Origin of the sequence: Aureimonas sp. AU22, assembly GCF_001463745.1 — a bacterium.
In the GTDB taxonomy this organism is placed as follows: Bacteria; Pseudomonadota; Alphaproteobacteria; order Rhizobiales; family Rhizobiaceae; genus Aureimonas.
The window spans coordinates 1-57,671 of the sequence record NZ_BBWJ01000018.1; the positions used below are offsets into that span (position 1 = coordinate 1).

At 66.2% G+C, this 57,671-nt stretch carries 46 protein-coding genes, 2 tRNA genes and 1 pseudogene (1 of these 49 running past the window's edge); 31 read left to right on the forward strand and 18 right to left on the reverse strand.

Annotated elements, in window-relative coordinates; all coding sequences use genetic code 11:
• Nucleotides 1-1,187: M23 family metallopeptidase (locus AUL34_RS07050; RefSeq protein WP_061932639.1), on the forward strand; the 1,187-nt coding region annotated here is incomplete at its 5' end.
• A 67-nt stretch (nt 1,188-1,254) separates the two neighbouring features.
• Here AUL34_RS07050 and AUL34_RS07055 read toward each other — a convergent pair.
• The gene (locus AUL34_RS07055; protein ID WP_061932641.1) at nt 1,255-2,127 is read right to left on the reverse strand and encodes an ATP-binding protein; all 873 of its coding nucleotides are present in this window, start codon (nt 2,125-2,127) and stop codon (nt 1,255-1,257) included.
• Between the two features lie 144 nt (nt 2,128-2,271).
• Between AUL34_RS07055 and yajC the strand changes: the two genes are divergently transcribed.
• From yajC to AUL34_RS07080, 5 genes are all read left to right on the forward strand, one after another.
• Nucleotides 2,272-2,613 (forward strand): preprotein translocase subunit YajC, encoded by a 342-nt coding sequence (gene yajC / locus AUL34_RS07060; protein WP_061932643.1) that lies wholly within the window; start codon nt 2,272-2,274, stop codon nt 2,611-2,613.
• A gap of 122 nt (nt 2,614-2,735) precedes the next feature.
• On the forward strand, nt 2,736-5,324 hold the full coding sequence (secD, locus tag AUL34_RS07065; protein ID WP_061932645.1) for a protein translocase subunit SecD: 2,589 nt from the start codon (nt 2,736-2,738) through the stop codon (nt 5,322-5,324).
• 1 nt (nt 5,325) lies between these two features.
• Nucleotides 5,326-5,709 (forward strand): Mth938-like domain-containing protein, encoded by a 384-nt coding sequence (locus AUL34_RS07070; protein ID WP_061932647.1) that lies wholly within the window; start codon nt 5,326-5,328, stop codon nt 5,707-5,709.
• Entirely contained in the window at nt 5,706-6,536 is an 831-nt protein-coding gene (locus tag AUL34_RS07075; protein ID WP_061932649.1) for a phytoene/squalene synthase family protein, read from the forward strand. Before AUL34_RS07070 ends, AUL34_RS07075 begins: the two co-directional genes overlap by 4 nt.
• 24 nt (nt 6,537-6,560) lie before the next feature.
• Nucleotides 6,561-8,297: a DUF4153 domain-containing protein gene (locus AUL34_RS07080; RefSeq protein ID WP_061932651.1), complete on the forward strand. Its 1,737-nt coding sequence runs from the start codon at nt 6,561-6,563 to the stop codon at nt 8,295-8,297.
• Between the two features lie 12 nt (nt 8,298-8,309).
• Here the strand turns inward: AUL34_RS07080 and trmFO are convergent, their stop codons facing one another.
• Both trmFO and AUL34_RS21830 read right to left on the reverse strand, forming a co-directional pair.
• Nucleotides 8,310-9,725: a methylenetetrahydrofolate--tRNA-(uracil(54)-C(5))-methyltransferase (FADH(2)-oxidizing) TrmFO gene (gene trmFO / locus AUL34_RS07085; protein WP_061932653.1), complete on the reverse strand. Its 1,416-nt coding sequence runs from the start codon at nt 9,723-9,725 to the stop codon at nt 8,310-8,312.
• Between the two features lie 175 nt (nt 9,726-9,900).
• Entirely contained in the window at nt 9,901-10,044 is a 144-nt protein-coding gene (locus AUL34_RS21830; protein WP_082653214.1) for a DUF1127 domain-containing protein, read from the reverse strand.
• Nucleotides 10,045-10,368: 324 nt separating this feature from the next.
• Here AUL34_RS21830 and AUL34_RS07090 point away from each other — a divergent pair.
• From AUL34_RS07090 to clpX, 6 genes are all read left to right on the forward strand, one after another.
• Nucleotides 10,369-10,452, forward strand: a tRNA-Leu gene (locus tag AUL34_RS07090).
• 212 nt (nt 10,453-10,664) lie between these two features.
• Nucleotides 10,665-11,885: a glycosyltransferase 61 family protein gene (locus AUL34_RS21835; protein WP_082653215.1), complete on the forward strand. Its 1,221-nt coding sequence runs from the start codon at nt 10,665-10,667 to the stop codon at nt 11,883-11,885.
• Nucleotides 11,886-12,092: 207 nt separating this feature from the next.
• Nucleotides 12,093-13,451, forward strand: coding sequence for a trigger factor (tig, locus tag AUL34_RS07100; protein ID WP_061932765.1), 1,359 nt, complete (start codon nt 12,093-12,095; stop codon nt 13,449-13,451).
• Between the two features lie 184 nt (nt 13,452-13,635).
• Nucleotides 13,636-15,996, forward strand: a complete 2,361-nt coding sequence (locus tag AUL34_RS07105; protein WP_192845709.1) for a mechanosensitive ion channel domain-containing protein — start codon at nt 13,636-13,638, stop codon at nt 15,994-15,996.
• 143 nt (nt 15,997-16,139) lie between these two features.
• Nucleotides 16,140-16,772, forward strand: a complete 633-nt coding sequence (locus AUL34_RS07110; protein ID WP_061932659.1) for an ATP-dependent Clp protease proteolytic subunit — start codon at nt 16,140-16,142, stop codon at nt 16,770-16,772.
• A gap of 244 nt (nt 16,773-17,016) precedes the next feature.
• Nucleotides 17,017-18,285, forward strand: coding sequence for an ATP-dependent Clp protease ATP-binding subunit ClpX (clpX, locus tag AUL34_RS07115; protein WP_061932661.1), 1,269 nt, complete (start codon nt 17,017-17,019; stop codon nt 18,283-18,285).
• A gap of 291 nt (nt 18,286-18,576) precedes the next feature.
• On the opposite strand, the gene AUL34_RS23080 is transcribed toward clpX, so the two are convergent.
• Entirely contained in the window at nt 18,577-18,681 is a 105-nt protein-coding gene (locus AUL34_RS23080; RefSeq protein ID WP_370539031.1) for a hypothetical protein, read from the reverse strand.
• Here AUL34_RS23080 and lon point away from each other — a divergent pair.
• The 3 genes and pseudogenes from lon to AUL34_RS07130 form a co-directional block, all read left to right on the forward strand.
• Nucleotides 18,632-20,956, forward strand: a pseudogene (gene lon / locus AUL34_RS07120) (endopeptidase La); the annotation flags it as partial. The gene AUL34_RS23080 and the pseudogene lon sit on opposite strands and share 50 nt — an antisense overlap.
• Before the next feature lie 172 nt (nt 20,957-21,128).
• A complete protein-coding gene (locus AUL34_RS07125) occupies nt 21,129-21,431 on the forward strand; it encodes an HU family DNA-binding protein (protein ID WP_061932665.1) in 303 nt (100 codons plus the stop codon).
• Nucleotides 21,432-21,554: 123 nt separating this feature from the next.
• Nucleotides 21,555-22,700, forward strand: coding sequence for an amidohydrolase (locus AUL34_RS07130; RefSeq protein WP_061932667.1), 1,146 nt, complete (start codon nt 21,555-21,557; stop codon nt 22,698-22,700).
• A 19-nt stretch (nt 22,701-22,719) separates the two neighbouring features.
• Here AUL34_RS07130 and AUL34_RS07135 read toward each other — a convergent pair whose 3' ends face one another.
• From AUL34_RS07135 to AUL34_RS07155, 5 genes are all read right to left on the reverse strand, one after another.
• Nucleotides 22,720-23,760 carry an HWE histidine kinase domain-containing protein gene (locus AUL34_RS07135; RefSeq protein ID WP_061932669.1) on the reverse strand — a complete coding sequence of 347 codons (1,041 nt, stop codon included), beginning with the start codon at nt 23,758-23,760 and terminating at the stop codon, nt 22,720-22,722.
• Between the two features lie 238 nt (nt 23,761-23,998).
• Nucleotides 23,999-24,745, reverse strand: a complete 747-nt coding sequence (locus AUL34_RS07140; RefSeq protein WP_082653216.1) for a superoxide dismutase — start codon at nt 24,743-24,745, stop codon at nt 23,999-24,001.
• A 93-nt stretch (nt 24,746-24,838) separates the two neighbouring features.
• Nucleotides 24,839-25,348 (reverse strand): copper chaperone PCu(A)C, encoded by a 510-nt coding sequence (locus AUL34_RS07145; RefSeq protein ID WP_061932671.1) that lies wholly within the window; start codon nt 25,346-25,348, stop codon nt 24,839-24,841.
• A gap of 95 nt (nt 25,349-25,443) precedes the next feature.
• Nucleotides 25,444-26,808, reverse strand: coding sequence for a PepSY domain-containing protein (locus tag AUL34_RS07150; RefSeq protein ID WP_061932673.1), 1,365 nt, complete (start codon nt 26,806-26,808; stop codon nt 25,444-25,446).
• A 144-nt stretch (nt 26,809-26,952) separates the two neighbouring features.
• Complete coding sequence (locus AUL34_RS07155) at nt 26,953-27,345, reverse strand: DUF2946 family protein (protein ID WP_061932675.1); 393 nt, start codon at nt 27,343-27,345, stop codon at nt 26,953-26,955.
• Nucleotides 27,346-27,562: 217 nt separating this feature from the next.
• Between AUL34_RS07155 and zwf the strand changes: the two genes are divergently transcribed.
• Nucleotides 27,563-29,080, forward strand: coding sequence for a glucose-6-phosphate dehydrogenase (gene zwf / locus AUL34_RS07160; protein ID WP_061932677.1), 1,518 nt, complete (start codon nt 27,563-27,565; stop codon nt 29,078-29,080).
• 174 nt (nt 29,081-29,254) lie between these two features.
• Complete coding sequence (locus AUL34_RS07165) at nt 29,255-31,036, forward strand: monovalent cation:proton antiporter-2 (CPA2) family protein (RefSeq protein WP_061932679.1); 1,782 nt, start codon at nt 29,255-29,257, stop codon at nt 31,034-31,036.
• Between the two features lie 78 nt (nt 31,037-31,114).
• On the opposite strand, the gene AUL34_RS07170 is transcribed toward AUL34_RS07165, so the two are convergent.
• Nucleotides 31,115-32,266 carry a Xaa-Pro peptidase family protein gene (locus AUL34_RS07170; RefSeq protein ID WP_061932680.1) on the reverse strand — a complete coding sequence of 384 codons (1,152 nt, stop codon included), beginning with the start codon at nt 32,264-32,266 and terminating at the stop codon, nt 31,115-31,117.
• A gap of 172 nt (nt 32,267-32,438) precedes the next feature.
• On the opposite strand from AUL34_RS07170, the gene AUL34_RS07175 reads away from it, so the two are divergent.
• From AUL34_RS07175 to AUL34_RS07215, 9 genes are all read left to right on the forward strand, one after another.
• Nucleotides 32,439-33,341: a DMT family transporter gene (locus AUL34_RS07175; RefSeq protein ID WP_061932769.1), complete on the forward strand. Its 903-nt coding sequence runs from the start codon at nt 32,439-32,441 to the stop codon at nt 33,339-33,341.
• Nucleotides 33,342-33,546: 205 nt separating this feature from the next.
• Complete coding sequence (locus AUL34_RS07180; protein ID WP_061932681.1) at nt 33,547-35,061, forward strand: aspartate aminotransferase family protein; 1,515 nt, start codon at nt 33,547-33,549, stop codon at nt 35,059-35,061.
• Nucleotides 35,048-36,622 carry a glycosyltransferase family 39 protein gene (locus tag AUL34_RS07185; protein WP_061932682.1) on the forward strand — a complete coding sequence of 525 codons (1,575 nt, stop codon included), beginning with the start codon at nt 35,048-35,050 and terminating at the stop codon, nt 36,620-36,622. The genes AUL34_RS07180 and AUL34_RS07185 overlap by 14 nt, the downstream gene beginning before the upstream one ends.
• Before the next feature lie 23 nt (nt 36,623-36,645).
• Entirely contained in the window at nt 36,646-37,674 is a 1,029-nt protein-coding gene (locus AUL34_RS07190; RefSeq protein WP_244492477.1) for a UbiA family prenyltransferase, read from the forward strand.
• A complete protein-coding gene (locus tag AUL34_RS07195) occupies nt 37,671-38,435 on the forward strand; it encodes an HAD family hydrolase (protein ID WP_061932684.1) in 765 nt (254 codons plus the stop codon). Before AUL34_RS07190 ends, AUL34_RS07195 begins: the two co-directional genes overlap by 4 nt.
• Nucleotides 38,419-38,787: a hypothetical protein gene (locus AUL34_RS07200; RefSeq protein WP_061932685.1), complete on the forward strand. Its 369-nt coding sequence runs from the start codon at nt 38,419-38,421 to the stop codon at nt 38,785-38,787. Before AUL34_RS07195 ends, AUL34_RS07200 begins: the two co-directional genes overlap by 17 nt.
• Complete coding sequence (locus tag AUL34_RS07205) at nt 38,768-40,228, forward strand: GMC family oxidoreductase (RefSeq protein ID WP_061932687.1); 1,461 nt, start codon at nt 38,768-38,770, stop codon at nt 40,226-40,228. The genes AUL34_RS07200 and AUL34_RS07205 overlap by 20 nt, the downstream gene beginning before the upstream one ends.
• A 17-nt stretch (nt 40,229-40,245) precedes the next feature.
• Complete coding sequence (locus AUL34_RS07210) at nt 40,246-41,361, forward strand: lysylphosphatidylglycerol synthase transmembrane domain-containing protein (RefSeq protein ID WP_082653218.1); 1,116 nt, start codon at nt 40,246-40,248, stop codon at nt 41,359-41,361.
• Nucleotides 41,362-41,518: 157 nt separating this feature from the next.
• Entirely contained in the window at nt 41,519-43,045 is a 1,527-nt protein-coding gene (locus AUL34_RS07215; protein WP_061932691.1) for a YcaO-like family protein, read from the forward strand.
• Here AUL34_RS07215 and AUL34_RS07220 read toward each other — a convergent pair.
• The 6 genes from AUL34_RS07220 to AUL34_RS07245 all read right to left on the reverse strand — a co-directional run bounded on the left by AUL34_RS07220 (nt 43,042) and on the right by AUL34_RS07245 (nt 49,844).
• Nucleotides 43,042-43,938: a carbohydrate ABC transporter permease gene (locus AUL34_RS07220; RefSeq protein WP_061932694.1), complete on the reverse strand. Its 897-nt coding sequence runs from the start codon at nt 43,936-43,938 to the stop codon at nt 43,042-43,044. The genes AUL34_RS07215 and AUL34_RS07220 overlap by 4 nt on opposite strands.
• Nucleotides 43,938-44,810, reverse strand: a complete 873-nt coding sequence (locus AUL34_RS07225) for a carbohydrate ABC transporter permease (protein ID WP_061932696.1) — start codon at nt 44,808-44,810, stop codon at nt 43,938-43,940. The genes AUL34_RS07220 and AUL34_RS07225 overlap by 1 nt, the downstream gene beginning before the upstream one ends.
• Nucleotides 44,811-44,853: 43 nt before the next feature.
• Nucleotides 44,854-46,119 (reverse strand): extracellular solute-binding protein, encoded by a 1,266-nt coding sequence (locus AUL34_RS07230; RefSeq protein WP_192845711.1) that lies wholly within the window; start codon nt 46,117-46,119, stop codon nt 44,854-44,856.
• 558 nt (nt 46,120-46,677) lie between these two features.
• Nucleotides 46,678-46,878 carry a helix-hairpin-helix domain-containing protein gene (locus AUL34_RS07235; protein WP_061932699.1) on the reverse strand — a complete coding sequence of 67 codons (201 nt, stop codon included), beginning with the start codon at nt 46,876-46,878 and terminating at the stop codon, nt 46,678-46,680.
• A gap of 178 nt (nt 46,879-47,056) precedes the next feature.
• Nucleotides 47,057-49,432 carry an EAL domain-containing protein gene (locus AUL34_RS07240; RefSeq protein ID WP_061932700.1) on the reverse strand — a complete coding sequence of 792 codons (2,376 nt, stop codon included), beginning with the start codon at nt 49,430-49,432 and terminating at the stop codon, nt 47,057-47,059.
• 322 nt (nt 49,433-49,754) lie between these two features.
• Nucleotides 49,755-49,844, reverse strand: a tRNA-Ser gene (locus AUL34_RS07245).
• A gap of 559 nt (nt 49,845-50,403) precedes the next feature.
• Between AUL34_RS07245 and AUL34_RS07250 the strand changes: the two genes are divergently transcribed.
• The 5 genes from AUL34_RS07250 (at nt 50,404) to AUL34_RS07270 (ending at nt 55,663) form a co-directional block, all read left to right on the forward strand.
• Nucleotides 50,404-51,495: a LysM peptidoglycan-binding domain-containing protein gene (locus AUL34_RS07250; RefSeq protein WP_244492478.1), complete on the forward strand. Its 1,092-nt coding sequence runs from the start codon at nt 50,404-50,406 to the stop codon at nt 51,493-51,495.
• Between the two features lie 179 nt (nt 51,496-51,674).
• The gene (locus tag AUL34_RS07255; RefSeq protein ID WP_061932708.1) at nt 51,675-53,525 is read left to right on the forward strand and encodes an ABC transporter ATP-binding protein/permease; all 1,851 of its coding nucleotides are present in this window, start codon (nt 51,675-51,677) and stop codon (nt 53,523-53,525) included.
• Between the two features lie 89 nt (nt 53,526-53,614).
• Nucleotides 53,615-54,313: a phosphatidylserine decarboxylase gene (locus AUL34_RS07260; protein WP_061932710.1), complete on the forward strand. Its 699-nt coding sequence runs from the start codon at nt 53,615-53,617 to the stop codon at nt 54,311-54,313.
• Nucleotides 54,314-54,317: 4 nt separating this feature from the next.
• Nucleotides 54,318-55,097, forward strand: coding sequence for a CDP-diacylglycerol--serine O-phosphatidyltransferase (pssA, locus tag AUL34_RS07265; protein WP_061932712.1), 780 nt, complete (start codon nt 54,318-54,320; stop codon nt 55,095-55,097).
• Between the two features lie 11 nt (nt 55,098-55,108).
• Entirely contained in the window at nt 55,109-55,663 is a 555-nt protein-coding gene (locus AUL34_RS07270) for a pyridoxamine 5'-phosphate oxidase family protein (protein WP_061932714.1), read from the forward strand.
• Nucleotides 55,664-55,668: 5 nt separating this feature from the next.
• Here the strand turns inward: AUL34_RS07270 and AUL34_RS07275 are convergent, their stop codons facing one another.
• Complete coding sequence (locus AUL34_RS07275; RefSeq protein WP_061932716.1) at nt 55,669-56,409, reverse strand: SDR family NAD(P)-dependent oxidoreductase; 741 nt, start codon at nt 56,407-56,409, stop codon at nt 55,669-55,671.
• A gap of 43 nt (nt 56,410-56,452) precedes the next feature.
• Nucleotides 56,453-57,671, reverse strand: the 3' portion of a protein-coding gene (gene purF / locus AUL34_RS07280; RefSeq protein ID WP_061932771.1) for an amidophosphoribosyltransferase. 257 nt of this gene lie beyond the right edge of the window; the window shows 1,219 of its 1,476 coding nt (coding positions 258-1,476); its start codon lies off the right edge, out of view; it ends in the stop codon at nt 56,453-56,455.

Sequence of the window (57,671 nt, forward strand, 5' to 3'; positions counted from 1 at the left end):
CGGCAGGCTGCAGCGCGGATGCGACCCGCCTGCAGGACGGCTTCTATACGGGAGCGATCCCGAAGGCTCCGATCCAGAATTCCCAGGTCGCCGCTGCCCCGGCCGCGCCGACATACCAGGCGCAGCCGACGCAGACTTACGCAGCGGTGGAAACCCCGGCGGTGAGCCGTTCCTCGCTGCCGCCCCCGCCGGCGTCGTCCTACGGCACCGCACCGATGGCGGCCTCGTCCTATCCCGCGCCGGCGCCCGTCCAGGCCGCCGCCCCGGTCGGTCAGGCGCAGGTCGCTCAGACCTCCATGTCTCGCGCGATGCCTGCGGCCTCGTCGTCCGGTGCTCGCAGCGCCAGCGTGAAGGTCGAGCCGGGCGATTCGCTTCTCGGCATCGCCCGCCGCACCGGCGCCAGTGTCGCGGACCTTCGTGCTGCGAACGGCCTCGACGGCGACAACATCCGGATCGGACAGACGCTTGTGGTTCCCGGCGGAGCCGCTCCCGCAGCTTCCGGCACCCGCGTTGCCTCGCTCGGCGCTCCGCCGACGACGCTCCAGGCACAGGCCGCCGCGATCCCCGCTCCGCGCGCCGCGCCCGCCAACCGGCCTGTCGCCGCTTCCGCCGCCCCGGCGGCTCCGCATGCCACCGCCACTGCGCCGGCTCCCAAGGCTTCGCAGCCGGCAGCCGTCGCCGCCGCGCCGGCAGCCCCGGCCGCGCCGAAGGCCAGCGACACCGCGGTTGCGGCCGCTGCGCCCGTTCAGCCCACGACGGTCGCCAAGGAAGAGGCGAAGGAGGAGGCCTCTCTCGCTCCCGCTTCCACCGGGATCGATCAGTTCCGCTGGCCGGTGCAGGGCCGCGTCGTGAAGAACTTCGGCGACAAGGTCGGCTCGCGCCGCAACGATGGCCTCAACATCTCCGTGCCCCGCGGCACCCCGATCAAGGCCGCCGAGAACGGCGTCGTGATCTACGCGGGCGAGGGGCTGAAGGAGTTCGGCAAGACCGTGCTCGTGAAGCACGACAATGGCCTCGTCACCGTCTACGGCCATGCCGACGACATTCTGGTGCAGCGCGGCTCCACCGTGAAGCGCGGCCAGGAGATCGCGAAGGCGGGCATGACCGGCGACGCCGATGCGCCGATGGTGCACTTCGAGGTGCGCAAGGACTCCTCGCCGGTCAATCCGATGACCTACCTGCGCTGATCGGCAGGAACGCGACCCCCATCCAAGGCTCCGGCGCCCAGCGCCGGGGCCTTCTTCGTTCGATGCCTCAGATGTCCAGCCGCCGGCCGAGGCGTCCGGCGAGATCCTGGACGAACTGATAGGCGACGCGGCCCGAGCGGTTGCCCCGTGTCGTTGACCATTCCAGGGCCTCGGCCCGCAGCGTCTCCGCTTCCACCTCGATGCCGCCTTCGCGGACGTAGCCGGCGACCATCGCGAGGTAGTCGTCCTGCGAACACTTGTGGAAGCCGAGCCACAGCCCGAACCGGTCGGACAGCGACACCTTCTCCTCCACCGCTTCGCCGGGATTGATCGCGGTCGACTGCTCGTTCTCCATCATCGTGCGCGGAAGGAGGTGGCGGCGGTTGGAGGTCGCATAGAAGAGAACGTTCGCGGGCCGCCCCTCGACGCCACCATCGAGCGCCGCCTTGAGCGACTTGTAGGCCGTGTCGTCGTGATCGAAGGACAGGTCGTCGCAGAACAGAAGGATCTGGAAAGGCTGGACCCGAAGCACCTGCATCAATGCGGGAAGATGGTCGATGTCCTCGCGATGGATCTCGATCAGCTTCAGCGGCTTGTCGTCAGCGCCGGCCTCGCGGTTTGACCATTCATGCGCCGCCTTCACGAGCGAGGACTTGCCCATTCCCCGCGCTCCCCAGAGGAGGGCGTTGTTCGCCGAGAGGCCCGCGGCGAAGCGGCGCGTGTTCTCCAAAAGGATTTCGCGCGAGCGGTCGATACCGCGAAGCAACTCGACGGGTACGCGGTTGACCTTCGGCACCGGCTGCAGGGTCGCCGGCGGCTGGAACACGAAGCAGTCCGCGCCGGTGAGGTCGGCGGCGGGCAGGGGAGCAGGCGCCAGGCGATCCAGCGCGTCGGCAATGCGGCGCAGGAGAGCGAGCTGGTTGTCTTCGATCGAGGTCACAGTCTCGCTATGTCCTTCTGATGACGGCGAAACACTCTCGCGTGCCCCGTCGGCTCATGTTGCAATCGTGCCGACCGTTCGTATATTGCGGCCGACTTGTGAAGGGCGCGATCGCCCGTTTCCGTCCTGCCCGAGGAGTAGTTGATGTTCGTCACGCCGGCTTTCGCCCAGACCGCCGCCGCAGCCGGGGGGCCGGAGAGCATTCTCATCAGCATCCTGCCCTTCATCGCGGTCTTCGCGATCATGTATTTCCTGATCATTCGCCCGCAGCGTACGACTGCGAAGAAGCGCGATGAGATGCTGCGCAACATCCGCCGCGGCGACACGGTGGTGACGGGCGGCGGCATTATCGCGAAGGTGACCAAGGTGATGGACAACGGCGAGCTCGAGGTCCAGATCTCGGAGCAGACCAAGATCCGGGTGCTGCAGTCGATGATTGCCGACGTGCGCACCAAGGGCGAGCCGGTCGCCGCCAACACGAAATAACCTCTTTCGAGGTTGCATTCCGAAGGCCGGGTTTCCCTGGCCTTCCCATCGTCGATCCGCCCGAGGGCGGCAACGGGCGGGGGCGGAAGCCACTCGCCCCCTCGCCATGATTCGAGGACGTCATGCTTCACTTCTCCCGCTGGAAAACCGTCCTCATCTGGCTCGCGGTCGTCGCCGGCGTGCTGTTCGCCATGCCGAACCTGCTGACGCAGGGCCAGCGGGACGCGCTGCCGGGCTTCATGCCGGATCGGCCGATGACGCTCGGCCTCGACCTGCAGGGTGGATCGTACGTTCTCCTCGAAGTGGACCGCGCGTCCCTCGTCAACGATCGGCTCCAGAGCCTTCGCGACGACGTGCAGCTGTCCCTGCGCAACGGCAACGTCGGTTTCGCCAACCTCGCCGAGCGCAACAACGGCATCGAGTTCACCCTGCGTGATCCCGCGGGCGGTGCCGCCGCGCGGACCGCGCTGCAGAACCTGACGTCGCCGATCTCCACCAGCCTCCTGGCGGGCGGTTCCGTCACCGAGACCGAGCTGGCCGAGACGGAGCCCGGCTCGTTCCGCCTGACGCTGACGGACGCCGGCATCAATTACCGCCTCTCGACCGCCGTGGCGCAGTCGATCGAGGTCGTCCGCCGTCGCGTCGACGAGTTGGGCACCACGGAACCGGTGATCCAGCGCCAGGGCATCGACCGCATCATGGTCCAGGTGCCGGGCCTGCAGGATCCCGCTCGCCTCAAGGCGCTCCTCAACCAGACCGCGCGGCTCACCTTCCGCCTCGTCGACGTGAACAATTCGCCCGAAGCCGTGAAGGCGGGGCAGCAGCCGGTTCCGGCGGGTTCCGAGCTTCTCGAGACCAACGACACGCCGCCGCTGCCCGTCCTCGTGCAGCGCCAGGTGATGATCTCGGGCGAGAACCTGACCGACGCGCAGCCCGGCTTCGACCAGCAGAACAACCAGCCGGTCGTGAACATCCGGTTCGATTCGCGCGGCGCGCAGCGCTTCGGCGAAGTGACGCAGCAGAACGTCGGTCGGCCCTTCGCGATCGTTCTGGACGACAAGGTACTCTCGGCACCCAATATCCGCGAGCCGATCCTCGGCGGCCAGGCGCAGATCTCGGGCAATTTCACCGTTCAGTCGGCCAACGACCTTTCGGTGCTGCTGCGGGCGGGCGCGCTTCCGGCGACGCTCGACATCATCGAGGAGCGCACGGTCGGACCGGGCCTTGGTGCGGATTCGATCGCGGCCGGACAGAACGCCGGCATCATCGGCGGCGTCTTCGTCATCGCCTTCATGTTCATCGCCTACGGCTTCCTCGGCATCATCGCGAACATCGCGCTGCTCGTGAACGTCGTCCTTCTCGTGGCGCTTCTGTCGGTCCTCGGCTCGACGCTGACGCTGCCCGGCATCGCTGGCATCGTGCTCACCATGGGCATGGCCGTCGATTCGAACGTTCTGATCTACGAGCGCATCCTCGAAGAGCGACGGAACGGGCGCTCGGTGGTCCAGTCGATCGACGCCGGTTTCCACAAGGCGCTCGGCACGATCATGGATGCCAACGTCACAACGCTGATCGCGGCGGTAATCCTGTTCTTCCTCGGCTCGGGGCCGGTGCGCGGTTTCGCCGTGACGCTGGCGCTCGGCATCTTCACGACCATCTTCACCGCGCTTACCCTGACGCGCTGGATGGTGGCCTTCTGGGTGAAGAAGCGTCGTCCGAAGGAAGTGCCGAAGGGCTGGTTCAACTTCGTGCCGCACGGCACGTCGTTCCGCTTCATGGCGATCCGCAAATGGGCCTTCGCGATCACCATCGGCCTGTCGGTCGCCTCGATCGGCAGCCTCTTCGTCGGCGGCTTGAACTTCGGCATCGACTTCACCGGCGGCACGGTGCTGGAGGTGAAGTCCAAGGCGCCGGAAGCCGACGTCGGAAAGATTCGCGAGGACCTCTCGCCTATCATCGAGGGCGATATCCAGGTCCAGGAGTTCGGCTCGTCGCAGGACGTGCTGATCCGCTATGCGGTTCAGGAGCAGGACCTTCAGACGCCGCAGGCGAGCGTCAATGCGGTGCGCGCGGCCTTGCAGAACGACTACGATTTCGAGCGCGTGGAGGTCGTCGGCCCGACGGTTTCCGGCGAGCTCGCATGGGCGGCGGTGATCGGCGTCGCCGCATCGCTGCTCGCCATCGCGGCATACGTCTGGATACGGTTCGAGTGGCAGTTCGCCATCGGCGCCTTGCTTGCCACGGCGCACGACGTGGCGATGACGATCGGCTTCCTCGTCGTCTCGCAACTCGAGTTCAACCTGACCTCGATCGCGGCGCTGCTCACGATCGTCGGCTACTCGCTGAACGACACCGTCGTCGTGTTCGACCGGATCCGCGAGAACCTTCGTAAATACAAGAAGATGCCGATTTCGGAGATCATCGACCGCTCGCTCAATGAGACGCTGTCGCGCACGATGCTGACGGCGGTGACGCTGGTACTGGCGCTGGTGGCGCTCTATGGGTTCGGCGGCGACGTGATCCGCGTCTTCGTGGCGCCGATGCTGGCCGGCGTTCTGGTCGGCGTCTACTCGTCGATCTTCATCGCGGCGCCCGTCCTGATCTACTTCAAGCTTCGGCCGGAGACGATCCGCGGCGGCGACCCGAAGGATATCGCCGAAGCCGACAAGAAGGCCCGCGTCGGCACGACGCCGCGCGCCGGGCAGGCCTGAGGTGGAAGGCGAAGTCCGCGACGCGCATTACCCGCGCCGCGCGCCCATCGATGCCTACGGAAACGGTGGATTCCGGTTCGCCGAAATGTCCCACCGCGGGTCGATCCTTTGCCTGCCGTCCGGCATCTACGGCTGGTCGGCGACGGCCGAGCAGCCCTTCAGCGGCGATCGGCTGATGAAGGTTCTGGAGGAAGCGGACGACATCCGTTTCCTCCTCTTCGGCACCGGTAAGGATATTCGCCGGCCCCCGGCCGCACTGCTGGCGCGCCTGCGGGAGCGTCAGATCTCGTGTGATCCGATGTCGACCGGCGCCGCCGTGCGCACCTACAACATCATGCTGCAGGAGGGCCGCCCGGTCGCGGCCGCGCTCGTGGCGGTGGAATGACGGACAGCCCGGCATATGCCGACGCCTATGCCGAGTGCGCCCGCATCGTGCAGGCGGGCGATCCCGATCGCGCCGTTTCGGTCGGCTTCGCACCGGAGGACCGGCGCAACGGCCTCTGGGCGCTCTATGCGTTCGCGTCCGAGACTGCGGCGATTCGCGATCACGTGACCCAACCGTTGCCGGGGGAGATCCGGCTGCAATGGTGGCGCGACCGCCTCGAAGCCGCGGATACGGACGTCGAAGCAGCGGGGCAGGGGGCGCCCGTTGCGACGGCCCTGATCGATACCGTGCGCTGCTACGCGCTGCCGGTCGATGCCTTCGACCGCTACCTCGCCGCACGGATCTTCGACCTCTACTCCGACCCGATGGGCGACCGTCCGGAATTCGAAGCCTATGCCGGCGAGACCCAGTCGACCGTCGTCATGTTGGCGGCGATGATCCTGGACCGAAACGAGGCGCCGAAGGCCGCCGACGCCGCGGGACACGCGGGCGTCGCCGCCTGTGCGGCGTCCGTGGTCCGGGATGCGGCGCGGCACCGCGCGCGTCATCAGGTGTTCGTTCCAGCGGATCTCCTGACCGCCACTGGTATCGACGCATCCGGATGGCTGGTCGGGGGTGCCCCCACCGAACCCGTGCGACAGGGCCTGATCGCCTACGCGCGCGAGCATCTCCAGAAGGCCGAAGCCGCGGTCGGAAAGCTACCGGCCGCCATCCGTCCGGCCTTGCTCCCCGCGCTGTTTGCCGCCCGTTCGATCGATCGCGAAAACGCATCCGCGTCGGAACCGATCCGTCGTCTCTGGTTCTATTGGCGAACGATGCGCCGATAGGCGCGACGCCACGGAGTGCCCGACTTGAAGCTCGACCTATCCCGCGTTGTCCGCCTCCTGCGTTCGCTCGCGGTGCGGGCAGGGCAGGCTACCTTCCGCTTTCCTGCGGCGGCGGTAGCGATCTGCGCGATCGCTGCGATCGCGAACTGGGCCGTCGCGGAGGACCTCGATACGGGCGATCCTCTGGCGCGTGCGCTTCTGGCGCTGACGGCCGGTGCGGCGGCCTCGGTCGCCGCGACGCTTTTCGCGGAAAGCCGAGGGGCCGGGCTGGGTCGCGCGCGACTGGCCGGATTTGCAGGGCTGGCGGTGGTGGGCGCCGCCGTCGGCTTCGCGCATCCGTTCCTACTCCATGGCCCCGCGCTGACGATCGCCATCGTGACGGCGCTCCCCCTGTCGCCGTTTCTCGGGCGCGGTTCCTCTCGCACCTTCTGGTACTTCACGCTCTGGACCGCCCTCGGCGTCACGCTCGGCTGGTTCTCCGTGCTGATCTTCCTGCTCGGGTTCACCGCCATCTTCGAAATGGTGCGGACGCTCTTCGGGATCGGCCTCGGCAGTTCGGCCTACACCCATCTCTTCACGACGGGCCTGACCCTTGTCGGCCCGCTCTTCGCGCTGGGCCGCATTCCCCATCCCGGCGAAGCCGAGGCGCATGACGGCGCCAGCGAGAGGCTGGCGCGCGCGGTTCGCCCCCTCTTCGAATGGGTCACGGCGCCGTTGGTGCTGATTGCAGGCGTCATCATCCACGTCTACGGCGCGAAGATCGTGGCTACCGGGGAGGTGCCGACGAACGAGATCGGCTGGATCGTCCTCCTCTATTCCGCCTTCGTACTGTCGCTTCGCGTCGGGCTCGAACCCTATCTCGCCGACCTGCCGCAGCCCGCCCGCTTCTTCTCGCGCTTCTGGGCCGCGATGCTGGTCGTCCCGCTCGCTCTTTTCGCCTATGCGCTCACGCTCCGCATCGCCGGGGAAGGGTGGACGATCGAGCGCTACTTCACGGTCGCATACGGTGTGGCCGCCGGCCTTGCCGTACTGCTTCAGGCGATTCCGCGGACGCGTTCGGACATCCGGCTCGTCGTCGCCGTGCCACCGGTTCTGCTGGTGCTCTCGACGGTTAGCCCTTGGGGCGTCGCCGACACTGTAGGGCGAAGCCAGGCGGCCCTGATCGACGAACGGTATGGCGAGGTTCTACGGCGTGGTCCGGACGCGACGCGCAGTCTCGACGGGACGGCGCGATACAGTCTCGTCTCGCGTCTCGATGTCCTCGATCAGGTGGACGAGGTCGATCGCCTCGCGCCGGTGCTCCATGCGATCGGAACAGGCGCGCCGGAGAGCCGGGTGGCCGCGCTGCGCACCGTTCTCGGTGAGGGCGCGACGCTGGAAGCGCAGGCGCTTCAGGATCGGGACGCAAGCTTTGCCGTGGATCAGCCTTGGGAAATCGGAGGCTTCGATCGCATCCTTCCGGCCACCGACGCGTCCGCCTGGGCGGATGCCGCGACCGCGCCCGTTCGGCTGGAGGACGGCCGGATGGTGGTCAGCTACCGCGGTCGAACGGATCGGTTCGAGCTCGCACCCTCGCTCTCTCCCCCGAATGCGGATGGGTCCGCCGGCATTCTGCCGATGCTTTCGCTCGATCTGCGGTCGCCGGAAGGCCGGAACGTTCGGCTGCGTCTGTCGCATGTGCGCTGGAATGCGCAGGGCGCACCGGTCTTTCTGCAGGGGTGGCTGGCCTTGCGTCACGGCGAATGGGCAAGCCAGCCCTGATCGGTTCGCGAGCTACTCCGCCGCTATGGGTAGAGGAGCTCGTTCGCCGGCGAGCCAGGCCGAGAAGTCCGCCAGGGCGCGCCGCGACATCGCCCGTTTCTTGGCCATGGTCTTCTCCTTGCCCCGCAGCCGCTTCCCCTCTTCGCGCGGCACCTCGACCGGCGGAAACAGGCCGAAGTTGACGTTCATCGGCTGGAACGAGCGCTTGCCGCCTTCCTCCTCCGTCGCAAGGTGTCCGCCAGTGATGTGCGCGAGAAGCGCGCCCATCGCGGTCGTTGCGGGCGGCGGGATAGCGGCGTTGCCTAGCGCCTCGGCCGCCGCGAAGCGTCCCGCCATCAGGCCGACGGATGCCGACTCGACATAGCCTTCGCAGCCCGTGATCTGGCCGGCAAAGCGCAGCGACGGACGGCTCTTCAGGCGCAGCGTGCCGTCGAGAAGCGTCGGCGAGTTGAGGTAGGTGTTGCGGTGCAGGCCGCCGAGGCGGGCGAATTCCGCGTTCTCCAGACCCGGAATGGTGCGGAAGACGCGGACCTGCTCGGCGTATTTCAGCTTCGTCTGGAAACCCACCATGTTGTAGAGCGTGCCGAGCGCGTTGTCCTGGCGCAGCTGGACGACGGCATAGGCCTTCACGGTCGGGTTGTGGGCATTGGTGAGGCCCATCGGCTTCATCGGCCCATGGCGGAGCGTCTCGGGTCCGCGCTCGGCCATGACCTCGATCGGCAGGCAGCCGTCGAAATAGGGCGTGCCCTCCCACTCGCGGAACTCGGTCTTGTCGCCCGCGACCAGTGCGGCGACAAAGGCCTCGTACTGCTCGCGATCCATCGGGCAGTTGACGTAGTCCTTGCCCGTTCCGCCGGGACCGACCTTGTCGTAGCGGGACTGGAACCACGCCTTGCCCATGTCGATCGTGTCGAAGTGGACGATCGGGGCGATGGCGTCGAAGAAGGCGAGCGCCTCCGCGCCGGTCTCGGCCCGGATAGCCTCGGCGAGGGTCTCGGCCGTCAGCGGGCCGGTCGCGACGATCGTCTGGCCCCATTCGGCTGGCGGCAGCGTCGCGACTTCCTCGCGCGCGATGCTCACCAGAGGATGCGCCTCGAGCGCTGCCGTCACCGCTTCGGCGAACCCGTCCCGGTCCACAGCCAGGGCGCCGCCGGCGGGAACCTGATGGGCGTCGGCGCATCGCATGATGAGCGAGCCGGCGAGGCGCATCTCGGCGTGCAGCACGCCGACGGCGTTCGTTTCCGCGTCGTCGGACCGGAAGGAATTGGAGCAGACGAGTTCGGCGAGCGCGTCGGTCTTGTGCGCGTCGGTGCCGCGCGTGCCGCGCATCTCGTGCAGGACGACGGGAACGCCGCTCGTCGCCAGTTGCCACGCGGCTTCGGAGCCGGCGAGACCGCCGCCGACGATGTGGATGGGATCTTGTGCCATCGCTTTTCATAGCACCGCGGGGGCTCGCACGGAACACCCGGAAACGACAACACCCGCCAGGGGAGGACCGGCGGGTGTCGTTTGGAAGCCTGCGGATGGGAGGAGGAGACCGCAGGCTCGGATCCGCTCGGGCCCTTTGGGAGGAGGATGGGCCCTCGCGAAAGCTATACGAAGTTTAGCGGCTCGCCTGACGGGCGAGGTCGCGGATGTCGGAGCGCGCGATGCCGAGATCCGAGAGCTCGCGGCTCGAAAGCCGATTCAGCTCGGCGCAGGTCTCGCGGAAACGGCGCCAGTTGTTGTAGGAGCGGACGATGTTCATGGGTTTGCCGATGGCTCAAACGTTGTGACCGAGAAGCGAAAGCCGATCGCCTTCGCTTCGATGAGCTGAATATAATCGGTTCAGTCGGCAGCAGTTATGCCGACGATTGCATGGCAGCCTTGCAGTTTGTGCATCGCACAATGGCGCGAGATCGTAGCTGCGAGCGGGTTCGATTAACGGTTTGTTAAGTGTCGGTGGGAGGGCGGGGCTCGCCTGCTGTTCCGCTTCGATGCTGAGGACGGAACTGCCCTTTTTCGCATGGTCGTTTGCACCGGCCGGTGCTATAGCGACGGCGCGCGATGCCGATCCGGACCCGCGCGGGCTGCGGATGTGGCGAAATTGGTAGACGCACCAGATTTAGGTTCTGGCGCCAAAAGCGTGGGGGTTCGAGTCCCTCCATCCGCACCAGCTTGGTGGTAACACTCTCGAACGTGTCACGCGTGAATTCGGTGGCTAGGGTTCGAGATCGCTTTTCGCGGGCAATCGTCAGTCGTAGGGCTGTGCAACCGTTCCCAGGCCATCGACGCATTGAAGCCGGACGCAACCTCCAAGGGGAGGGGTTGAGAAATCCGACGCCATCATGCTTTTTGCGATCTGGTGAAACTTGGGGCGCCAGGGGCATGAGTAAGGACGTTGCGTATACATGCCTTTTAGATGCAAAGGTACAGGCTTACCTCTACCCAATTGTTGATGCACCGGTCGGCTTCCGCGGGGGGCCGGTTCTCACCGATGTCTCGCAGCAGCATTTCCGCCACCTGCGTCATGACTCGCCCTACGATCATTTTCAGGCGGACGCTGAATATCCTGCTCGGCTGCCGGGAGACTACTACTACGCCGGTCCGATCTACGATCACTTCGGGCATTTTTTGTCCGAGATGGTACACCGGATAGTGCCAGCGCACGCGCATGGAGGGAAACACAAGTTCTTGTTCGTGTCGTCGGACAAGACGGCGACCCCGCCAGATCTGCAAAGTGCTGCCCCCTACATCCGAGACATCCTTGAGTTCCTGGGAATCGACGCTGACAATTCAGTCGTAATCCGAGTGAACTCGATCGTAGAGCGCCTTCATGTGTTCGAACAGGGCGCGAGTTGGGGCGGCGCGCCTAAGGATGCGTACCTCGATGAACTGAGCCGTTTTTCAAGCGCCCGCCTCGATGAGCTGTGTGGGCAGATCAAGCGACCAAAGAAAATCTACGTTTCTCGCTCAGCACTTCCTAAGGTCGGAGCCATCTTGGGAGAGGCCTACCTCGAGACGGTACTCGCCGATGAAGGATTCGAGGTGTTTCGGCCTGAGCAGCATTCCTTCGCTGTCCAGATGGACCACTATCGGAAGGCCGAAACCATTGTCTTCGCGGAGGGATCCGCTGCGCATGGTGCTGAACTTCTCGGATCGAGAATGATGGGCTCGGTCGTTCTGGTTCCCCGGTCGCAGCAGGCCTACGTTTTCGAGCGGGTCCTCCGTCCTCGGTCACGCCAATTCCTGCGCGCCAACGTGACGCGATACCTCGGCACCGTGAAAGAGAATTCTTCCGATGGATCTCCCTTGTTCCACCGAGGCGTCACGCTGCTACGGCCGAAGATCGCCGTCGAAACCTTCCGAACGAATTCCGTTTCACCGATGCGTGCGTTTTCTAAGGTGGGCTATCTGAAGTCAGCCGTTACGGACCTTAGAACCTACTTCAAGGATGCCGCGTGTCTGCCAGAACCGTTTAATTGCCGTTATGCCGTTGCACTTGCAACGCGGTTGGCATTCGGGTGGATTGGCCGTGAACGGGTAAGATCCAAGACACAAAAAGTGCGCGGGAAGACGAAAAGCGGCTGGCCTTCGCGGCCGCGGTGATGCAAGCCTTGCCGTCATTATCGCCACTTGATCCCCCAGTGGCCCTCCACTACAAGCGCCCGATGGCCGGGTGATGGGTGTTGCGTTCCGACAGCCCGTGGCGTGCTGGTCCGGTTCTCGGCCCGCGCCGGCTTGGCGGCAAACGAGATTCACTTCAGGATCGGCGGCGGGACTTGGGCTGCCGGTCGAGACCATAAAGGGTTGACGATGCAGGTTAGGGAAACCAAGGCCGAAGGCCTGAAGCGCGAGATCGAGATCGTCGTGCCGGCGTCCGATCTGGAAGCGCGGCTGCAGACTCGCCTCTACGAGATCAAGGATCAGGTCAAGCTCAAGGGCTTCCGCCCCGGCAAGGTGCCGATGAGCCATATGCGCAAGTCGTATGGCCGCTCGGTGATGGCCGAGATCGTCAACCAGATCATCAACGACACGCCGCGCTCTGTGATCGCGGAGCGCAACGAGCGCTCGGCGATGCAGCCCGAGATCCAGATGACCGAGGACGAGGGCGAGGCCGAGAAGGTCCTGCGCGGCGAGAGCGATTTCCGCTTCACCGTCGCCTACGAGACCCTGCCGTCCTTCGACCTGAAGGAGACCGACGGCATCAAGATCGAGCGGCCCGTGGTCGAGGTCGCCGACGAGGAAGTCGAGGAGCAGGTCAACCGCATCGCCGAAAGCGCGCGCACCTTCCAGCCGAAGGACGGTGCAGCCGAGACCGGCGATCGCGTGACGATGGATTTCGTCGGCAAGGTCGACGGCGAGGCGTTCCAGGGCGGATCGGCCGAGGACTCCAACCTCGTGCTCGGCTCGGGTCAGTTCATCCCGGGCTTCGAGGACCAGCTCCTCGGCGCCAAGGCCGGTGAAGAGAAGACGGTCAACGTCACCTTCCCCGAGGACTACGGCGCGGCGCATCTCGCCGGCAAGAGCGCGGTGTTCGACGTGACCGTGAAGGCCGTCGCCGCTCCGGAAGCGATGGAGCTCGACGACGAGCTGGCCAAGAAGCTCGGCCTCGAGTCGATCGCCCGCCTGCGCGAGATCGTGCGCGGCCAGATCGAGAGCCAGTTCGGCCAGGCGACGCGCCAGAAGGTGAAGCGCCAGCTGCTCGACCAGCTCGACGCCGAATACTCATTCGAGCTGCCGCAGAAGCTCGTCGAGGCCGAGTTCACGAACATCTGGAACCAGGTGTCGCGCGAGCTCGAGCAGAGCGGCAAGACCTTCGAGGACGAGGACACGACCGAGGAGAAGGCACGGGCCGAGTACCGCAAGCTCGCCGAGCGCCGTGTGCGCCTGGGTCTCGTCCTGTCGGAGATCGGCGAAAAGGCTGGCGTCACGGTTTCCGACGAGGAACTGCAGCGCGCCGTGATCGAGCAGGTCCGTCAGTATCCGGGCCAGGAGCAGCAGGTCTACGATTACTTCCGGAAGACGCCGGAAGCGATCCAGAGCCTGCGCGCGCCGATCTACGAGGAGAAGGTCGTCGACCATCTGCTGGCCACGGTCAACGTGACGGATAAGACCGTGACCAAGGACGAGCTGATGAAGGACGACGAGGAAGAGCTTTCCTCCGCCGCCTGACGCCCCCAAGCATTCGCATCGAAGGCCGCCTCTCGAGGCGGCCTTTTTCGTTCGCACGTGCGAAAAGTTCTGCGCCACCGCCATAGCATCGTCGCATGCGGACTCTAGTTCGGGCATCGAACCGATCGGGGCGCCCGTTGGCGCCGCCCGCCGAAGACCCATGCCCGCCACGGACCGGAGCTTCATGATCCGACACACCGGTGTTCGAGCGCTGCTTCTCGCGCTTCTTTTCCTCGTCTCGTCGGCGATCCTCGAAGGAGGGGCTGCGGCGCAGGTACCGAACCTCCTGCCGGGCATGCCGAAGACCGCGGCTCCGGCCCAGGCGTCCGGCACGCCGTCGGCCGAGGAGCGGCGGGAGCTCGATGACCTGATCCGCATCCTCGAGACCGAGGCCTCGCGCAATCGGCTGATCGAATCGCTCAAGGCGTCCGCCTACCAGGCTGCACCGGCTGGGGAGCCGGCGGCGGCTGCGGTCCTCGGGGGCGAGGCCGATCTTGCCGAGTCGGTGCCGGCCCACCTTGCCGCCTATACGCGCTCCGCGGTTGCCGCCGTCCAGCAAGGTGCCACCGAGGTCGGCACGCTGGCTGCGCAGGCCGGCTATTTCCTATCCGGCGCTCAGTCCATCAACCTGCCGCGGGTGTGGAACGCGATCCTCCCCGTATCGACGGTGGCGATCGCGACCCTGCTGGCGCTCGGGCTTCTCGCCATCGTCCGCCGTCGCGTCGCACGCTGGCTCGGATCGCTCGCCAAACCCAAGGCGCCGGTTCTGCGGCTGGCCCTGGCGAGCGTGGCGATGGTGGCGGATGCGCTCACCGTCATTCTGGCCGCCGCCGCGGGACATGCGACCTCGCTGTTTCTCACCGGCGGACCGCCTGATATCAACGAGGCCCTGTTCCTCAATGCCTTCGCGCTGACGGAGCTGATCAAGGTGGGCCTTGCGGCCTTCGTGGCGCCGCATGTGCCGCCGCTGCGGCTCACGCCCTTCAGCGACGGGCAGGCGCGCTACTGGTATCGGCGCCTCGCGCTCGTCATCACGCTGCTCGGCTACACATTCCTGTTCGTCGCGCCGGTGGTGCAGTCGATCTCGAGCGTCGCAGCGGCGAACGCGGTTCGCTTCCTCGTCGTGACGGCATCGTTCCTGTTCACGCTCTGGCTGATCCTGGCCAATCGCGAACGGGTCAAGGCTCGGTTGCAGCGATCCTACCGGGAAGGGGCGCGCAACCCGCAGTCTCGCTTCTACCATCTGCTCGGCCATGTCTGGTGGCTGCTCGCGGCGTCCTTCGTCGCGGCGCTTTTCGCGCTCTGGATCTCCAGTCCGCGCAACGGCTTCCAGTTCATGCTGAGCGCTTCGCTGGTGTCTGTCGCGGCGATGGCCGTGGGCGGCCTCGTGGTCTCGATCCTGACGAAGGTCATCGTGCGTGGCATCCGGGTTTCCGCCGCGACGCGCGAGCGTTTCCCGCTTCTGGAACGACGCATCAACTCCTTCATACCGAAGCTCCTCCTTGTGGTGCGGATCCTCGTCATCGCCGTGGTGATCGGCGTGATCATGGACGCCTGGTCGTTGATCGACCTCGACAATTTCGCGTCGAGTGCGCTTGGCCGCCGGTTCTCGAGCGGGCTCATCGGCGCCCTCGTGATCCTGACCGTTGGCTTCGTCGTCCACCTCGTGTTCTCGTCCTGGGTCGAGTACCGCCTCAATCCGAACTTCGGTTCGGTGCCCACGGCGCGCGAGCGCACGCTTCTGTCGCTGTTTCGAAACGCGCTGACGATCGCGCTTGCGCTGATCGTCATGATGCTCGTCCTCTCGCAGATCGGCATCAACATCGCGCCGCTCCTGGCGGGTGCCGGCGTGGTCGGTCTCGCCGTCGGTTTCGGTGCGCAGAAGCTGGTTCAGGACATCATCACCGGCGCGTTCATCCAGATCGAGAACGCGCTGAACGAAGGCGACGTGGTGCAGCTTGGCGCCGTGTCGGGGGTGGTGGAGAAGCTGACGATCCGCTCCGTCAGCCTGCGCGCGCTCGACGGCACCTACTACCTGATTCCGTTCTCGTCGGTGGATCAGGTCGCCAACATGACCAAGGACTTCTCGAACTTCGTCGCCGACGTGTCCGTCGCCTACGGCGAGGACGTCGGGCAGGTGAAGGACGTCATGCAAGAGGCCTTCGAGCGCGTGCGCGGCGGGCCGGAGGGCATCAACATCATCGCCGACTTCGAAATGCTGGGTGTCGAGACGCTCCAGGACAACGCGGTCATGGTGCGGGGGCGCGTGCGCACGCTTCCCGGAAAGCAGTGGGGCGTCGGCCGCGTCTACCGCGAGGTCGTCAAGGGACTGCTGGCGGAGCGCGGCATCAACAGCCCCTTCACGCGGACCGCCGTCGTGCCGCCGCACGAGACGCTGCCGGAGTTCAGCGGGCTCGACATGGCGGGGAACAAGGTGGTCACCCATCGACCCCTGCCCAAGACGGTCACCCGCAATCCGGACGGCACCCTGATTCCGCCGGATCCGAAGGACGACGGCGACGACGACGGGGATCCGTCACGCTGAAACCGCGCGCCCCGCGTGGAGCTTGCCGCGAAGCTGGGGCCGCTTCTTGCGCTGGCCGCCCCGCGCGCCCTATCTACGAGATCGAAATACCGAGCTTGATTCGACCGACACGGCGTCGGCCAGCCCCTTCACGAGAGACCACCATGAAGCATCCCGTCGAGACCATGATGAACCTTGTTCCGATGGTCGTCGAGCAGACGAACCGGGGCGAACGGGCCTACGACATCTTCTCGCGCCTCCTCAAGGAGCGCGTCATCTTCATCACCGGCCCGATCGAGGACGGAATGGCGACGCTGGTCTGCGCCCAGCTCCTCTTCCTCGAGGCGGAAAACCCGAAGAAGGAGATCGCGCTCTACATCAACTCGCCCGGCGGCGTGGTGACATCGGGCATGGCGATCTACGACACGATGCAGTTCATCAAGCCGGCCGTCTCGACGCTCTGCATCGGGCAGGCTGCGTCGATGGGCTCGCTGCTGCTGTGCGCCGGCCACAAGGACATGCGCTTCGCCACGCCCAACGCGCGCATCATGGTGCACCAGCCCTCGGGTGGTTTCTCCGGCCAGGCCTCGGATATCGAGCGTCATGCGCTCGACATCATCAAGCTGAAGCGCCGCCTCAACGAGGTCTACGTGCAGCACACCGGCCAGGACTACGAGACCATTGAACGCACGCTGGACCGTGACCATTTCATGACGTCGGACGAGGCCAAGGATTTCGGCCTGATCGACAAGGTCCACTCGACGCGTGAGGCGGTCGAGGCGGCCATCTCGTCCTGATGCCTGCGCGCTGCGTTCGTCCTTGATGTCGCCATGAGCCGAGCCTAAATTTCGAGGCTCGGGCCCTATTAAGCGTCGATCAAGGATAGCGTCGCTAGACTGTCACGGATGCGGGGAGGGCGAGGCCGGACCTGCGTCCGTGTCGGGCGGTTGCTTTGTGCGCGTTGCAGCATAGGATGAGTCACGGGTCACTCGACCTATCTCCGGACCTCTATGTCCGAGGTGCGGAACGGAAGGAAGTACGATGAGCAAAGTGAGCGGCGGCGACAGCAAGAACACGCTCTACTGCTCTTTCTGCGGAAAGAGCCAACACGAAGTCCGCAAGCTGATCGCCGGGCCGACGGTCTTCATCTGCGACGAGTGCGTCGAGCTCTGCATGGACATCATCCGGGAGGAAAACAAATCCTCCATGGTGAAGTCGCGCGAGGGTGTGCCGACCCCGCAGGAGATCATCAAGGTCCTCGACGACTACGTCATCGGCCAGTCCTTCGCCAAGAAGGTGCTGTCGGTCGCGGTCCACAATCATTACAAGCGGCTCGCCCACGCGTCGAAGAACAACGACGTCGAGCTGGCGAAGTCCAACATCCTGCTGATCGGCCCGACCGGCTGCGGCAAGACGCTGCTCGCGCAGACGCTCGCCCGCATTCTCGACGTGCCGTTCACCATGTCGGACGCCACGACGCTGACCGAAGCCGGCTATGTCGGCGAGGACGTCGAGAACATCATCCTCAAGCTCCTGCAGTCGGCCGACTACAACGTCGAGCGCGCGCAGCGCGGCATCGTCTACATCGACGAGATCGACAAGATCAGCCGCAAGTCCGACAACCCCTCGATCACGCGCGACGTGTCGGGTGAGGGCGTCCAGCAGGCGCTTCTGAAGATCATGGAAGGCACAGTCGCCTCCGTGCCTCCGCAGGGTGGCCGCAAGCATCCGCAGCAGGAGTTCCTGCAGGTGGATACGGCCAACATCCTGTTCATCTGCGGCGGCGCCTTCGCAGGCCTCGACCGGATCATTTCCGATCGCGGCCGCAAGACCTCGATCGGTTTTGGCGCCAGCGTCGAAAGCCCCGAGGATCGCCGGACCGGCGAGCTCTTCCGCAAGGTGGAGCCCGAGGATCTCTTGAAGTTCGGCCTGATCCCCGAGTTCGTCGGCCGTCTGCCGGTCCTGGCGACGCTCGAGGATCTCGACGAGCCGGCGCTTGTCCAGATCCTGGTCGAGCCAAAGAATGCGTTGGTCAAGCAGTACCAGCGTCTGTTCGAGATGGAGAACGTCGAGCTCTCCTTCCACGAGGACGCCCTGAAGGCGATCGCCCGCAAGGCGATCGAGCGCAAGACCGGTGCTCGCGGCCTGCGGTCCATCATGGAATCCATGCTGCTGGACACGATGTTCGATCTGCCGACCCTGGAAGGGGTTCAGGAGGTCGTGATCTCGGAAGAGGTCATCGATGGCAATGCGCGGCCTCTCTACATCTACTCGGACCGGAAGGACGAGAAAGAGACCGCGAGTGCCTGACGCACCGGCCAGTTCGATCCATTGAACCTTTCGAGCCCGCTCCGGAGCGCCGGGGCGGGCTTAACTTTTTGAAGGGTCGGTTCGCCGACCGCACCGTTCACCGCCATAGCGATCCGCGACGTTTCGAACGGGTTGAACGGAGGGGGAACGGGGACCACATTGCCACTGCGAAGGGGCCTTTCGATCCGGTGCCACATGGGCCGATGCGAAAGGGCCTCCGGCGGCCCAGGCCGCAGAAAGGACTAGCATGTCAGACCCCACATTCCCTGCCGATGCGTCCGCCGAGACCGGTCAGTACCCGGTCCTGCCGCTCCGCGACATCGTGGTGTTCCCGCATATGATCGTCCCGCTCTTCGTGGGGCGCGAGAAGTCCATACGGGCGCTCGAAGAGGTCATGGGCGCCGACAAGCAGATCTTGCTGGCGACGCAGAAGAACGCCGGTGACGAAGATCCGGCGCCCGAGGCGATCTACGACCTCGGCACGCTTGCCAACGTGCTGCAGCTCCTGAAGCTGCCGGACGGCACCGTGAAGGTGCTGGTGGAAGGCGTGTCCCGCGCGCGCATCACCGGGTTCACGGATCGCACCGACTGGCACGAAGCGAATGCCGCGATCGTTCCCGAGGTCGAGGAAGACCCGGTCGAGGTCGAGGCGCTGGCGCGTTCGGTGATCTCGGAGTTCGAGAACTACGTCAAGCTGAACAAGAAGATCTCGCCCGAGGTGGTCGGCGCGGCCGGCCAGATCGACGACTATTCCAAGCTTGCCGACACGGTCGCCTCGCATCTCGCGATCAAGATTCCCGAGAAGCAGGAGATGCTGGGCATCGTCAGCGTGCAGGAGCGCCTCGAGCGCGCCCTGAGCTTCATGGAGGCCGAGATCTCGGTTCTTCAGGTGGAGAAGCGCATCCGCTCGCGCGTCAAGCGCCAGATGGAGAAGACCCAGCGCGAGTACTACCTGAACGAGCAGATGAAGGCGATCCAGAAGGAGCTCGGCGACGGCGAGGAAGGCCGTGACGAGCTCGCCGAGATCGAGGAGCGCATCAAGAAGACCAAGCTCTCCAAGGAAGGCAAGGAGAAGGCCTCGGCCGAGCTGAAGAAGCTCCGTCAGATGAGCCCCATGTCGGCCGAGGCGACGGTGGTGCGCAACTACCTCGACTGGCTGCTGGGCCTGCCCTGGGGCAAGGCGTCGAAGATCCGTATCGATCTGAAGCGCGCCGAGGAGATCCTCGAGGAGGAGCACTACGGCCTCGATAAGGTCAAGGAGCGCATCGTCGAGTATCTGGCCGTGCAGAGCCGTCAGGCGAAGCTGAAGGGACCGATCCTGTGCCTCGTCGGTCCTCCGGGCGTCGGCAAGACGTCGCTTGCCAAGTCCATCGCACGTGCGACGGGCCGTGAGTACGTGCGCATGGCCCTCGGCGGCGTGCGGGACGAGGCCGAAATCCGCGGTCACCGTCGGACGTATATCGGCTCCATGCCGGGCAAGGTGATCCAGTCGCTCAAGAAGGCGAAGCGGAACAACCCGCTCTTCCTGCTCGACGAGATCGACAAGATGGGCCAGGACTTCCGCGGTGATCCGTCGTCGGCGCTGCTCGAGGTTCTCGATCCCGAGCAGAACGCGACCTTCATGGATCACTACCTCGAGGTCGAGTACGATCTGTCGTCGACGATGTTCGTGACAACGGCGAACACGCTCAACATCCCCGGTCCGCTGATGGACCGCATGGAGTTGATCCGGATCGCCGGCTACACGGAGGACGAGAAGATCGAGATCGCCAAGCGGCACCTCCTGCCGAAGGCGATCAAGGACCATGCCCTGCAGCCGCAGGAGTTCTCGGTGAGCGAGGACGCCCTGCGCGACATCGCTCGTCGCTATACCCGCGAGGCCGGCGTCCGCTCCTATGAGCGCGAGCTGTCCAAGCTGGCGCGTAAGGCGGTCACGAGCATCCTGAAGGGCGAGGTGACGACGGTCGAGGTGACGGCGGCGAACCTTGCCGACTATCTCGGCGTGCATCGCTATCGCTACGGCGAGGCCGAGGCCGAGGATCAGGTCGGCGTGGTCACGGGTCTGGCCTGGACGGAAGTCGGCGGCGAGCTCCTCACGATCGAAGGCGTCATGATGCCCGGCAAGGGCAAGATGACGGTGACCGGCAACCTGAAGGACGTGATGAAGGAGTCCATCTCCGCCGCTGCGTCCTATGTCCGGAGCCGGGCGATCGAGTACGGCATCGAGCCGCCGCTCTTCGACAAGCGGGACATCCACGTCCACGTGCCGGAGGGGGCGACGCCCAAGGACGGACCGTCCGCAGGCATCGCCATGGCGACCGCGATCATCTCCGTGATGACCGGTATCCCGGTGCGCCGGGACATCGCGATGACGGGAGAGGTCACGCTGCGCGGCAGGGTGCTGCCCATCGGCGGCTTGAAGGAGAAGCTGCTCGCGGCTCTTCGCGGCGGAATGACGAAGGTTCTGATCCCGGCAGAGAACGCCAAGGATCTCGCCGACATTCCGGACAACGTGAAGAACAACCTGGAGATCGTGCCGGTCTCGCGCATGGGCGAGGTGCTTCAGCACGCGCTGATCCGCGTTCCCGCGCCGATCGAGTGGTCCGAGGAAGACGCGGCGGCTCATCTTGCCGCCAAGTCCGATGATTCGCAGGGCGCCGTGGCGCACTGACTCCGGTTCCGCCGACCCGAAATGTGAGAAATGCCGCCCTTTGGGCGGCATTTTTCGTTCAAAGCCCTTGTTTCCTCGGGTTCGACCCCATGTCGGCCTTGAAGGTCGACCTTCTCTAACGCAGTGTGTCGCACCGAGTCGGTTCGACTTTTTTCAACGCTGGAGACTGTGCATGAACAAGAACGAACTGGTTGCCGCGGTAGCCGACAGGTCCAAGCTCTCGAAGCAGGACGCCACCACGGCCGTCGACGCCGTTTTCGACGCGCTGCAGGACGCGATGGCCAAGGGCGACGACGTCCGCCTCGTCGGCTTCGGCACGTTCTCCGTTTCGCATCGCGCGGCTTCCAAGGGCCGCAACCCGTCGACCGGCGCAGAGGTCGACATTCCGGCCCGCAACGTCGCCAAGTTCACGCCCGGCAAGGGCCTGAAGGACGCGGTGAACGTCGAGTCCGCTCCGAAGACCAAAGCCAAGTAATCCATTCCGGAGGCGGGGACGTCGGATCGGCGTCCCCGCCGCCACCCCGGACGACGGCGGCCTGTTGCCCCGGCCGCCCGTATCGCCTCCCACTCCCATCGGCGGAACCCGGCGAGGATCCTCATGCAACTGCCCGGCGCCTTGCTGACGGAAATCGTCGCGCTTCGGCACCATCTGCACGCCCATCCCGAAGTTTCCAACGAGGAAGCCGGCACCGCGCTGCTCCTTGCGGAGTTCATTCGCGGATGCGGTCCCGATGATATCCTTTCCGGGCTGGGCGGCCATGGCGTCGCCGCCGTTTTCGCCGGGTTAGCCGCAGGCCCGACCCTTCTCCTGCGATCCGAACTCGATGCCCTGCCGATCCTCGAGATCGGCGAACGCCCGCATCGGTCTCGCCATCACGGCGTCGCGCATCTCTGCGGCCATGACGGGCACAGCGCGATCCTCGCACTCGTGGCGCGCCGGCTTGCCGAACGCCGTCCGGCCAAGGGGCGGGTGGTTCTTCTCTTCCAACCTGCCGAAGAGACGGGTGAGGGCGCCGCGCGCGTCATCGCGGATCCGCGTTTCGCGGCCATCTCGCCCGACTATGCTTTCTCGCTCCACAACCTGCCGGGACTAGCCTTCGGCGAGGTTGCCCTCCGTTCTGGCCCGGTGAACTGCGCCTCGCGCGGCATGCGGATCGTCCTGAACGGCCGCACCGCGCACGCGTCGATGCCCTGGGACGGAGTGTCGCCTCGGCCGGCGCTCGCCGAGCTGCTGGAAGCTCTCCCGACTCTCGGCGCTGGCGGTCCCTTGGACGAGGCGTTTCGGCTCGTCACGGTGACCCATGCGCGTCTCGGCGAGCCAGCCTTCGGCATCGCGCCCGGTCATGGGGAGATCTGGGCGACGCTGCGAACCCTGCGGGACGAGCGCATGGATGCGCTTTGCATGGAGGCGGAGGCGGCAGCGAGGCGTTGCGCCGAGCGCCATGGGTTGCAGCTCGAGATCGGCTACGAGGACGTGTTCCGCCACTGCGAGAACCATCCCGAGGCCGTGGACCTGCTGAGAGCGGCTCTGGACGCGCAGGGCATCCGACACGAGCCCGGTCAACCCATGTACCCTTCCGAAGACTTCGGACGCTTTGCGGACTGCGCGCGTTCGGCGATGCTGTTCCTCGGCGCAGGGATCGATCGTCCGCGGCTGCACAATCCGGACTACGATTTTCCCGATGCGCTCATCCCGGTCGGCGCCGCGATCTTCGAGCAGGTGATCCGCGACGTTCTCGGCTGAGCCCGATCTCGTCCGGCGACTAGGCGAAGGTCCAACTCGTCGCCTCTCGAGCGAGGGGGTGAAGCGGGGCGTTCAAGCGGAACGAAAGGCCATCGGGCGCGAAGTCGACGGTGGCCGTTCCGCCGAACTCCGCCGCTAGGACCCGCTCGATGATGCGGATGCCGTAGCCCGTTCGCGACGGCTGCGAGACGGCCGGCCCCCCCTGTTCATGCCAGTCGAAATGCAGCTGGTCGTCCTCGATGCGCCAGCGGATGCCGACCGTGCCCGTCTGGTTCGACAGGCTTCCGTGACGAGACGCGTTTTCCGCCAGTTCGTGGACCGCAAGCGAAAGCATGGTTGCAACACGCGGCTTCAACCGCACGTCCGGCCCCTCGACCGTCAGGCGGTCGCCGACGCTGGAATGCAGCGGCTCGAGCGCGCCCATCACCACGTCGCCGAGAAGCGCGCTGGCCCATGCCTCGGCAGTCAGCACGTCGTGGCTGCGCGCCAGCGCCTGGATCCGGCCGGACACGGCGGACGTGATGCTGGCGGGCACCTGGGCGTCGCGCAGGGTCTGGAGGACCACGCTCTGGACCGTCGCCAACGTGTTCTTGACCCGGTGATCGAGTTCGCGATTGAGGAGAAACCGGTGTTCCTCGGCCCGTTTGCGCTCGGTCACATCGAACTGCGACGCGAAGAAGTAGGTCAGTTCGCCGTTTTCGAAGACCGGCGACATCAGAAGCGCGTTCCAGAACGTCGACCCGTCCTTGCGATAGTTCAGGATGTCGATCTGGATGGATTGTCGCGCCTCGACCGCCTCGCGCAGTCGCGTGACGTCGTCGCGGTTCGTCGCCGGACCCTGCAGGAAGCGGCAGTTGCGCCCGATGATCTCGTCGCGCTCGTAGCCTGTGAGTCGCAGGAAGGCGTCGTTGCAGAAGACGATCGGGTTGTCGTCGCCCAGCGGATCCGTGATGATCATCGGCATGCGGGTGGTTCTGACGGCGGAGGCGAAGGGATCGGCGCTGCCGCCGCTCGCGATGTCCAGCTCCTTGCCGATCCGCTGGCGTTCCTGCTTGCTCATAAGTCGCCTATGCCGCCTGTGCCGGATCGCCGCCGTGGTCGTGTTCAACCAGACCCCCGCTACATGGCTTGCGACGTTCCAAGGCGGAAGGCAATGGCCAGAGCCGCCGCAACTTCGAATGTTTCCGCCGATGGTCGGCGAACCCACGTTTCCCTGTCGTGCGTCATGGGATCGCGGCCCCGGAAAGAAGGGGCACCCGCAGGTGCCCCATTCCCGTCTTAGCGGACGTGTCGTCCGGTCAGCGCGCTAGGGCGTTCGCGTAGTTCTCGGACACCTTCGTCCAGTTCACCACGTCCCACCAGGCCGAGAGGTAGTCGGCGCGTCGGTTGTTGTAGGTGAGGTAGTAGGCGTGCTCCCACACGTCGTTGCCGAGAACCGGCGTGCCGCGCGTCTCCGCGACATCCATCAAAGGGTTGTCCTGGTTGGGCGTCGAGGTGATCGCCAGCTTCTTGTCGCCGTCCACGATCAGCCATGCCCAGCCGGAGCCGAAGCGCCCGGTGCCTGCGGCCTGGAACGCCTTCTTGAACTCGTCCATGGAGCCGTAGACTTCGTTGATCGCCGCCGTCAGTTCGGGCGAGGGTTCGCCGCGATCGGCTTCCGGCGCCATGATCTGCCAGAAGAACGTATGGTTCCAATGTCCGCCAGCGTTGTTGCGAATGGCGGGCGAACGCTGGCCCGCCGTGGCGACGAGGTCCTCGACCGAGACATTGGCGAGCGCTGGATCGGATTTGGCCGCCGCGTTCAACGCCGTGACGAAGGCCTGATGGTGCTTGGAATGGTGCAGTTCCATCGTCTTGGCGTCGATGACCGGCGCCAGCGCGTCGTAGGCGTAGGGGAGAGCCGGGAGCGAGAATGGCTCGGACTGGGCAGCCGTATCCGCTGCCGCAGGCGGCGACTGCTGCGCCTGCACGGCATGCAGGGGGGCGATCACGCCGGCAGTCAGTGCCAGCGCAGCGAGGGGTCCGGTGAGCTTCAGACGACGCATTCAGATACTCCGCAGGGGTTCGTAAGCCCCTGCGGAACGGGCGCTCAGATCGCGACGTTGCAAAAACAAGTCGTGATCGACCGCCACCGGACGCTACTGCGCATGAGCGGAATGCTCGCCTTTCGCACCCATGGCGTCGACCTTCAACTGCACTTCCACGGCTCCCGCCTTCTCGAAGGTCAGCTCGAGCGGCACCATCTGGCCCTCCTGGAAAGGCTGCTTCACCCCGAGGAGCATGAGGTGCAGGCCGCCCGGCGCCAGCCTTGCCTCCGCGCCGGCGGGAATCGGCAGACCGTCCTCGATCCGGCGCATCGTCATCACGCCGTCCTTGATTGCCATGTCGTGGATCTGAACCTGTTCGGCCACCGGCGACGAGATGGCGACCAGCCGATCGCTCTCCGTCCCCTTGTTGCTCAGCACGAGGTACCCGGCGCCCGTGCGCGCGCCGGTGGGCATGGCGCGGCTCCAGGGATGCCCGATCTCGATGGCGCCGATCTTATACTCGTGGGCGGACGAGGGGGCCGGGGCGAGGAGGGCCGCCGCAAGGATGCTTGAGAGAATGGCGCCGGCCAGGCGACCGGAAAAACGTGGCGAGCGGATCATCAGTTGTTTCCAAACGGGGGGACGGAAAGGTCGAGGGCATGGCAGACCCAGCGCCCACAGGACGCTCGGCAGGACGGATGGGGCGGGATCGATCGTCATGGCGCCATCCGCGGACGCAGCCGGCGGGCGACGACGTCGAGCAGCAGCATCGTCAAGAGGGACGCGCCAACCAGGGGAAACAGCACGCCGCCGACCGCCAGTAGGGCGAGCAGCCCGCGAAACACCCGGGGGTCCTTCGGCAGCGGCGGCACGCCCATCGAGCGGCCCGGGCGCCGCTTCCACCACATCACGCCGGCCGAGATCGCCAGCACGACGTTGCCGATGCAGACGAGGAGCAGGACGATCTGGTTGGCGAGGCCGAACTGCTGACCGAGGTGGACGCTGATGCCCCACTCGAGTGCCCGTCCCAGCGGTCCATAATCGGCGTAGCGCATGTCGAGAAGCGGCTCGCCGGTATACTGGTCGAGATGGACCACGCGCTGGCCGGCGACCTCATCGGGATAGACCGAGCCCGTGTAGACGCCGGTCGGCGTCGCCGGGATATTGACGGCGTAGCCGCGATGGAGGCCGAGTTGGTCGAAGCGGGCGACCGCTGCATCGAGGCCGACCGGCGCGCGTGCCGAGGGGGCGGATGTCGGCATCTGCGCCTGTTGCATCGACCAGCTCGTCGGCCCTTCGCCGCTGAGTGTCCGGCTCGACATCGGAATATCGGTCCGCACGCCCGCGGGATAGCCGAAGTTCGAGCCGTTCGCCCATTGGTTCACCTGCCCACCCCAGACCTGCGACCAGGGCATGCCGGTGACGGCGAGAAACACGAGGAAGCCGCCGACGAAAAGGCCGGTGACCGCATGGGCGTCGCGCCAGAAGACCCGGCGAGCCGGCGTTCCGCGGACGGTGACGACGCCGCCCGTCTGGCCGCGAGGCCACCAGAGATAGATGCCCGTCGCGACCAGCAGGATCGACCAACCCGCGGCGATCTCGACGGCCGCCCGGGCGAACGTTCCGAAGAACTTCAGGCTGTGGAGTTCGCGGATGGTCCACATGATGGTGCCACGGTCCGGCAGCGAACCGAGCACCTGGCCATCGTACGGATCGACGTAGACCGCGCGCCGCTCGCCTGTCGCCGTGCGCACGGTCACTTCGGCCGAGGCGCCGGGGTCGATGGGGTCGGTGAACTTGACGGCCGTTCCCGGTTGAGCAGCGAGGGCGGCATCCGCCATGGCGGATGGCTTGGCCAGCGGCACGCCGTCCTGAACGGCGACGCGCTTGAGGTCCGCATGGACGACCGCTTCGATCTCGTCGCGAAACAGGTAGAGCCCTCCGGTGATCGAGAGGGTGGCGAGAAACGGCAGGACGAACAGTCCGGCGTAGAAGTGCCAGCGCCAGACGGCGCGATAGAGATCGATCGACGAACCGGAACGCGCGGCGCGTCCAGGCCTGTCGAGAGTGAGGTCCGACATGGGAGGTTCCAAAACCGAATGGAAGTCGCAACGACCCGTGAGGTCGAGGCCGAGAACGCCGTGCAGGGTCCGGCCCCGGCGTTCCGACGGAACCCTCCGTGGGCCGGGGCGCTGCGCACGACGTCTCGTGGCGGGAAGCCGTCTTCAGGCGGCGACCGGTGGTCCGCGCGTGCTTCTTGGAGATTTCGGAACGGTGGTGAGGAGATGGGCGTAGGAGACGAAGCGCCGAGGCAGGCTCGCGACGAACGTGTCGGCCAGTTCCTCCGGGGTCGGGGGAGACGACGCGACCCCCGCGAACATGCTGCAACCGATCGAACAGCACGCCATCATGTCGTCGTGGCTGTCGGAGGTTCGGTGCGTCCTGCCATGCCCCGTTTCGGTGCTGGCCAGGCAGAGGACGTTGCCGAATTGATCGCGGCGTAGGGTATCGGCCGAGACGCCCTGCGAAAAGGCGAGCAGCCCGGCCTGGACGGCGAACAGAAGCCCGACGAGACGCGCCGTCCATCCGCTCCAATCCGTGCGCCGCTTCGCCACCATGCGTCCTTCCCAAAGGCTTCCGCCGTTCGATACCACGCGCGCGGAGCGGAAGGAACTTGGACGCATTGCCCACGTGGCGTATCTGCGGCTGGGGAAAACGACGCTTCCGGCCCGATACGACGCCCGTATCGCTTCCCCCGTCCTTCGTCCGTTCGCGTGAATATGCGACGAAGAGCGCATTCCCGAGGTTCCCGCTTCGCTCAGTTGAGGACACGACATGACCGCACCCGCCATGGCGCCAGCCTGCACGCTCGTTCTGTTCGGAGCCGCGGGTGATCTCGTGAAGCGGCTGCTGATCCCGTCCATCTACGATCTTGCCGTGTCCGGTGTTCTCGATCCCCGGTTCCGCATCGTCGGCGTCGATCGCGCCGAACTCACCGACGAAAGCTGGCGCGGGAGGCTGAAGGAGGCCTTGCACGACATGGCAGCCGATCCGGCGGCGGAGTTCAACGCGGGCACGATCCGCGAGGACATCTGGCAGGACCTCGCGGGACGCTTGAGCTTCCTCCGGGGCGACGTCACGCAGGACGGTACGTTCGACGCCTTGTCGAAGCGCATCGATGGCAGCGCGATCTTCTACTGCGCCGTCGCCGGACGCTTCTTCACGCCGATCGCGGAGGGGCTGGGCAGGGCGGGTCTGCTGCGGGAAACCGGCGGCGCGTTCCGGCGCCTGGTCGTCGAGAAGCCGTTCGGCGACGACCTCGCTTCCGCGCGCGCGCTGGACGCGAAGCTTCTGTCCCTGGCGCGGGAGGACCAGATCTACCGGATCGACCATTTCCTCGGCAAGGAAACGGTTCAGGCGATCATGGCGCTGCGTTTCGCCAACCGCATCTTCGAACCGCTCTGGTCGGCGGAGCATCTCGATCACGTGCAGATCACCGCCGCGGAGGTGCTCGGCGTGGAGGGGCGCGGCAGCTTCTACGAGCGGGCGGGCGCCCTGCGCGATATGGTGCCGAACCACCTGTTCCAGGTCATGGCCATGGTCGCGATGGAGCCGCCGGCGGATCTCGGCGAGCGGGCGGTGCGCGACGCGAAGGGCGCCGTCCTGTCGGCCGTCAGGCCGGTGCAGCCCGAGGACGTGGTTCGCGGCCAGTACGCCGCCGGTTCGCTCAACGACGAGGCCCGGGTCGGATATCGGCAGGAGCCCGGGGTCGATCCGCAGAGCCGGACCGAGACCTACGCCGCGCTGAAGCTCGACATCGACACGCCTCGCTGGGCGGGCGTGCCGTTCTATCTGCGCACCGGAAAGCGGTTGGCGGCGCACCGCACGGAGATCGTCCTGCAGTTCAAGGCGTCCGCACACGCGATCTTCGGGGCGTCGCCGGAGCCCAACCGGCTGACGCTGCATATCGACGGCGACAAGGGGCTGCGCACCGAGTTTCAGATCAAGGCGCCGGGGCCCGGGATGGCCTTGGCACCGGTCGCCGAAGCGTTTCGGCACGACGACTTCTTCGAGCACGTTCCCAACATCGGCTACGAGTCGTTGCTCTACGCCTGCATGATGGGAGACGCTTCGCTGTTCCAGCGGGCGGACGCGATCGAAGCGCCTTGGGCTGCGGTGGAGCCCGCGCTCGACGCCTGGAAGACCGGCGATCCCGAACTCTACGCCGCCGGCAGCGCGGGGCCGAGCGGCGCCGACGCGCTCCTGGCGCGCGACGGTCGCGCCTGGGCACCGCTGCAGACGCCGCCGAACGAGCGCTTCAAGCGTCGCACGGGTGCCGGAGCGTCGGGCTGACGCAGCCCTGTCCGAACCGTATGCTGCAGTTATAGCAGCGGCGGCACTATGCCATCCGCCGAGGTTCTTGCGGCGCTTTCACGCTGATATGTTCACCCTTGCCGAACGGCACCTCGCATCGAATCGCCGGGGACGTTAGGTCCGAAGGCGGCAACAGCGCGCGGAGAGCAGGACATGGCTGTGGAAGGCGTCGGCGAAGCCATCGGGCCGATGGTGACCTTGATGGCGGCGGCCGTCGTGGCGGTGCCTCTGTTCCGTCGTCTCGGCCTCGGCTCCGTCCTCGGCTACTTCACCGCCGGCGCGCTGGTCGGTCCGTCGGTGCTCGGCCTCTTCGACGATCCGGAAACGATCCTGCACTTCGCCGAACTCGGCGTCGTCATGTTCCTGTTCGTGATCGGTCTGGAACTCCGGCCGCCGAAGCTCTGGGCGATGCGTGGCCAGATCTTCGGGCTGGGCCTCGCCCAGGTGCTCGCCGCAATCGCCCTTCTGACGCTGGCCGGCTTCGTCCTGTTCGGGCTTTCGCCGACCACGGCCTTCATCGCGGGGGCGGGGTTTGTCCTGTCGTCCACGGCGGTCATCATGTCGACCCTGCAGGAGCGCGGGGAGATCGGGTCGCCCGAGGGGCGGCAGTCGGTCTCCATTCTCCTTTTCGAGGACCTCCTGATCGTCCCACTCCTGGCGATCGTGGCTTTCCTGTCGCCGCTGGAGGCGGGCGAGGGAGGGCTGAAGGCGCTTCTGCTGGCGCTCGGCGGCATCGCCGCGCTGCTCGTGGTCGGTCGTTGGCTCCTCGGCCCGTTCTTCGCGTTGCTGGCGCGGGCGCGGACCCGGGAGGTGCTGACGGCGGGAGCGCTTCTTGTCGTGCTCGGCTCAGCGCTCCTCATGCAAGCGGTCGGGCTCTCCATGGCGATGGGCGCCTTCCTCGCCGGTGTGATGCTGTCGGGTTCGAGCTACCGGCACCAGATCGAAGCCGACATCGAGCCTTTCCGCGGGCTCCTGATGGGCCTTTTCTTCCTGGCGGTCGGCATGTCGCTCGACCTCTCCGTCGTCGCCCGCGAGTGGCCGCTTCTGATCGGGCTCCTGGTCGCCTACGTCGTGGTGAAGTCGATCGCCGTCTATGGCGTCGCGCGCCTCTGGGGCAGCTCGAACCGTGGAGCTTTGCATCGCACGGCGATGTTCGCGCAGGGCGGCGAGTTCGCCTTCGTGCTCTACACCTCGGCAACCACCAGCGGCGTGATCGACGGACGCGAGAACGCGGTCTTCTCCACCGTCGTGATCCTGTCGATGGCGATCACGCCCCTGATCCTGATCGCGGCGGATCGCCTTCTCAAGGGCGAGGCGGTCTCGATGGACGGCGTCGAGCACGCGCAGGATCTGCACGGGCAGGTGCTGGTGGTCGGCTTCGGTCGCTTCGGACAGATCGCCGTGCAGCTTCTCCTCTCGCGCGGGGTGAAGGTTTCGGTGATCGAGAACGATCCCGACCGCATTCGCGAGGCGCAGCGTTTCGGGTTCACCGTCTACTACGGCGACGGCACCCGTCTCGATATCCTGCGAACGTCCGGTGCCGCGGAGGCGCAGGCGATCATCGTCTGCGCGGCGGACCGCAAGACGGTCAGCACGGTTGCCTCGCTCGCGATGAGCGAGTTCCCCAACGCCAAGGTGCTGGCTCGCAGTTTCGACCGTGGGCATGCGATCGAACTGATCCGCTCGGGCGTCGATTTCGAGATCCGCGAGACGGTGGAGTCCGCCCTTCAGATGGGCGCCGAGGGTCTTCGCCAGCTCGGGTTCGACGAGACCATCGTCGAGGAAGCCCTGGAGGACATCCGCGCCCGCGACCAGCAGCGTCTGACGGAGCAGGTCCAGGGCGACATCATGTCGGGACGCGACCGCCTGCACACGGCGCCCGTGCCCGAACCCCTGACCACGCAGGCGCGCGCGAAAACACGGCACACGGCCTGACGACACTCGGCGGGATCGCCGCCGGGGCCGTGTCAGCAAGGCTTGCGGCACGTAGCCTGGGCGCTACCCCTCGTCGGCTCAACGAACGGCGGAGGGATGGCGGTCCGGCTTGGTGAACCATTCCGGGCCGCTTTCCGTCATGTGGACGTGGTCTTCCAGGCGAATGCCGAAGCGGTCCGGCACGACGATCATCGGCTCCACCGAGAAGACCATGCCCGGCTCGAGCGCGGTGTCGTTGCCGCGCACGATGTACGGCGCCTCGTGGATCTCGAGGCCGAGGCCATGGCCGGCGCGATGCGGCAGGCCGGGCATACGGTAGTCCGGACCAAGTCCGTGGCGCGCGAGCACGGCGCGGGCGGCGTCGTCCAACGCGGAACACGGCGCTCCGAGACGCGCGGCATCGAAGACGGCGTCCTGTGCCTCGCGCTCGATGCGCCAGATGCGCTCGACCTCGGGCGAGGGCTCGCCGAGCACGTAGGTGCGCGTCAGGTCGGAATGGTAGCCGTCGAGCCGGCAACCGGTATCGACGAGGATCACGTCGCCGTCCCTCAGCGTCTGCTCGCCGTCCGCACCGTGGGGCAGGGCGGTGGCGGCGCCGAAGGAAACGATCGCGAAGGTCGAACCATCGTCGGCGCCGAGCCGGCGGTGCTCCGCGTCGATGAAGGCGACGACCTCGGAGGCCTTCATGCCGGCGCGCATGTCGCCGCGTACGCGCTCATGGATGCCGAGGGTGAGGCCCATGGCATGCCGGATCAGCGCGATCTCTGCCGGCGACTTGCGCATGCGGAGGCGCGAGACGATGGGCCCGCCATCGCGAAGCCGATCGGGGCCCAGAGCCTGCGCCAGTCGATGGTACTGGAAGAGCGGGAGTTGCTCGTCGAGGGCGAGCACGCCGTGCGGGCCGAGGAGGTCTGCGACCAGCGCTGCGGGATCCTGCTCCTCCTGCCAGGGAACGATGTCTCCCGGCAGCCGTGGCAGCGTTTCGACGCGGGAGCATTCGAAGGCCGGCACGATGTAGAGAAGCCGGTCGCGCGTCACCAGCGCGCCGCAGAGACGCTCGCTGCCGTGCCACACGAGGCCCGTGAAATAGCGCAGGCTCTCCGTCGAGCCGAGGAGGAGCGCCGAGACGTTTTGCCGATCGAGCGCGTCCCTGAGACGATCGAGCCGGTCCATCCGTTCGGCGTCCGCGATGCGGGGTACGGGATGATCCCATGTGGGCAGGACTGACATGTGGGGCTCCCTCGGCTGCGTCGTGGCGGCACAGATGCCGTGGCTTGGCGCGATCCGCAAGGTGGGGCGCGACGGGCCGCCTTCGGCGCTTGCCAGGAACCTGCCCTTCGATCAGGAAGGGTGCGACGACGCGCGACGTCACGCCCTTCCGTCCCATCGCCCGAGAGCTTCCATGGTGGAAACGCAGCCACGCCTTGCCGTCAGCATCGGTCTGCTCGTGGCGCTCGCGACGCTCTGGGGGGCGGCCTATACGTTCATCAAGATCGGCGTCGAGACGATCCCGCCGATCACGTTGATCGCCACCCGCACGCTCATCGCCGGGTCGCTGATCCTCCTGATCCTGCGTTTGCGGGGCCTTCGGCTGCCGACGGATCGGCGCAATCTCGGGCGCTTCTTCGTCCAGGCCTGCCTCAACTCGGTCGTCCCGTTCGTGCTCGTCGCCTGGGGCACGCAATATGTGGATGCGGGACTGGCCACGATCCTGAACTCGCTGACGCCGGTCTTCGCCTTCCTGATCAACTGGGGCATCACGCGGCACGAGGCCGTGACGGGCGCCAAGGCGCTCGGTGTGGCAGCGGGGCTTCTGGGCATCTGCCTTGTGGTCGGACCGGCCGCCCTCGGCGGCCAACGCGGCCAGCTCGCGGCGCAACTCGCCATCGTCTTCGCAGCCGTGGCCTATGGGGCGGCCGTCACGTTCGGGCGCACCTTCCGCGATCTCGATCCCATGATGCCGGCGGCCGGCTCGCTCCTGTTCGGCGCTGCGATTCTCGTGCCGGTCAGTCTAGTGGTCGACCGGCCCTGGACGATCGACCCGTCGCTCGCCTCCGTTCTCGCGCTGCTGGCGCTTTCGGTCTTCTCCACTGCGCTTGCCTTCGTCCTTTACTTCACGCTTCTGAAGCGCCTCGGCTCGGTGGGTACCACCGCACAGGCCTACCTCCGGGTGCCGATCGGTGTCGGCATCGGCATGCTCTTCCTGGGCGAGACGCCGCAGTCGACGGCCTGGATGGGTTTGGCGCTCGTGGTCGTCAGCGTCGTCGCCATGACGCTGCCGAAACGCCGGCAACGCACGGCATAGATCGCCCCACCTTGCGTCCGGGAATCGGATAGGTTCGTCGCGCCGATCCGGTTGGCGCCGCCGTCAAGCGCAGCGGCGGGACGAATCCTGTCGCGCGGAGGTGAATCGCCCTACGCCTTCTTCGCTATTCGGCTTACTCCCGATGTGCGGCTCGCGACCCCCTGAAACCTGCCAATCTCCGTCCAGGCGAGCGTCGGAGAGGGCCATGGCAGTTGTGAGCGTTGAACGGCAGGAGCGGCTGGACGAGGCGGGGGGCATCCTCAGTCTCGAAGCATCGCTGGCCTTGTCGGCCGATGAGGCCAACGGGCTGTTTGCGCAGCACCTCAACCGGCACATGCTCCAGCTCTTCGACATTCTCGGCCTCAAGGACCTGGACATCCGGGGCGCGCAGGGGACCGAGATCTGGCTGAACGACGGCCGCACGCTCCTCGACTTTTCCGGTGGTCTGGGCGTCCTGGGCCTTGGCCACAATCACCCGCGGATCATCGCCGCCGAGCGCCGCTGCCACGAGCTGAAGGTCATCGACTGCATCAAGCTGGCGCCGCACAAGCTGCAGGGCGCGCTTGCCTACAACATCGCCCAGTTCCTTCCCGACCCGCTGCAGGTCTCGTTTCTGGCGGTTTCCGGTGCCGAGGCGAACGAGGCGGCGATGAAGCTGGCCGAGCGCGTGCAGACGCCGAAAGGCAAGAAGAAGTTTCTCTGCATGCGGGGCGCTTTCCACGGGAAGACGCACGGCGCCCTCTCGCTCACCACGGCCACCGACGTCCAGACGGGTTTCCTGCTCGGGGTTCCCAAGGAGAACGTCATTTACGCGACCTATGGCGATCTCGGTTCGCTCCGAGCCGCCATCAAGGAGGCCACCGACGAGCGGGGTCGCAACGACATCATCGGCGCGATCGTCGAAACCGTGCACGGTACGACCTGCGAGCTGCTTCCGCCGGGTTATCTCCGGGAGTTCGTCCAGCTCTGCCGGCAGAACGAGATCCTTTCGATCTTCGACGAGATCAAGGTGGGGATGGGCCGAAGCGGCCGTTTCTGCGCCTTCCAGCACGAGGAGGGCGCCATCCCCGACATCGTCACGATGGCCAAGACGCTCGGTGGGGGCAAGCGCGAAGTCGCGGCCATGGTCACGTCGCAGGCGCTGTTCGACCGCGCCTACGGCAACAAGAAGGACTGCACCCTGCACAGTTCGAGCTTCAGCGGGCTGGGCGAAAGCTGCGCCGTCGCGATCGAAACGCTCAACATCCTGCAGGACGAACGGTTGATCGAGCGCGCCGAAGCGATGGGCGCCTATCTGTCGGACAGGCTCCACGCGCTGCGGGACAAACATCCGTCCTGCATCCTGGAGGTCCGGGGACGTGGCTTGTTCCAGGCCCTTCGCCTGAACTTTCGTCAGGACATGGCGTCGAAGCTGGTCGACGTGTCGAGCAATCCGCTTTTCCGGACCTATCAGACGGTTCTGATCGGTTCGCTGACGCGGGAGCTTCTCGAACGCCACGAACTCCTCGTGCACTTCCAGCCGGGCGCGCGCGACCTTCTCCATTTCATGCCGCCCTTTACGGTGAAGGAAGAGGAGATCGACAAGCTGGTGTCCGCCCTCGACGACGTGCTGACGCGCGGGATCGCCGACGCCACGGTCAACTTCGTCGGCAAGAATATCCGACGCGTCTTTGGCGATCTGCGCGACAGGCAACCGGAGCGGCGTGATGTCGGTGCATGAGACGAGCCGATTCTTCAAGCCCGTCAGCGGGGCAGCGCTCGCGCGACATACGCCGGCGCGCGTCTGGCCGATCGTTCTCGTTCTCCTGTCGGCTGTGCTGTTCCTGGTGAACACCCGCCACGGCATCGGGGTCTATGTCGACAGCACGCGCTACATGGGCCTCAGCGTCATCCCCTACGACGCTCCCCTCTACCCCTGGCTCCTGAACCTGCGGGTACTGTTCGGGCTGTCGATCGACGGTGCCGCCGAGGTGCTGGGGCTCCTGTTCGTCTGCGCCAATACGGCGCTGATCTGGCATCTCATCTTCCGGGGAACCCGCAGCGTCTGGCTCTCCTCGCTCGGCACCGCACTGGCCGTAGTCTCACCGCAGTTCGTCACGCTGCATGCCTTGGCGATGTCGGAGCCGCCGTTCCTGTTCCTGTTGCTTCTCACCATGCTGCTGTTCCTCCTGTATCTGGAGGCGCGCAGCCCGGCGCTGCTCGTCGCCTGCGCGCTCGCGCTGGGACTCGCTGCACTAGCGCGGTTCACCGCGCCGGCTCTCGGTGCTGCGGTCGCGCTCTTCCTGCTGCTGGACGCGCGACTTCCCCTCCGCCGACGCATCTCCGACATCGCCTTGTTCGCGGGCGTCAGCGGAGCCGTGTTCTTCGGTTGGGCTGCGTTCAGCCAGACGACGGAAGGGCATTCCATCGGCCGCGAGCTGCGCTTCCACGGGAACATGGGGCCGAAGGAGTGGCACGACAGCCTCGAAGCGCTGACGGCCTGGCTGCTGCCCGATGAGGTGCCGTTCGTGCTGCGCGTCGCTCTTCTCGTCGTGGTGGCCGCGACCGTTGCCGTCCTCGCGTTGCGCGAGATCCGCAAGTTGGCGAGCGCATCCCCGCAGTCCGGTGCCGACACCGGTGCGGACCTTGCAGCGCTGCTGGCCTTCTTCATCGTCGGCTACCTGGCGTTCATGGTTCTGGCGACCTCCGTCGAGGCCAATCTGGCGCTGAACGGCCGCTATGCATTCCCGGCCTATGTCGCGGCCGTGATGCTGACGTCGATCGTCGCGGCTCGTATCGACATCGGCAGTCGCCGCCCGGCCACCGTGCTGGTCGGACTGCTCGCCGTCGCGGCGGCCGTTCTGCCGAGCCACATGCTGCGCACGGCCATGCGATCGGCGGACGCCTATCGTTCGGGTGTGGGATACGCGTCCGTGAACTGGCGCCAGTCGCCGACGGTCGCCGCTGTCGCCGCCCTGCCGCCGAACGCCCAGCTCTTCACGAACGGGCAGGATGCGGTCGCCTACCTCATCCGGCGGCCGTCGCAGCTCATTCCGAACCATTTCGAACTGCGGACCGGCCTTCCGGACCCCGAGCGACCCTGGGATCTCCAGATCGACGAACTCCGGGCCGCTCTGCAGCAGCCGGATAGCTACGTGGTCTTCTTCGACCAGATCGACTGGCGTTTCTATCAGGCGCGGGAGGACGAACTCGTCGCGGCCCTGCCACTGACGCTCGTCAGCGAGCAAGAAGACGGGCGTATCTACCGGCTGAAACCGACTGCCAGCATGCCTCAGACCTGACGACGAACCATCGGGAGTGGACGATGCCGAACGGTATTATGCAGTCACAAGCGAGTTTGCGGACCGCGCGTGGTTCGCTGCGTGAATACCTCGCGATCGCGCGCTTCGACCATGCCACGAAGCATGTCTTCATCATCCCCGGCATCATCATCGCCTACGCTCTGCGCGAGCCCACGCTGAACTACGCCATCGCGGAAATTCTGACGGGGTTCCTCAGCGCGATCGCGATCGCGTCGGCGAATTACGTCATCAACGAGTGGCTGGATCGCGAGTTCGACGCCTTCCATCCCAACAAGCAGAACCGGACGTCCGTCCAGTGGGTGCTCTCGCCGACCCTCGTCTATTGCGAGTACGCGCTCTTCGCGGTCGTCGGGCTCCTTCTCGCATCCTTCGTGACGCCGGCGTTTTTCTATACCTCGGTGCTCTTTCTCTGCTCCGGCGTGCTCTACAACGTTAGACCGATCCGGACCAAGGATCGCCCGTTCATCGACGTCATATCCGAGTCGGCCAACAATCCGATCCGGCTGATGCTGGGCTGGACGATGATCGAGACCACCACCATACCGCCGATGAGCCTGCTGCTGGCGTATTGGGCGGGCGGCGCCTTCCTGATGGCGGCCAAGCGCCTCTCCGAGTACCGCGACATCTCGGCTCGGGCGGGCGTCGAGACCCTGGTCCGCTACCGCCGGTCGTTCCAGCATTACACCGCGGAAAACCTCACCGTCTCGTGCTTCCTGTACGCGATGATGTCGGCCTTCTTCATCGCCGTGTTCCTGATCCGCTACCGGATGGAATACGTCTTCGCGCTTCCCTTCATCGCGATCCTCTTCGCGTCCTACCTCTGGCTTTCGCTCCGCCGCAACTCCATCGCTCAGCGGCCGGAGCGCATGTTCCGGTCCCGCAGGCTGGTCGGCTCGCTGAGCCTCGCCGTGCTCGCCATGGTCACGATGTCCTTCCTCGACATGCCCTTCCTCTACAAGGTGCTGAAGCGGGACTTCATCCCCGTCGACATCCAGGACTATCGCGCGCAAACCAACGGTCAGCACAAATGAACACGTCCGTGGACTGGCGCGCGGTCGATCTGGTGATCTTCGACGTCGACGGGACGCTCTACGACCAGTCGCGGCTGCGTCTGCGGATGGCGCTGGAAATGGCCGGAAGCGCTCTGGCCGGCGGGGGGGCGCGCGATCTTCGCATCGTGCGATCGTACCGCCGCCACCGCGAACGGCTCGCCGAGATGGAGAGCGAGACGTTCGTCGAAAGCCAGTTCGTCGATGTGGCGGCGGACGTCGACGCAACGCCCGAGCTCGTGCGCAAGGTTGTCGCGGAATGGATGGATCGTCGCCCGTTGCGCCATCTCGCGTCCTCTCGCTATGCGGGCGTGGAACGGCTCTTCGAAGCGTTGCGGCGTTCCGGACGCGGCATCGCGGTCTTGTCGGATCACCCCGCCGAGGCCAAGCTCGACGCGCTCGGCCTCAAGTCCGACCTGACCGTCTCGGCTTGCGATCCGAACGTGCGTCGCCTGAAGCCGCATCCGGCAGGGGTGCGGCACATACTTTCCGTGACGGGAACGTTGGCCCAACGCGCCCTGTTCATCGGGGACCGGTTCGAACGCGATTGGCTGGCTGCCGCACGGGCCCAGGTTCCCGCGCTCATCCGGTCGCGGCTGCGGCACCCACGCTGCGCGACCTTTCGGTCGTACCGCTCGGACGTCTTCGCAGCCCTCGGGTGCGATCTCGGTTCCGCTTCGGCCGCCTGGGGCAGTCCACCTGCCGCCCACGCCGGTGCCGCGTACCATGCTCGCGAGCTTTGACCGTTGCGTCGGCGCCATCGCCGAAGTCGTCGCGCGGCGCGAACTTGGCGCACCGACGGACTCGCAGGTCGATGATGTGGCGCGCTTCCTGCGCGAGGTCCTGCGCCAGATGCCCGACTACCTCCGGATCGCGTTCCGCATCCTCACCATCGTCTTCGACGCGTCCGCGCTCTTGTTCCACGCCAAGCCGTTCCACCGTTTGCCGCTCGGCGCTCGCGCTCGGCTCGTCGATGCCTGGTCGAGGACCGCGGTTCCGTTCGCCCCGAGCTTCATTGCCTTCTTCGTGACGTTCGGCACCTTCTGCGTCTCCTCGGATCTTCACGGGGGCGAGGATGCCGCCGCGGTTCGATGATCCGCCCCGCAAGCTATCGACCGACGTCCTCGTCATCGGATCGGGGCCTGGCGGGTGCGTGACCGCGACCGTGCTAGCGGATGCCGGGAAGGATGTCCTGGTTCTGGAGGAAGGCGCGGACCTTTCGATCCACTCCGCCCCGCATTTCTCCCGCGAGGAGATCCTGCAGAAGTATCGCAACGCCGGCATCGGGCTCGCTCACGGACCGCTGAGCGTCGCTTATGTCGAAGGGCGGTGCGTGGGAGGTGGCAGCGAGGTCAATCGCGGCCTGTACCATCGCACACCGGACTACGTGCTGGATGAGTGGAGCCGCGAGTTCGGCGTCGATCGCCTTTCGTCCGAAGTGCTGCGGCCGCATTTCGAAGCCTGCGAAAGCGTCGCCCGGGTGGAAGCTCCTCCGGAGGGGGTGTCGCGCGTGTCCGCGAAGCTCGGCGACGGTGCGTCGCGTTTGGGATGGGAGGCGACGGTCGCCCAGCGCCTGGTCCGCTACGGTGCGGAGACGAGGGGGCGCGATCGCCAGACGATGACCGAGACGTTTGTGCCGCGCTTCCAGTCCAGGGGAGGGCAGCTGATCACGCGAACCCGCGTCGAACGCATGTCCCGCTCGGGGGGACGGTGGCATGCTCACGCGCGGCAACACACGGACGACGGCGCGGAACGATCCGTCGAGATCGTCGCGAACACGGTCTTCGTCGCCTGCGGGGCCGTCCAGACCCCGGCATTGCTTCGTCGCGCCGGCATCGGTCGCAACATCGGCGACAGCCTGCGCTTTCACCCCATGGTGAAGATCGTGGCGGAGTTTCCCGACGAGGTGAACCGTCCCGGCGACCTCGATCCGGTGCATCAGGTCAAGGAGTTCGAGCCCACCATCGGCATGGGCTGCTCAGTCACGCGCCGACCGATGCTGAAGCTCGCCACCGCCCATCTCGGGGACGATTCCGCCTACGTGGACGCGAACTGGCGGCGGATGGGCATCTACTATGCCCAGACCACGGGCGGGCGGGCGAGCGTGCGCAACCTGCCGTTCATGCGCGATCCCCTGGTCCGCGTCCGCCATTCGACCCAGGACCGGATCGACCTCGCCCGCGCCTTCCGGCTGTTGGCCGAAGCGCTATTCGCGGCTGGCGCGCTCGCGCTTTATCCCGCGGTCGCCGGATACCCCGTGCTGCGCTCTCCGCTGGATCTTTGCGGCCTTCCCGACGTGTTCGCCGGGGCCGACGGCAGCCTGACGTCGGTCCACGTCTTCTCGTCCTGCCCGATGGGCGAAAACGAACGCCGATGCGCCACCGACTCGTTCGGCGCCGTCCGCGATGTGGACGACCTTCACATCGCCGACGCTTCGCTGCTCTGCGGGCCGACCAGCGTCAATCCGCAGGGAACCGTGATGGCAATCGCCCATCGAAATGCGATCCACGCTCTCGAGCGCGGTTTGCGGCACTAGGAGAGCGAGGACGGGTCATGAGCGACGTTCGACCGCCTGCTGCCCCGGTTCACTTTTCCCCTGGTGAGCTCAGTGCGCTTCCGGCCGTCCCGATATCGCTGCGTTCCCGCGTCCGCCTGTTCCTCGATCGTCACGCGGCGTCCGGCCTGCGTGTCGGGCTGGGATTGCTGCTCGGCGCCGTCTTCACGGCGCTGGTTCTTCGAACGGTCGATCTCGACGCGGTCTACGACCTGCTTGCGAAGGCCTCCGTCCTCCCGGTGGTGGTGGGCTTGTGCGCCTTCGTTCTCGACTTCGTTCTGCGCGCCGCTCGGTTCTCCTGGATGTTGCGGTTGGCGATGGGGCAACCTGTTCCGCTTCGTCGCTCGGTTGGCCCCTACATCGCGAGCTTCGGCGTAAGCGACATTCTTCCCCTGCGGATCGGCGACGGGTTCCGGATCCTCTGGTTCAGCCGTCGCTTCGTGATTCCGGTCGGCACCTTGGCCGGAACCATGATCATGGAGCGCGTCTTCGATCTCCTCACGATCGTGATCCTGTGCGGCCTCTGCCTCGCGTGGGTGGACGTGCCCGAGGCGACGCTCCTCGTGCAGGTGCTCCTACTCGCTCTCGCGGTCTCCCTCGTCGGCGGGTTGTGTCTTCTGTTCGGCCCGTCGTTGCTCGCGAGAGCCCTTGGGTACCTGTCCCGGCGTTTCCGCATCGCCTTCCTGGATCGCCCGGTTGCGTTTCTCCAGGTGAGCGCGCAAGCCATCGGCAGCGTGAGATCATGGCGTCACGTTGGGTCGCTCGCCGTCCTTTCGCTTGGTCTATGGCTTCTGGAGAGCGTCGCCATGATCGGGGCTTGGGTCAGCCTCGGAGGCGATGTCGGCGCCTGGCTCAAACCGCTTCTGGCTTTCTCGTTCAGCACGCTCGGCACGATGGTGCCAAGCCTTCCCGGTCATTTCGGCACATTCGAGTTCTTCGGGCTGCAGGCGTTCAAACTCGGCGCCGTGGACGAGAACATGGCCGCTGCCGTCCTGCTCCTCGCCCACCTCGTCATCTGGCTCCCGACAGCGCTTTTCGGCATCGGCTGGCTTTTGCTCGGTGCAAACGTATCGAAAGGGCAGGTGGTCCCTCTCGCCCGCCCGGAGCAGGGTTAAGTTCGCGTCGGTTCCCTCACGGAGGGATCGGACCGGGACGTGCGGCCAATCATCGCCTGTCTTGGCGACTTGTCGACAGCCCCTTCGACCGTCCCAGTTTGTCGGATGAGGGCGGGGCGTTCGTGGCGCCGCAAGGCCAAGGGACGCGCAGTTTTCCATGGAAGCATCCAGACACATGACCGGCCTTCCGGTCCTGCCCGAAGCCGCACGCGCCTATCGCGACGCGTTACCGAAGGGCCGCTTCGTCGGGTTTCCGTTGCACGGTCTGGATCGGACCGGCGTTCGTGCCTGGAAGGTCGCCCTGTTCCTCGACGACGCCGCGGCTCTCCCCGGCAACCTGCCGTCCGGCTACGGCTACGGCTTCGACGACGACACGGCGCTGATCGGCGCCTTCGCGGAGATCGCCGAAGCCATCCTGCCGACGCTGCGCCTGATGGACGAGCCGCGCTGGATCGACAGCTATCTCGCCTTGCGCGCGGAGCGAGGCGAGGGCGCGATCGTCGATCCGCTGACGCTTTGCCTTCCGGCCGGAAGCCCGGTGACGCACGACACGCCGCTCGCCTGGATCGAAGCGCGGCGGCGGCGGACGGGCGAGCCCGTGCTGGTGCCCATGGATGTGGCGGCGACGGATTATTTCGAGCTTCCCGCGGGCTACCAGCCGTTCACCACGCTGATCACCAATGGACTGGGCGCAGGCCCCGATCTCGAGTGGGCCATGGGCCATGGCATCCTCGAGCTCCTCCAGCGAGACGGCAACGGCCTCGGGTTCCGCGCTCTCGACAAGGGGATCGTCCTCGACATCGATCCGGCGGATCTCGACGACCAGACGCGCGGGCTTCTGCAACACCTCGATGCCGTCGGGATCGAGGTCATCGCGAAGTTCGCCAGCGACGAGTTCGGGCTGGCGAACGTCTACGTCATCGGCTTCGATCGGCCGGGCTTCGGGCCCCGCACGCCGATCATGCTGTCGGCCTGCGGCGAGGCCTGCGATCCCGATCGCGCCACGGCGCTGCGCAAGGCGCTCTTGGAGTTCTGCTCGGCGCGCGTTCGCAAGAGCTACGCACACGGACCCATGAGCGAAGCGCGGAGCGTCGCCCCGGCAGGCTTCATCGAGGACTTCCTCGACCAGGCGATGCCGAGCCTCGTGGGCGGCGAGAGCCGTGCCTTCACCACCATGCGCGATTGGTCGACGCGTGAAGCCGATAGCCTGAAGACCGCGCTGGACGGCTCGGTCTACGCCCGCCGGTCCACCAAGCCGTTCCGCGAACTTCCCGCGACGCCGCTTCCCACGAGCCGCGAGCGCGGGCGCTTTGCGGCCGAAGCGCTGGAAGCGGCCGGCTTCGACGTTCTCGTCGTCGACGGCTCGCCGCGCGACGGAAGCGTCGGCGTCGCCAAGGTCATCGTGCCCGGTCTCGAGGTCGAGACGATGAGCTACTATCGGATCGGGGAGCGCAACACGCGCCGTCTGATCGAGGCGGGAAGCGATCTCGTGCGTTTCGGCGGGGAAAGCGAGACATTGCGCCCGGTGCGACTGACGCCGGAAGCACTGGAACGCCTCGGCGGACGTCAGCCGCTTCTCGACACGGCGGCGGTGGATCGCGCGGTCGGGCCGCTCTATCCGCTGTATCGCGAGCCGGAAGCTCTCCACGTCGCCTGGAGCCTGGAACAGCCGGCCACTCGCTAGCCGACCCGGCGAGCGGTTCCGGTCAGCGCGCTGACGTAGAACCGCTGCAGCATGAGGAAGGCGACGATCACCGGGGCGATGGTGACGAGGATCATCGCCTGCTGCAGCGAAAGCTGGCTTTCCGTGTCGAACGCCCCGCGCACCATGTAGATGCCGATCGGCGCGGTCTGCAGGTCGGGTGCGCTCTGCGTGACCGTGAGCGTCCAGGCGACCTCGTTCCAGTGGTAGACGAATACGAAGAGCGCCAGCGTCGCCGCGGCCGGCCGCACGATGGGCAGGACGATGGACCAGAGGATGCGCCATTCGCCCGCCCCGTCCATGCGGGCGGCCTCCAGGAGATCGTCCGGCACGCCGATCATGAACTGTCGCATCAGGAAGACGCCGTACCACGAGACGGAGAACGGAAGGATCAGCGCGGCATAGGTCCCGAGCAAGCCTGTTCCACCCTGGCCGAGAAGGTCGTTGCCACCCATCAGCGGCCAGTAGCGCAGGATGAAGACCAGGGGGATCAGGAACAGGAAGAACGGAAAGAGCTGGGCGACGATCACGAAGCGAAGGATCGTATCCCGTCCCCGGAAGCGGAACTTCGCGAGCGCATAGCCTGCCGTGACGCTGGTGGCGACCTGCAGGAGCGTGATCGAGACCGTGACGACCACGCTGTTGAAGATCCACAGCGCCAGCGGATAGCGTTCGAAGACGTCGGTGAAGTTGCTCCAGACCGGGGTTGCGGGAAAGTAGGGCGGCGGGCGCATCAGCCGCTCGGCCGGCGTGCGCAGCGCGCCGAGCAGGAGGTCGATGAACGGCACCGTCATCAGAAGCGCGCCGAGGGTAAGCGTCGCGACGGCGGCGACACGCCAAGGCGAGCGCCGGCGCGTCGGCAACTTGTTTGGCATCACCACGCTTCCAGCCCGCCCCGTCGCATCAACCTCAGCTGGAGGAGCGCGACGGCGAACACGATCGCGAGCAGGATGTAGGCGCCGGCCGACGCGAGCCCGAGGCGCAGGTCGGCGAAGGCCATCGTATAGAGGTGGAGCGCGGCGACATTGGTCGTGTTGACCGGCCCCCCGCCGGTCAGCACTAGCATCAGAGCGAAATAGCCGACGCCCTTGATCATGTTGGTCATCACCACCAGCAGGATCGTCGGCTTCAAAAGTGGCAGCGTGATGTACCAGAACACGCGCAGCGGTCCCGCACCGTCCATCTCCGCCGCCTCCTCGCAGGCCTCGTCGATGCCGTCGAGACCGGATGCGAGCAGCATCATGTCCTGCCCGACATGGAACCAGACGAAGACGACGACGAGCGCCGACATCGCGAAGGCGGGATCGGCGAGCCAGGCCGGCCCGGCGATGCCGAGGCCCGCCAGGAGCCGGTTGACGAGCCCGTAGGGGTCGGCCAGCAGGAACTGCCAGATATAGGCGATCGCCACGACATTGGTGACGGTCGGAAGCCAGAAGGCGCTGCGCCAGAGGCGTTTGAAACGACTGTGGCGAAAGGCGAGCGCAAGGCCAAGCGCCAGCGGTACGCCGACGGCGATCGTCGCGCCCACGAACGCGGCGGTGTTGCGCAAGGACGCGTAGAAGAGGGGATCGCGCGTCAGGAGATAGCGATAGTTCGCCAGCCCGACGAAACGCGGAGGAGCCAGCGAGTTCCAGGTGGCGAAGCTGAGCCCGAGCGAGAGAAGCAGAGGCAAGACGAAGAACGCCGTCCCCAGAACGAGGGTCGGCGCTAGAAACAGGTACGGTGCGAGCCGTTTGCCCAGCGTCATGCGGCTCGGTGCGTCTCTGCGATGGTCCGGCGAACAGCCGGCCTCACTGCGGCAGGGCCAGAAGGTCGGTGATCTCCTGATCGGCCTTGGCAAGCGCGTCGGCCGGGGTCATCCGGCCGAGCCAGGCCTCTTCGATCTGCGTGCGCAGGACGCGATCGACTTCGGCGGTCTGCGCGATGTTGGGGTCGCTGAGCGCACGACCCGAGCGCAGCGCTTCGACGAACGGAGCCGTGAACGCGTCTCCGAACTCGGCCTGAGAGGCGGCGAGGTCCGCCTTGTTGGCCGAGAGGCTGCCGAGCGAGACCAGCATGTCGCCGACGCAGGAGCGCTTGCCCTCGCCCTGCGGACTGTGCAGCCAGCGCAGAAGGGCCCAGGCTTCCGGCTGATGCGGGCTCTTGGCGTCCACGCCTTGGTAGAAGGAATACTGGTACGTCTTCCAGTCCGGGCCGCCGGGGATCGGCGCGACGCCGACCGTCTCGTCCATCTTGTCGCCGAGCCCTTCGCGCATCAACTGCTTCATCCAGTTGGCGCCCGTGATCATGCCGATGCGCCCGGCGGGAAAATCGCGGATCTGGTGGGACGCGCTCGTCAACCCTTCGCGGAACAGGCGCGCCTGACCTTCCAGCACCTCGACGGCTGCCGGTTCGGTCAGGTGCGTGCCTTCGAGATCGTCGGTCAGGATGCTGCTGCCCTTCGAGAACAGAAGCGTGCGGAAGGGATGAGCGGCGTTCGCCACGCTCGGTCCGAAGGCATAGCCCGCAACCTCGACACGGCCGAGGCTGTCGCGCTTGGTGATCTTGGCGGCCGCGTCCATCAAGGACGCCCAGTCCTTGGGCGGCTCGGCGATGCCGGCCTCTGCGAACAGCTTCTTGTTGTAGATGAGCATGTAGAGGGCGACTTCCGCCGGGATGCCCCAGAGCCGATCATCGATCAACGCAGATTGGACCGTGCTGGCTTCGAAATTCTCGCCGATGAAGTCCGCGATGTCCTGAGGCGGTTCGGCCAGGATCGCGTTGTCGACGAGGCGTTTTCCCCAGATCGAGTAGACGTTGTATATATCGGGGTGCGCGCCGGCGACCTGCGACGTCATGACGTTCTGCATGAAATCCGCGATCGGCGTCTGGCGGTATTCGATTTTGACGCCGGGATGCTCGGTTTCGTACCGTCGGAAGCACGCCGTGAGCGGCGCCATCTCGCTGTCGGTATAGTGCGCGGCGAAGGTCAAAGTGACCGGTGTCTGCGCCGTCGCCGCGGGAACGGCCGCGAGCACCGAAAGGAGCGTGATCGCTGCAGCCTTGGTTTTCTTCATCGAATCCGTCCGCATCGATCCCAAACTGACGCGACCATGCCGTATCCCGCCGGTTCGCAAAACCTGCGAGACGACCTTCCCCGGCGGTCGGGACGTTATGTCGCGAACTGGCATGTCGGGCGTAGTGGGGCACCAGTAGCCCCTGCGGCACCGCTCGTTCCTGCGAAGGCGAGCGCGCCGATCGCCGCACGCTCGTCTCCTCCGGCGGCCGGCACAAAGGATCCGGCGCTTCCGCGATCCGACACGACGGACGGGTGTCGACGCTCCCAAACAAAAACGCCTGCCGGGGGAGGACCGGCAGGCGTCAGAGATTACCCTTCGGCTGGGAGGAGGATGCCGTCGGGCGATCCGCATGAGCCATATTGGGAGGAGGGGCTCATGCGAAACTGGTAGGCTGTATTTAGCGGTTCTATGTGCACTGCGGTAGTGCGTTCAGCGCATGGCTGACCTGCATACTGGGCACAACTTGCGAACCGCTTTCGATAGCCGTTGGCGATGAACAGGGATGCGCCGCGGTCGGCGAGAAGGGTCCGTGACGTCACGGGAAGCATCCAGTCGCTAGTTCTCGGTGCCGCCGCCGACGGTCACCGAATTCGATACGCCCTCCGTCTTCCCGCTGAGGCCGGGCACCTCGTCGAGTTGACGAAGGTCGGAGAAGCGCCCGCGCTCTTCCCGGTAGCGGACGATCTCGAAACCATGGCCCCGCAGGACATCGACGCTATTCAGTTCCTCGGCCGTGGCGGTGTTCAGGTCGATCATCGGGCTCTCCTCGTGGTAACTCGAGACTGTCGTCGCTCGCTAACGCAGGAGAACGACCGGACGGTCCATGCATCGCCGCGACAAACTGCTCCGATCCTGCGCCGTGTCGCCTGCGCCCGGTCCGATGCCGTTCTTGGTGGACGAGCACCCCGCAGGGTTCAGCCCGGAAGGCTCGGGATCAGACCACGCGTAGGTGCCCGGTGGTCGGGGTCAGCCGTCGCACGATCGCGTCCGCCGCACCGACCTCGAGGGGCCGGCCGAGGAGGTAGCCTTGTGCCGTTCCGCAGCCGAGCGCCAGGAGGTCCTGCAGTTGGCTTTCCTGCTCGATGCCTTCCGCCGTCGTGTCGATGCTCAGCTCGCGCGCCATCGACATGACCGCCCGTACGATCGCGGCAGCGCCGGGGTCGCTGCCGGACGCTGCGATGAAGCTTCGATCGATCTTGATGCGATCGACCTTGAACTCGCGCAGGTGGGCGAGCGACGAATAGCCCGTTCCGAAATCGTCCATCGCGACGCGAACGCCGAGCGCGCGCAGACTGGCGAGGGTGAGGGCGATCTGGCCGCTGTTCTCGACCATCGCGGTTTCGGTGATCTCGATCTCGATCCGAGAAGCGGAGACGCGGTACTTGGCGAGGGCCTGGGCCAGCTGAGAGGCGAGGGCCGCCGAGCGCAACTGGATGGCCGACACGTTGATCGACATGTAGATGTGGTCGGGCCACTGTGCAGCGCGTCGGCAGGCCGCATCGATCACCCAGGCACCGATCGTCGAGATCAGGCCGCAGCTCTCGGCCAAGGGGATGAATTCGCCGGGCGACACTAGCCCACGCTCGGGATGACGCCAGCGTATGAGGGCCTCGAAACCGGTCAGCGTCCGCTCGGGCAGGCTGTAGAGCGGTTGATACCAGAGTTCGAGCTGGTCGGCGGCCATCGCCGCCGAAAGGTCCTGCTCCAGAAGGCGTTTCTTGGCTTCCTCCTCCAGCATGCCGTCCCGGTAGGTCTCGAACCGGTTTCGCCCGCCGTTCTTGGCGGCGTAGAGCGCCAGATCCGCCTTCTGCTGCAGAGTGGACGTGTCCCCGGCCAGGCTGGTCGCGATGCCGATGCTGCAGCCGATCGCGACCACGTGCGAGTGGATCTCGAATGGGATCCCGACCGATGTCGTGATGTCGTTCGCCAGCGCGGCGGCCCGTTCCTGTGGCGCCGAGAGGAGCACCGCGAGTTCATCCCCGCCGAGCCGGAATGCCTGTTCGCCGGAGCGAAGAAGCAGGCCGATGCGCGCGGCGACCTGGCGCAGAAGCTCGTCGCCGACCGCATGGCCCAGACGGTCGTTGACGCCCTTGAACCGATCGAGGTCGATCATCAGCATCGTCACGCGGCCACGCGCTAGAAGCTCGTCCATGGACTGGGCGAACATCCGGCGGTTCTTGAGGCCCGTCAAAGCATCGTGGAACGCCATGTGGGCGATCGTCTTCTGACCGTTCCGGGTTTCCGTAACGTCTTCGTAGGTCAGGATCGCACCGCCCCTGGCTACGGGCTGGCAAGCGATGCTGAGCACCGTGCCGTCGTCGAGCTGGTGCTCCAGGCGCGTCGCGGTGCTCGACCGCATCCAGCTGTGATGATTGGCGATGACCCGGCCGATACGCTCCTGGTCCCAACCGGCTCGCCGACCGATCGCCGTGAGGTAGGTCTCCAGCGTCATGCCGATCCTGACCTCGTCCTTCTCCAGACGAAACAGCGCGTGGACGCGCTCGTTGACGAGCGTGACGAGGCCGTTGGGCGACAGCATCGTGAGCCCGTTGGACATGTTGGCGAGGGCATCGGACGCGGTGGCACGCGCCTTCGTGTCGATGAAGCTGCTGGCGAAACCGGATCCCACGATGAACAGCCCGACGCAGGCGACCGCGAAGGCGAGGGCGTTCAGGGCTTCCGGATCCGAAAAGGATCCGTCGATCTCCATCGGGGAGACGCGGAACGCGGTCATGCCGGTGAAGTGGAGCCCGATGATGGACAGGAAGAACAGAACCGTCGCTAGGTGCGGACGCATCCACTCGCGGCCGATCCGCAGAGCGACGTGCAGGGCGGAAGCCGCGAGCGTGCAGGAGATGAGGATCGACGCGACGAGGTAGGACTGATCCCAGCTCACGATGCCCTGCACGCGGTAGGCGACCATTCCGGTGTAGTGCATGACCACGATCGACAAGCCGACAACGGCGCCGCCGATCGCCGCGGCGCTGGGGATTTTCGCGGTCGCGATCAGGAAGCCGATTCCGGAGCCGGTCATGGCGACGAGCAGGGAGATGATCGTAAGAACCGGGTCGAAGCCGATGGGGAGTTTCGGCTCGTAGCCGAGCATCGCAACGAAATGGGTGCACCAGATGGACGCGCCGGTCACGAAAGCCGACAGGACGACCCAGGCGCCTTTCTCCAGGGAATCTGCCGCCGCCGCCCGAAGAAACAGTCGGACCATGGCCCAGGACCCTGCGCCACAGATGATGGCGGCCATGAGCACCAGCCAGAGGTTGTGCTCGTCGACAATGCACCCAATCACCGTCATCATGTCGGCGTCACAAGTCCTGTCCGCAGCGAAGATCGAAGGCAAACCACCGATCGCGAATCGAGCTGCCCGATGACAGAAGTTATCGCGCGATACGTTATGACGGAGCTAATGGCACGCCGACGATTTGCAGCTGTCGATAACGGGCACTCGTCAGTGTCGAGGTCGGCTGCGGAAACGGCCGGATCGCGTTCGTATCGAGCCTGCACGTCACGCGTCGTCCGCTGAAGCGGCAGGGACGAACACCTGATTCAGTATGTTCGAACACCAGCTCGCATTCACAAGGTATCGCGGATCGTGCCGGCACCGTCTTGACGTATGCCGATGGCGGAGAGGATGGGATTCGAACCCACGATACCGTTCCCGGTATACTCCCTTAGCAGGGGAGCGCCTTCGACCACTCGGCCACCTCTCCGACGCGGTTTCGAGTATCCGAAGCCCGGACAATGTTCAAGGGGCAAACACTGCGGGGGCTGGGGTCGCCAGGACACCTGTGTGCTGCTTGCCATGGTCTTGCAGGATGCGCATCCCATTCAAGTTGCAAGGATAATCGCATTGTGGCAGGGCGACTTGCACGATAGGCTTCTTCTTGTTCGAGCCTGCAGCATCAAGGGAGCCATTGCGCGATGATCAGACGGAAGGGGCCGATCCTGGCAGCGGCGGTGATCGCGGCCTTTGCCCTCGGATGGTATCGCGGGCTCTTCGGGGTCGATCAGATTGCGCCACCGGCAACGTCGCCGGGCGGCCCGACGGTATCGGGCGAGGTCGGCGAGGGTGGCGCGCCGTCCGTTCGACAAGGATCGGTTTCGAACTCTGCTTCCGTCGGGTCGTCATCGTCGCCGGCAGCATCGGTCGTTCCGCCGGGAACGTCGACCCAGCCCCCGATCCAAGAGACCACTGCAAGCCCCGACGGCCCGAAGACGACTGCCGCTCCCGCGTTCGACATCGTGCGGGTGGATCCGGACGGATCGACGGTGGTCGCGGGCAAGGGGGCGGCCAACGAAACCATTGCCCTCACGAACGGAACGCAGACATTCGGAGAGGCGCGCACCAACGCCAACGGCGATTTCGTCATGACGCTGTCGCTGCCAACCGGCAGCCACCGGCTTCAGCTGGCCCAGGGCGGCGATGTCGTTTCGAGCGATGCGGCGGTGGTGAACGTACCGGCGAAGGACAAGCCGGAGGAGTTGCTGGTGATGATGCAGCGTCCGGGCGAGGCGAGCGAGATTCTGCAGCGGCCCGAAGAGACACCGGTCGCGCAGGCGCCGCACCGACCGGAGGCCGCTCCGGCCGAGCCGCAGCAGGCGGACCGGAATGCCGAACTCGCAAGTGCATCGCCGACCGTCCCGGCCACCGAAGCAAGCCCGGCGGCGCAACCGCGTGCAGGGAGCCTGTCTGTCGAGGCCGTCGAGATCGAAGGCAATCGTCTGTTCGTTGCCGGCGCGGCGAAGGATAAGTCGACGGTCCGTGTCTATCTGGACGACCAGTCGATCGCGGAAACCGAAAGCGGGGCGGGCGACCGGTTCATTGCCAGCGCACGAACGGATGTGGCCGTCGGCGACCACACGGTCCGTGCCGATGTCGTCGATGAACGCGGGCAGGTCATCGAGCGTGTGGAGGTCCCGTTCCGGCGTCCGGAAGGAAGCACCATGGCGGCTGTCGCCGCACTGCCGCCTTCGGCTCCGGACGCGAGTTCGTCCAAAGCGCCCGGCGCGACAGTTGCAACGGTTCCGTCGGCGCCCGAGCAGTCGCCTGGGGAGGGCGGACCGGCCTCCGCTTCGGGAGCCGTCGGCAACGTGGCAACGGATGCCTCGGGCGCCGCGGCCGGCCTCGGAGAACCGGAGATCGTTCGGCAGCCTGCGTTGCAGGCGTCCGCGTCGCGGGTCATCATCCGGCGCGGCGACACGCTGTGGCGCATCTCGCGAACGACCTACGGCCGAGGCAGCCGCTACACGGTGATCTACCTCGCCAACGGCGACCAGATCCGCGATCCCAACCGGATCTATCCCGGGCAGGTCTTCCGGATGCCGGACGGCGACGAGCCCGACGCGCAACCGCGCGGATGAGCAAGGGGACCCTTCGGCAGGACCGTTTCCGCGAGCCGCCTGGGGTGGCCCTCCGCGACGCGGAAAGCTAGAAGCGTTCCAAAAGGGCGCGCGGCCATCGTCGCGCCCGCTTCCCGCGACGGAACGCCCCTGCCTTGTCCGATACATCCCAACCTTCCGCGGCCGGCGAAAGCCGCGTCATGTGGCGAACCCTGAAGAGCCTCTGGCCCTATATGTGGCCGGAGGGCCGGCCCGATCTGCGGGCGCGGGTCGTCTGGGCGAGCTTCTACCTCGTGCTCGCCAAGCTCCTGACCGTCGGCATTCCCTACTTCTTCAAGTGGGCCACCGATGCGCTGGACGGCGCCCATACGGCGCAGCAGTGGTTGCCGCTGGTGCTGACCGGGGCGGTGACGCTGGTCGTCGCCTACAACGTCGCGCGTGTCGTTTCGGTGGCGCTGAACCAGTTGCGCGACTCCCTCTTCGCGAGCGTCGGTCAGCATGCGGTTCGCGTCCTGGCCTTCAAGACCTTCGTTCACATGCACCAGTTGTCGCTGCGCTTCCATCTGGAGCGACGCACCGGTGGGCTCAGCCGCATCATCGAACGCGGCACGAAGGGCATCGAGACGATCGTGCGCTTCACGATCCTCAATACGGTCCCGACGATCCTGGAATTCGCGCTAACCGCGGCGATCTTCGGGTTCGCCTACGGCTGGCGCTACCTCGTGGTCGTGGCCGTCACGGTGTTCGCCTATGGCTGGTTCACGATCAAGGCCAGTGATTGGCGCATCGCGATCCGCCGGGAGATGAACGATTCCGACACGGAAGCGAACACCAAGGCGATCGACTCGCTCCTGAACTTCGAAACCGTGAAGTACTTCGGCAACGAGACCATGGAGGCCGAGCGCTTCGATCGGTCGATGGCGCGCTACGAGAAGGCGGCGACGCAGACGTGGACGTCGCTCGGCTGGCTCAATTTCGGCCAGGGCGTGATCTTCTCGGCGGGAATGGGCGTCACCATGGTCATGTCGGCGCTGGAGGTGCGCGCCGGCACGCAGACGCTGGGTGACTTCGTCTTCATCAACGCCATGCTGATGCAGCTTTCGGTGCCGCTTAACTTCATCGGCTTCGTGTATCGCGAAATCCGGCAGGGACTGACGGACATGGAGGAGATGTTCCGCCTCCTGCGCATCCGCGAGGAGGTGAAGGACCGGGAAGGCGCGGCCGACCTGGTGGTCGGGTCCGGCGCGATCCGCTTCGAGGACGTGCACTTCAGCTACGACCCGGAGCGTCCGATTCTCAAGGGTGTCAGCTTCGAGGTTCCGGCCGGCAAGTCGGTCGCGATCGTCGGGCCGTCCGGTGCGGGCAAGTCGACGATCTCGCGGCTTCTCTTCCGCTTCTACGACGTCCAGTCCGGTCGCATCACGATCGACGGGCAGGACATCGCGTCGGTGCGACAGGCGAGCGTGCGCGCGGCGATCGGCATCGTGCCGCAGGACACGGTGCTCTTCAACGATACGATCGCCTACAACATCCGCTACGGCCGAACGGAAGCGGCGGAAGACGAAGTGCAACGGGCGGCGGCGCTGGCACAGGTCGCCCATTTCATCGAGAGCCTTCCCGAGGGCTACGACACGATGGTCGGCGAGCGCGGTCTGAAGCTCTCCGGCGGCGAGAAGCAGCGCGTCGCGATCGCTCGCACGATCCTGAAGGCCCCGCCGATCCTGGTTCTCGACGAGGCGACGTCGGCGCTCGACACCCATACCGAACAGGAGATCCAGAGCGCGCTCCAGCTCGTCTCCCGCCAGCGCACGACGCTGACGATCGCGCACCGGCTGTCCACCATCGTCGATGCCGACGAGATCATCGTCCTGCGTTCGGGAAAGATCGTGGAACGGGGGTCCCATCGCGTCCTTCTGGCCGCCGGAGGCCTCTACGCCGAGATGTGGACGATGCAGCGCGAGGCGAACGAGGCGGAAGAGGCGCTTCGCCGCGCGCGCGAAGCGGATGCGCTCGGCGTCATCGAGCGAAGGCGCCCGGCCGGCGTCGAGTGACACTCTGCCGCGGCGTTGAGCGCCGGGCGGTTTGCCCCTATGTGTCGGAGCCAGCCAGTTTTCGGCAAACCTGAAGGATTCCCGCCTCGATGGACATGATCGCCTCGATCCGAAACGTCTTCGTTCCGATCCATCGGGCGGGCTATCCCTTCATCGCGGGTTTCTTCGTCGCTTCCGTGCTGCTCGGGCTCCTGTGGGAGCCGCTGCTCTGGATCGGATTGATCCTCACCGTCTGGTGCACCTACTTCTTCCGCGATCCCGCCCGCACCACGCCGGTCGGCGAGGATCTCGTGGTCAGTCCGGCCGACGGCAAGGTCTCGCTCGTGGGCCTCGTGCGGCCGCCGGCCGACCTCGGCCTCGGCGACGAGCCGCTGCTGCGCGTGTCGATCTTCATGAACGTCTTCGATTGCCACGTGAATCGGGCGCCGGTGCGCGGGCGGATCGACCGGATCATCTACCGGGAAGGCCTCTTCAAGAACGCCGAGCTCGACAAGGCGAGCGAGGTGAACGAGCGCTCCGGGATGGTGATTTCCAACTCGCATGGCGAGGTCGGCGTGGTGCAGATCGCGGGCGCCGTCGCCCGGCGTATCATCGTCTTTTCGCGCGCCGGCGAGCATCTGGAGACCGGCGAGCGCTTCGGCCTGATCCGCTTCGGCTCGCGTCTCGACATCTACCTGCCGGACGGAGCGATGGCCCGCGTGGCCGAGGGGCAGAAGGCTGTCGCGGGCGAGACGGTGATCGCGGAATTCGGGGCAGGGCACGGCGCCTGGACCTGGCGTCGGGACTGAGCGCATGAGCGATCCCGTCGACACCCCGCCGGCCGCCCCTCCGTCGCGCATCCCCATCCGGCAGATCCTGCCGAACATCATCACGATTCTGTCGATCTGCGCGGGCGTCACGGGCATCCGTTTCGCCTTCGAAGGGCGCTTTGAACTCGCCGTGGGTCTCGTCCTTGGCGCGGCCTTCCTCGACGGCATCGACGGTCGCCTCGCGCGCCTCGTCAACGGACAGAGCCGGTTCGGGGCCGAGATGGACTCGCTTGCCGACATCGTGAACTTCGGCGTCGCGCCCGCTCTGCTTCTCTACGCCTACACGCTGCACGACGTCGGCTCGTTCGGGTGGATCTGCGCGCTTCTCTACATCGCCGGCTGTGCGCTGCGCCTCGCTCGCTTCAACACGATGCTGGACGAGCCCAACAAGCCGGCCTGGAAGAGCGCTTACTTCACCGGCATTCCGTCGCCCGCCGGAGCGGGGCTGGCCCTGTTTCCGGTCTATCTCGGCTTCACCAGCAACCTGGCCTTTCCCGACATCGCCCCGGCGGCGGCGGCCATCTACCTCGTGATCGTCGGCGTCCTCATGGCCAGCCACATCCCGACCTATTCCGGCAAGACGATCGGCATACCGCTACGGCGCGAGTACGTGGCGCCGGCGGTTCTCTTCGTCGTCCTCTATATCGGCCTGCTGTTGAGCTTCTTCTGGGAGACGCTGACGGTCTCGGCGGTCGTCTACTACGCGACGATCCCGTTCTCGATCCGCTCCTACCGAAAGCAGGCGCGGCGCCCGGTGCCCTGAAAGACCAAGCGATGGCCAAGCAGTTCGAACGGATCGAACCGGTACACCGGCAGATGATGGCGCGTCAGGCGATCTTCTTCGTCGGCTCAGCGGCGGGCGACAGTCGCGTCAATATCTCGCCGCGCTCGACCACCCATTTCCACGTGCTCGGCGATCTCACCGTCGCCTATCTCGATCTCACCGGCAGCGGCAGCGAAACGGCGGCCCATGCGAAGGCGGGCGGGCGGGCAACGCTGATGTTCTGCACATTCGACGGTGCGCCGCAGATCCTGCGGCTCTATGGCCGTCCGCGCATCTCCTTTCGCGGCTCGGCCGACTACCGGACCATTCTGAGCGAGCGATACCCGCAAGGGGAGCCGGTGGGTGCACGGCAGGTCGTGACGATCGATCTCGATCTCGTCCAAACCTCCTGCGGTTACGCCGTGCCGCTTTTCGAGCACGTGGGCGAGCGACCCGTTCTCGATCGCTGGGCCGAGGCGAAGGGCGAGGAAGGCCTCGACGCCTATCGGCGCGAGAAGAACATGACGAGCATCGACGGCCTGCCCACAGGGCTTGGCGACGCCTGACGCCCTCAGTCGGGCATATGGTAGGTCATGAACCGGTTCTGCCGGACGTCGAAGAGGCGGCCGGTCTCCATGCAGGACGGGTAGGCCAACGGGACGATGCGCGAGGCGACATCGGACGGCGTCGGCAGCGTGTTCGGATCCTCGCCGGGCATGGCGAGGGCGCGCATGGCGGTGCGGGTGCCGCCCGGATTGACCGAGTTCACCCGAAGGGCAAGGTTCTGCGTTTCCGCCGCCCATGAGCGGCCGAGCGCTTCGAGCGCGGCTTTGGTGGCGGCATAGAGGCCCCAGTAGGCCTTGCAGGAATGCGCCGCGCCGGACGACAGGAGGATGGCGCGGCCGGCGTCCGACACGCGCAGCAGCGGATCCACAGCGCGGATCAGGCGCCACGCGGACGTGACGTTGATCGCCATCGTGCGGTCGAAGGTCTTCGCCTCGATATGACCGATCGGGCTGAGCGTGCCGAGCGCGCCCGCATTGACGACGAGGACGTCGAGCTTGCCCCAGCGCTCGTGGATCGCAGCGCCCATGCGGTCGACGCCGGGCCCGTCCGTGAGGTCCAGCGGCACGAGCGTCGTCGAGCCGCCGGCCTTCTGGATCTCGTCATCGAGCTCCTCGAGCCCACCCACGGTGCGGGCGACCGCGACGACATGCGCGCCCTCGGCCGCAAGCTGCTTGGCCAGATGATAGCCGATGCCGCGCGAGGCGCCGGTTACGAGCGCGATGCGCCCCTCGAGCTGGCCGGGCATGGACGGAACTCCTGAACGCTTGAGATCGAGACGGGCAGGCGGCTCAGCCGCTCGCCATCACCGCGAGACGATGGACGTTGCTCGCCGCTTCCTTGTCCTGGAGGCGGGTCGGGTAGTCGCCCGTGAAGTAGTGATCGGTGAACTGCGGCCGAGCGTCGTCGCGCGACTCCCCGCCGACGGCGCGATACAGGCCGTCGAGCGACAGGAAGGCAAGAGAGTCCGCGCCGATGAAGCGGCACATGGCATCCAGCGAATCGTGCTGGTTGGCGAGGAGTTTCTCGGCGTCCGGCGTATCGATGCCGTAGAAATCCGGAAAATGGATCATCGGGCTGGCGACACGGATGTGGACTTCGCGGGCGCCCGCGTCGCGGATCATCTGGACGATCTTGACCGAAGTCGTCCCACGCACGATCGAATCGTCGACGAGCACGACGCGCTTGCCCTCGATCATGGCGCGGTTCGCGGAATGCTTCAGCTTCACGCCGAAGGCGCGAATCTGCTGCGTCGGCTCGATGAAGGTGCGTCCGACGTAGTGGTTGCGGATGATGCCGTATTCGAACGGAATGCCGCTCGCCTGTGCGAAGCCGAGCGCGGCCGGAGTGCCGCCGTCCGGCACCGGCACGACGACGTCGGCCTCGACCGGCGCTTCCTTCGCGAGATTCTGGCCCATGTTCTTGCGCGCCACATAGACGCTGCGCCCGCCGACCACCGAGTCCGGCCGCGCGAAGTAGACGTACTCGAAGAGGCAGAGGCGTTCTTGCGGAGGCGAGGGGGCCTTGCGCGCGTCGATCGTGATCGAGCCGTCCGGCTGGACCTCGCAGATGATGACCTCGCCGTTCTCGACATCGCGCACATACTTCGCGCCGATGATATCGAGCGCGCAGGTCTCGGAACAAAAGATCGGCTTGCCGTCGAGTTCGCCCATGACGAGAGGACGGATGCCGATGGGATCGCGCGCCGCGATCAGCTTGGTGCGGGTCAGCGCCAGCATGGAGTAGCCGCCCTCGACCCGGCGGATCGCATCGATGAAGCGGTCGGACGAGGAGGCGTGCTTGGAGCGGGCGATGAGGTGGAGCACGACCTCGGTGTCGGAGGTCGACTGGCAGATGGCGCCGTCGGCGATGAGCTGGCGGCGCAGCGTCAGGCCGTTGGTGAAGTTGCCGTTGTGCGCGACGGCGATCCCGCCGACCTCGAGCTCCGCGAACAGCGGCTGCACGTTGCGCAGAGCCACCTCGCCGGTGGTGGAGTAGCGCGTGTGGCCG

Coding starts and splice junctions, on each gene's coding strand:
- tig (WP_061932765.1), top strand. CDS start 12,093: ATGCAGGTTAGGGAAACCAAGGCCGAAGGCCTGAAGCGCGAGATCGAG.
- AUL34_RS07270 (WP_061932714.1), top strand. CDS start 55,109: ATGGCCAAGCAGTTCGAACGGATCGAACCGGTACACCGGCAGATGATG.
- AUL34_RS07240 (WP_061932700.1), bottom strand. CDS start 49,432: ATGATGACGGTGATTGGGTGCATTGTCGACGAGCACAACCTCTGGCTG.
- AUL34_RS07105 (WP_192845709.1), top strand. CDS start 13,636: ATGATCCGACACACCGGTGTTCGAGCGCTGCTTCTCGCGCTTCTTTTC.
- AUL34_RS07125 (WP_061932665.1), top strand. CDS start 21,129: ATGAACAAGAACGAACTGGTTGCCGCGGTAGCCGACAGGTCCAAGCTC.
- pssA (WP_061932712.1), top strand. CDS start 54,318: ATGAGCGATCCCGTCGACACCCCGCCGGCCGCCCCTCCGTCGCGCATC.
- AUL34_RS07215 (WP_061932691.1), top strand. CDS start 41,519: ATGGAAGCATCCAGACACATGACCGGCCTTCCGGTCCTGCCCGAAGCC.
- secD (WP_061932645.1), top strand. CDS start 2,736: ATGCTTCACTTCTCCCGCTGGAAAACCGTCCTCATCTGGCTCGCGGTC.
- AUL34_RS07255 (WP_061932708.1), top strand. CDS start 51,675: ATGTGGCGAACCCTGAAGAGCCTCTGGCCCTATATGTGGCCGGAGGGC.
- AUL34_RS07145 (WP_061932671.1), bottom strand. CDS start 25,348: ATGATCCGCTCGCCACGTTTTTCCGGTCGCCTGGCCGGCGCCATTCTC.
- AUL34_RS07110 (WP_061932659.1), top strand. CDS start 16,140: ATGAAGCATCCCGTCGAGACCATGATGAACCTTGTTCCGATGGTCGTC.
- AUL34_RS07195 (WP_061932684.1), top strand. CDS start 37,671: ATGAACACGTCCGTGGACTGGCGCGCGGTCGATCTGGTGATCTTCGAC.
- AUL34_RS07190 (WP_244492477.1), top strand. CDS start 36,646: ATGCCGAACGGTATTATGCAGTCACAAGCGAGTTTGCGGACCGCGCGT.
- clpX (WP_061932661.1), top strand. CDS start 17,017: ATGAGCAAAGTGAGCGGCGGCGACAGCAAGAACACGCTCTACTGCTCT.
- AUL34_RS07275 (WP_061932716.1), bottom strand. CDS start 56,409: ATGCCCGGCCAGCTCGAGGGGCGCATCGCGCTCGTAACCGGCGCCTCG.
- AUL34_RS07150 (WP_061932673.1), bottom strand. CDS start 26,808: ATGTCGGACCTCACTCTCGACAGGCCTGGACGCGCCGCGCGTTCCGGT.
- AUL34_RS23080 (WP_370539031.1), bottom strand. CDS start 18,681: ATGACCTCTTCGAGCGCCCGTATGGACTTCTCGCGCCCCACGAAGAGC.
- AUL34_RS07170 (WP_061932680.1), bottom strand. CDS start 32,266: ATGTCAGTCCTGCCCACATGGGATCATCCCGTACCCCGCATCGCGGAC.
- AUL34_RS21835 (WP_082653215.1), top strand. CDS start 10,665: ATGAGTAAGGACGTTGCGTATACATGCCTTTTAGATGCAAAGGTACAG.
- yajC (WP_061932643.1), top strand. CDS start 2,272: ATGTTCGTCACGCCGGCTTTCGCCCAGACCGCCGCCGCAGCCGGGGGG.
- AUL34_RS07225 (WP_061932696.1), bottom strand. CDS start 44,810: ATGACGCTGGGCAAACGGCTCGCACCGTACCTGTTTCTAGCGCCGACC.
- AUL34_RS07235 (WP_061932699.1), bottom strand. CDS start 46,878: ATGATCGACCTGAACACCGCCACGGCCGAGGAACTGAATAGCGTCGAT.
- AUL34_RS07205 (WP_061932687.1), top strand. CDS start 38,768: ATGCCGCCGCGGTTCGATGATCCGCCCCGCAAGCTATCGACCGACGTC.
- AUL34_RS07260 (WP_061932710.1), top strand. CDS start 53,615: ATGGACATGATCGCCTCGATCCGAAACGTCTTCGTTCCGATCCATCGG.
- AUL34_RS07210 (WP_082653218.1), top strand. CDS start 40,246: ATGAGCGACGTTCGACCGCCTGCTGCCCCGGTTCACTTTTCCCCTGGT.
- AUL34_RS07165 (WP_061932679.1), top strand. CDS start 29,255: ATGGCTGTGGAAGGCGTCGGCGAAGCCATCGGGCCGATGGTGACCTTG.
- AUL34_RS21830 (WP_082653214.1), bottom strand. CDS start 10,044: ATGAACATCGTCCGCTCCTACAACAACTGGCGCCGTTTCCGCGAGACC.
- AUL34_RS07075 (WP_061932649.1), top strand. CDS start 5,706: ATGACGGACAGCCCGGCATATGCCGACGCCTATGCCGAGTGCGCCCGC.
- AUL34_RS07185 (WP_061932682.1), top strand. CDS start 35,048: ATGTCGGTGCATGAGACGAGCCGATTCTTCAAGCCCGTCAGCGGGGCA.
- AUL34_RS07140 (WP_082653216.1), bottom strand. CDS start 24,745: ATGCGTCGTCTGAAGCTCACCGGACCCCTCGCTGCGCTGGCACTGACT.
- AUL34_RS07200 (WP_061932685.1), top strand. CDS start 38,419: ATGCTCGCGAGCTTTGACCGTTGCGTCGGCGCCATCGCCGAAGTCGTC.
- AUL34_RS07135 (WP_061932669.1), bottom strand. CDS start 23,760: ATGAGCAAGCAGGAACGCCAGCGGATCGGCAAGGAGCTGGACATCGCG.
- AUL34_RS07180 (WP_061932681.1), top strand. CDS start 33,547: ATGGCAGTTGTGAGCGTTGAACGGCAGGAGCGGCTGGACGAGGCGGGG.
- AUL34_RS07230 (WP_192845711.1), bottom strand. CDS start 46,119: ATGAAGAAAACCAAGGCTGCAGCGATCACGCTCCTTTCGGTGCTCGCG.
- AUL34_RS07155 (WP_061932675.1), bottom strand. CDS start 27,345: ATGGTGGCGAAGCGGCGCACGGATTGGAGCGGATGGACGGCGCGTCTC.
- trmFO (WP_061932653.1), bottom strand. CDS start 9,725: ATGGCACAAGATCCCATCCACATCGTCGGCGGCGGTCTCGCCGGCTCC.
- AUL34_RS07175 (WP_061932769.1), top strand. CDS start 32,439: ATGGTGGAAACGCAGCCACGCCTTGCCGTCAGCATCGGTCTGCTCGTG.
- AUL34_RS07130 (WP_061932667.1), top strand. CDS start 21,555: ATGCAACTGCCCGGCGCCTTGCTGACGGAAATCGTCGCGCTTCGGCAC.
- zwf (WP_061932677.1), top strand. CDS start 27,563: ATGACCGCACCCGCCATGGCGCCAGCCTGCACGCTCGTTCTGTTCGGA.
- AUL34_RS07220 (WP_061932694.1), bottom strand. CDS start 43,938: ATGCCAAACAAGTTGCCGACGCGCCGGCGCTCGCCTTGGCGTGTCGCC.